Here is a 56,152-nt window from a genome sequence, read left to right on the forward strand (position 1 = left end):
TACGAATCAGCTGAAAGACCATTTGATCGAGTTCATTTTGTTTAAAATCCACTTGATATAATGAGAAATTGTCAAACTTGAGCGGTTCATTCACTTTGATATCGTGTTCTGTAACCTGCTTCAGCTTGGGCTTTTCACCTAATACAACCTCTCCTTCACGTTTGTATAAGATGGCATCCGTTTTATAGCTTTTCACCACTTGACCGTCTCCAGCTTTTTCAATGGCATTCTCAAACACTTCTTTTTCATTTCCAGTTTCATAGCGATCAATTGAAAACGCATTATTTTTCAAGAAATATTGACCATCCGTACCTGGGATCGGTGCGGTTTCACCTTCTCTGACCCACAGCGTTTCATCCACGTACATGCCTGGGACAAACCGGAGCATCGATCCAATGAGAAAGATGATTAATCCAATGTGATTGACGTAAGGTCCCCAGCGTGAAAAACGTCCTTTTTCGGCTAAAATATGCCCATTTTCTTCTCGCACGCGGTAACGCTTTTGTTTCATTGCTCTTATGATGCCTTCATATGTATGCTGATCTAATGTTTTGTCTGTCTCGCTGAACAGACGCTGTCTTCTCATAAAGCCTTCTTTTTTAATAACCCCTTGGTTTTTGAGTGCTCGATAAAGAGGAATAACGCGGTCGAGACTACAAATGACAAGGGAGATTCCGATTGATGCGACAAGAGCTAAAAACCACCAAGAATTATAAAGATCATGGAATCCAAGTGTGTAATACAGCTTGCCAAACGATCCATATTGCTCTTCATAATACGTGGAAGCAGATGCACCTGGCGGAATAAATCGCTCCTGCGGAAAAATCGTTCCAAGTGAAGAAGCGAGCAGTGTAATGACAATCAGCCACACCCCCACTTTAACGGAAGAAAAAAAGTTCCATACTTTATCAACAATCGTTTTGTTGTATGTTTGCGAGCGTCTTGCACTGCCGTCATATCTCATATCAAGCAGCTTTGAAGAGTTTTTCTCTTTAGCCGCAATGGGATTCCCGCATGATTCACATAGAACAGTACCGATTGGATTAATATGTCCACACTCGCACTTTACCTCTTTCATTCTATGACCCCTTTGGTTTAATCAAATTCATATATTCATAGACATTACGTTCTGTCATCGTTCCCTTTATGACTTTGATTACCTTGCCTTCAGGATTAATTAAAAATGTGGTTGGCAGCGGCGTAATATCATATGCCTCTGTCACTTGACGATCTTTGTCCATGGCAACAGGAAAATTCACGCCATAGGATTCCATAAAATTTTTTACGGCAATCTTGGATTCCGCAACATTGACTGCAACAATTTCCACACCGCGATCCTTGAACACTTCATATTGATTCGCCATATAAGGAAATTCTTGTTTACACGGACCACACCATGTACCCCAAAAATTAAGAAAGACACCTTTGCCTTTTAAGTCCTTTAATTCAATCCGATCCCCATCGACAGATTGAAGGACAAAGTTTGGCGCAATAGATCCTTCTTTGACTCGATCCTGTTTGGCAAATACTGAGTTATACATTGTATAACATAGTGCAGCAAGCATCACGAGGAGAATGCCCGTCCGTATGAAAAACCGTCTTTTTTTCATCTGAAGTACCCCTTCCCCATAGACATTCAGGTAAATTATAGCATTCTCCTTCTTTTGATGCTTCCTCATTTTTTGAAGTTTATGTGAAAATTAAAAAGCGCTTTTCCCATGATCCGCAATTGCTCGCAGGCGCTTTACTTCATGCGGAGACAATTCTCTGCGGTCTCCTGGTCTCATACCTTCAATATGAAGGAACGAATATTGCTCCCTTTTTAGCTTTAACACATCATGTCCAATCGCTTCAAACATGCGGCGCACCTGTCTGTTTCTGCCTTCATGAATGGTTAATTGAACAATACAAGTTTGCTTTCGTTTATCAATAGAAAGCATTTTCGCACGAGCAGGTGCTGTTTTTTTATGATCTAACATGATCCCTTTTTCTAGCTTTCTAAGCAGTTCCTTTGATGGAATGCCTTTTAGCTTCGCTGCATACGTTTTATCAATTTCGTATTTCGGGTGCATGAGCTTATGGGCAAATTCACCATCATTTGTAATCAAAATCAAACCGCTCGTATCATAATCTAACCGGCCGATTGGATAAAGGCGCTGCGGGACATCATCAAAGAAATCTGTGACGACCTTACGTCCTTTATCATCCTCGGCAGCTGAAATGACGCCGCGCGGTTTATAAAGCATAAAGTAAACGGGTTCTTCTCTTTCAAGCTTTAATCCATTGACTTCAATTTTATCTGAAGAGCCCACCTTCACTCCGAGCTCTGTCACTGTTTGACCATTAACGGTAACTCGTCCTTCTTTAATTAATTCTTCAGCCTTTCGTCTTGAAGCGACGCCGGCATGTGCAATTACTTTCTGTAAACGTTCCATTTGTCTTTCACCTCATGTACTATCTTACTTGCTTGACTTAAAACAAACAAGCATTCGTGGAAAAATAAGCGTTTCGTCTGTCTAATTTCAGCTAAAAAGCGATTTTCCATCCATGAAATACAAAAAAGCGCCTGATTAGGCGCCGCTAAATAACAAACTGACGATAATCACAGATGCAATGACACCAATGAGATCTGCTAGCAAACCTACTTTTAGCGCATCTCCCATTTTTTTAATACCGACTGCTCCAAAATAGACCGTTAAAATGTAAAGGGTGGTATCTGTTGACCCTTGCATGACAGCTGCAAGCTGGCCAATAAAAGAATCAGGGCCATATGTCGCTATCAAGTCAGATGTCATTCCGAGTGCAGCCGTTCCTGATATCGGGCGAATAAACGCAAGCGGCACGACTTCTGCCGGGAAACCAATCGCTGTAAAGACTGGTTTTAACAGTCCCATGACAAAATCAAGCGCACCTGACGCACGGAATATCGTAATAGCCACAAGCATACCGACTAAATAGGGAATGATTGAAAAGGCAATTTGAATGCCCTCTTTTCCTCCCTCTACAAATGTTTCATAGGTTGGTACCTTTTTAATGGTACCCGCAATCAAAATCCCTGCGATGATCAGTGGAATCAAAGCAAGTGACAGCCAGTTAATAAATGCCACAAGATCACCCCCGCCTGCTTCTGCGATAGTGGAAATATCGATCGATGAGAATTGCACCGATTCCTGAAATGAGTGTTGCTAAAATGGTTGGTCCTACAATGTCTGTTGGCTGATCTGCCCCATAGGTCATTCTTATGGCAATGACGGTGGTTGGCACAAGTGTGATAGAGGACGTGTTGACCGCTAAAAATGTAATCATAGACCGGCTTGCCTCATTTTTCCCGCCGTTTAATGCCTTCATCTGCTCCATCGCCTTAATCCCAAGCGGTGTAGCAGCATTCCCGAGACCAAAGAAATTCGCCATAAGATTGGACAAAATATACCCCATTGCAGGATGTTGAGGCGGAATATCCGGGAATAGCTTTGAAATAAAGGGCCGGCACAATTTACTAAAGAAATTTAACAGCCCTGCCTCTTCGGCAATCTTCATTAGCCCGAGCCAAAAAACGAGGACACTAATCAAACCAATCGAAATTGTAACCGCTTCTTTTGAGCCCTTAAATACAGCCTCGTTCACTTCCTGCATCGTTCCATTAAACATCGCATAGACAAGACCGATGACAGTGAGAAATACCCAAATTAGATTGACCATGAAGATCCGCCTATAGACGTCTGAAAGACAGACTTAAACATTTCTTGAAAACTTTTTTGAGGCATGCGGTTTCGTTTATTTTCATAAAAAATCGGTAATTGCTCGATCACCTGTCCATCTAATAAAATCGTCATCTTCCCTACAACATCTGGGATGGCTTCGGTGTTTTTTTTCCATTTCTTTTTAGGGGTGAGCAGTTCCGTTTCAATTTTGACAAGTTTTTTCTCATCTTCATTTAAAAAATAGTCCACATCACGCTTAATAAACGCTTTTTTTTCGTAAAAGGTCCCTTTTAATGAAGCGAGCCTTCCTTTTTCAGCAAGCACATACGTTTTGTAGTGATCAAATGCATATTCAAACATAGAGATATGATCCTTCCAGTCGTCCGGCGCATTAATGGTCACAGCGATCAGCTCGGCATCCCCTTTTGCAGCGGTGGAGACGAGTGTGCGTTTTGCAAGCTTTGTATATCCCGTTTTCCCTCCAGTTGAATATTCGTATAAGCCGGTGAGCAGCTTGTTTTTATTTTTCCAATAGCCTTCCATTGTCTTCGCTTTATAGAAAGTCGTACCGGCAATTTTTTGATATTGTTTATGCTTCATCGCGTATTTTGTTAGGATTGCCATGTCATAGGCTGATGAATAATGATTTTTATGATCATCGAGTCCGTGCGGATTTTGAAAATTCGTATTCTCCATTCCTAGTTCAGCTGCCTTTTGATTCATCATAAAAATAAATCCTTCTAAGCTGCCGCCAACATGCTCTGCAATGGCAACAGCTGCATCATTTCCAGAACGCAGCATGAGCCCGTACGTTAAATCTTCTAAGCTCACCTTCTGCCCTTCCTTTAAATAAATGGATGAGCCCTCCGCCCCAATCGCACGTTTTGATACTTTGACGGTATCTTTCATTTTTCCTGATTCAATGGCTAATACAGCCGTCATGATTTTTGTAATACTGGCGATTCTTCTTTTTTCGTGCTCGTCCTTTCCATATAGGACTCTGCCTGACTGTCCATCTATTAAAATGGCGCTTCTTGCACTCACTGATAATGAAATGTCTGCTTTGGCATGTGAGGAAAAAGGCAGTAAGAGTGTAAATAGAAGAAGGACTGCTGTTCCAATTTTTAAATAGGGCATGTTCATTCACGTCCTTGTCCGTTTTGTACAAGTGTATGCTCAGCTGAAAAAGTTATGATGCCTCGTCCATAAAAAAAAGCGCCTCTACATATAGAGACGCTTCTTCAAGTTGCTTATATCATTTTCACTTGCTGATGAGAAGTCGTATATTCAAGCTCTTCTCTCATCGCTAAAAAGTCTTTTTCTAATGAAGAAAATAATTGTTTCATATCAGCGGATACTTCATGGTGAAAAACAATACTGCTTTTTCCTGTATAAGCCGAACGGCTGTCTTCATACCATGTATCCTTTTTTGGCGTGAAAAATTCTTCAATACATTGATGATAAATACGGTGAAGCATCTGCTGTGCGGCTTGCTGCGGGAATGTCTGCTGCTGGCCCATTTTCCTGCAAATGGCTGCTGCATCCTCGCTGTACACTGCAAGCTTCCGTAATGTACTCAATATGTCACAATAATAGGCTTCCGCTTCGGGGTTTAATCGTTTCAAGCTTGATAAGGTGGTTTCGTTCAGAAAACCATTCATTTCAATTGCAACCTTTGATAAAAAGACGCCTGCTTGATCAACTTGAGCCTTTACATTCATATGTGCCATTTGTTTCGTGTTTACCTTCCCCTCATGGCTTTGTCACCATTTTATCTGTCATCAAAAGATTTTAGACCTAAAATCTTTTTTATATTTTATCATACATTTTTCCTTCTTTTGAACTATTTTATGTCTTCAAATGTTTGATTGAAGTTTTCAAAAAATAGATCGGCCTCTTCTTGTACTCCGTCTGCTTCCACATTTTCTGGAAGCGGCGGTAATTCATCTAAGGCTTTTAAGCCAAATTGCTCTAAAAAGGTAGGGGTTGTCCCATAAAGAATCGCTCGTCCTGGACCATCGGCACGTCCTACTTCACAGAGCAGCGCTTTGGCTACTAAGCTATGAAGTACCCGCTCTGATTTGACTCCTCTAATCTCCTCTACCTCACTGCGTGTAATCGGCTGTTTATAAGAAACAATGGCAAGCACCTCAAGCGCTGCCTGCGACAAACCCTTGGATGGTGTCTCGACTAATTTTTTTAAATACATGCTGTATTCTTTTTTCGTCAGCAGCATATATGAATCTGCATATTCAATGAGCTCAATCCCTCGTTCTTGTTTTTGATATTCTTCCTTTACGGAAGACATAATGTCGAGTAATACCGACTCATCTACTTCAAGAACAGACATGAGCTGTTTTCTTGTTAAGCCTTCGTCACCTGCTGCATACAGCAGCGCTTCTAAGATGGCTTTCCAATTCACGATATCAAGCGTCATGAATCGTTTCACTCCCTATGATATAAATGTCTTCAAAGTTCCCTTCCTGCTCTAGCATGATTTGATGACTTTTCATCAATTCGAGAACAGCAAGAAACGTCACGACAAGGTGTTCCTTTTGATCATGTTGAAATAGAGTCATGAAATTGGTCCGCTTTTTTGTTTTTCTTAAATGGTTCATAATCTCATTCATTTTGTCTTCAATCGGGATTTCTTGTCTTGTAATCTTTGATGGTGCTGGTTTCGTTATTTTCTTTCGATTTAATACCTTTTGGAACGCACCTAACATATCATACACCGTTACGTGTAAATTTGTGTCCTTCGCTTCTGATTCTTTTGCAAATTCGCTTAAATCACTCGGTGGTTTTGTAAAGGCATTTTGCCTTTCTTCTTCGCGTTCCTTTAGTTCTTGTGCTGCATTTTTATACTTGCGGTATTCAATTAATTTGCCAATCAGCTCTTCTCGAGGGTCTTCTTCCTCTTCGAGCAGGTCTTCATCAAACAGCTCTTCCTCTTGTTTCGGAAGAAGCATTCTGCTTTTAATACTCAGGAGAGTTGCTGCCATGACCAAATATTCGCTCGCAACATCGAGCTCAAGCTCCCTCATCGTGTGGACATATAATAAATACTGCTCCGTAATTTTAGCGACGGGAATATCATAAATATCAATTTCCAACCGGTTGATTAAATGTAAAAGCAAGTCCAAAGGACCCTCGAACGAATCTATTTTCACCTGATATTCCAGCATCTTTTTCTCACCATTTCTACTGTCTTCTAAGTACCGTTTCACCGGCTAACCTTTAGTATAAGACAGGATAAAGCTCTCGTCCAATATAATTTCGGTCATGATGCCTTAGGCAAATCAAGAAAAACAGTGGATCCGCCCATACCAATAAGGGCATTTATACATAGAATACCATTGTAATCAGAACTGATGAAAAAGGAGGCCGTATCATTATGGGAGATGGCTATAACTTCGGCGGAGGATTCGCGCTTATTGTCGTGCTTTTCATCTTGCTGATCATCGTTGGCGCGGCTTGGGTTTATTAAAGAAACAGAGCGTCCTTTTCACTAAGGGACGCTCTTTCTTCTTTTCTTTTCGATATGTTAGACTGAGAGTGGAAAAGGAGATGACCGCTGTGTATCCTGAAGCGTACGTGGCTTTTTTACACGAATTTCATACAACAAGAGATTATTTTGAGTGTCATGAAATTCTAGAGGAATATTGGAAGGAAGATCCCCCAGAGCAGCGCAAAGAATATTGGGTCGGGCTCATTCAGCTCGCGGTTGCCTTGTATCATCAAAGACGGGGAAATGGAAAAGGAGCAAAACGGCTCATTTCTAACAGTCTTCACTTGTTAGAAGCAAATCGTTCAATATTATCGAATCTCGGTCTGGATGATGAGGCATTTCTGTTGCTTCTGCGAACGCTGAAAAAGAAGATGGATGAAGACATGCCCTATGAGAGTGTGATGCTGCCGATCAAAGATGAAGCACTTCTTTCTTTATGCCAAGAAATGGCCCAAAAAGAAGGACTGCTCTTTGGACAGGAAAGCAACTTATCCCATACATTTTTAATCGAAAAACATAGACTCCGTGACCGGACAGATGTATTGCTGGAACGACAAAAGCAGATCGAACGTAAAAAAAGCAGAGGACTGTAGCCTCTGCTTTTACATGTGTGATATTTAATTTGTTTCACTGTGACACTTATGAAAGAAGCCTTGCGTTAATTCATTTGGAATGAGTGTTTTGGTTTTAAATATCTCTTCCACGGCTAAAACCATTTCCTTGCCGATTCCTTGATCACGATGGGATGGATTCACACTAATATGCTCGATTTGTACTTGGTCGTCTGTTTTGAGCACACCGATAGCACCTACAATATCCTCGCCATCTTTCCATAGGAACAGCTGCCGATCTTCATCCATTTCATATGACTTCATCGTCTGCTGAAGCTGTTTGACGTCTTTCTCACCCGGCATAAAGGACAGGAGTCCCATGGCAATTTTTTCAAAAGACCTCTTGTAACGAATTAACATATATACCCCTCAATATTCAAATTATCCTAATTTCCAGCAAATGGCTTATAAATCATTTGCTCATCACACATTATAAACATTTTTATATCGTTTTTAAACTCTTTTTCACTAAATTAAGAAAACGTTCGATTTAGATTCGCCATTTCAATAGCAGCTGCAGCCGATTCGCTGCCTTTATTTCCAGCTTTTGTACCAGCTCTTTCAATGGCTTGTTCAATCGATTCTGTTGTCAGTACACCAAAGATAATCGGTACCCCTGTTGACATAGCACTTTGAGCAATTCCTTTAGCAGCTTCATTACAAACATAATCATAGTGAGTCGTTGCACCTCGGATCACGGTTCCAAGTGTAATGACTGCATCATATTTTTTGGTTTCAGCTAATTTTTTTGCCATGTACGGAATTTCAAAAGCGCCTGGTACCCACACAACATCGATATCATCACCGTTTGCGCCGTGTCTGAGTAATGTATCTTCTGCTCCATCTAGCAGTTTACTTGTAATAAAATCATTGAATCTCGCTACGACAATTGCAAATTTTAGTCCTTCTGCTACTACATGACCTTGTATTGTATTCATATGTTGATCATCCTTTTTTGTGATTTTTATTTTGTTTCGATAATGGCTGTTCGGTGATTGTTTAAATATGTCTGTAATGCTTCTATTGTCAGCATCTTTAAATCATGCTGTTTTTGGATCTCCTTTAGTTCAGGGACGCGCGCCATTGATCCATCTGCATTCATAATTTCACATATGACACCTGCAGGCTCTGAACCTGCCAGTTTAGCAAGATCAACCGCCGCCTCTGTATGACCTGGTCTTTCTAGTACGCCGCCCTCTTTTGCAATGAGCGGAAAAACATGACCTGGTCGGGCAAACTCTTCTGGTTTTGCGTCTTTATTTAACATGGCCAGCATGGTCGTGGAGCGCTCAAAAGCACTAATACCAGTCGTCGTTGTCACATGGTCGATGCTTACTGTAAATGCTGTATGGTGTGCATCCGTATTATGTTCAACCATTGGATGCAGATTCAAGTGTTTGGCGATCGACGCATCGACTGGCGTACAAATGAGGCCTCTTCCATATAATGCCATGAAGTTAATCACCTCAGGCGTGGCATGCTCAGCAAGTGCCACAAAGTCTCCTTCATTTTCTCTGTCTTCATCATCCACTACGATAATGATTTCTCCTTGCTTAAGGGCATTTACTGCCTCATCAACTGAATGATACATACAATCGCCTCCTAGAATCCGTGCTCTTTTAGAAATGATGGGGTCAATCGAGATGGCTGTTTTTCGCCTTGCTCTTTAGTTAAAAAGCGATAAATGTATTTACCGATCATGTCACACTCTATATTCACGATATCCCCCATAGATTTAGTCGGGAAAATAGTTCCTTCAAGCGTATGAGGAATAATAGAGACTGTCACATATGAATCTCGCAAATCGAAAATGGTCAAGCTGACACCATCTATTGCGATCGAACCCTTTTGGGTGAGCATATCTGTGAGGGTCTTGTTCATCTTTAAATCATAGTAAATGGCATTACTCTTCTTTTCTATCCGGGTGATAACAGCCGTTCCATCAACATGGCCTGAGACAAAATGTCCGCCAAATCGTCCATTTGAGGACATGGCTCGCTCTAAATTCACTGGACTGCCTTGTGTCAGCTGATCCAGCGATGTCGCTTTGACCGTCTCTGGCATCACATCTGCTGCGAACTGTTCTTTTGTGAAGCTTGTGACTGTGAGACATACTCCATTAATGGCGATACTGTCTCCGAGATGAACATCCTCCAGCACACGGCTGCATGTAATGACAATTTCCATGGCATCTGCTGATTTTTTACTTAATGACTGGACGGTGCCAACTTCTTCAATTATCCCCGTAAACATGTGATCCTCCCTTTCGTTTCATTTGTATTTCTCACTTTTAAAAAAAGCGATGTTAGGGACATGTGATCGATTGAGCACCTTCGTCGCTTTTTATGGTCCATACAAGGTAGATGAGGGATCACCTAATAAACACTGCATGCAGTCTACTAACGACAAAAACATACAGAAAGCCCCGGAAAAAATTCCGGGGCTGTGGCTTTTTTGCATCAGAAATAAAACTATGATCAACAAATATTTTTCGTTCATAGCTTTCTTTATCCTTCTCCCATCCAGACTTTCACTGTCGGCTTCAGCTTTTCACTGAATCAACCGTTAATAAATTAACGGGTCACGGGCTGTAAAGCATTTGCTTTATTACCGTCGGTCGGGATTTTCACCCTGCCCCGAAGGATACAATCGATATTCAGCTGTCCTTAGGGGCTATTATAGCGATCCTTGTTGTCAAATGCAACAATCAAGATTTCTTCACAAAAAAAGCCTCCTTATAGGAAAGGAGACATGTTAATTAACGACTTTTACTACTTTTATCAGTCCATCTATTCTTTTTTCATTACTAAAGTAGGCTTTAATACGATCGCCTTTTTTCAGATCAGCCACATCATCTTCAAATTTCTTTCCATTAAAAATGATTTTTGTGCCATTCTTTGCTTGACCGTAATATTCATCTCCATCAATTTTCGTAATGGTATATTCATAGATGGTGTAATCTTTATCATTATTTGTTAAGCTTTCGCCAATAGCTGTTGGCACATCTTCAATTTTCATGCCATTCATGTATAAATAACCTGCGCCTAAACAAAGCAGTAAAACAAATAAGATTGCCATTTTTAATTTGATTTTCCCCATATTTAGAACCTCCATCATCTGCACTTCGCCTATTTGTATGTTTTATTCCTTCTTTTATTGAAATAAAACCAAAAAAGCTGATTTTCATTAATGGTTACTTATATAACGATTCAGATGGCCTTTTGGTTCCACCTCTTAATCATTACATATGATACGAATATGCGTTCTTTATTAAGGGGGTCTTTTTCCTATTTATCAGTTCGTAACACACCATACTGCAAGCTTTTCAATTATATTCTTTTTTCGAGTGCGAATAAGTCTTCCTCTAACAATTGGGCCCGCTGGACAGCAATGCTGCGGCTGTCACGAACTCCTTGATTATAATAGTAGCTTCCTAGGTTTTTTGTGATAAATTCTAGTATATTGATGGCTGCTAATTCACCAATCTCTTCTTCTCGTTCTTCGGCAAAATAACGCTGAATGGCCATCATCATTTGATTTTTTTCTTCTTTTGTGAGTGGTTTCAAAGTCTCCCCTTCTTTCTTTCCGCTTTCTTCAATTGCATCTGGATGTGCTGGCATCCCGAAAACACGAATGTTTGTTCTCTTATCATATCATAAAAACAGATTCTGTGCATGACTGCCCTATAAGAAAAAGCGTATTTTGATGTAATGGATCAAATACGCTTTCACTATGCTGTATGATTTTTTCACGGAAGCTGTCATAGCGTGTTGTCCATTTTATTTTAAAATGGATAGGATCGTCGCTACAGAATGATCTACAAATGAACGCTCTGGACGTGACTTCATGAGGACGGTAAGTCCGATGAAAGAAACGACCAGTGTCTGTGCTAAGGCTTTCGCATTCAAGCTGCTTTCGAGTTCACCCGAGCGAATACCTTGCACAATCTTTTCTTCAAATATGACAGAAAGATACATCTGATGCTCTCTTGTCAGAATTTCAAATTTCTCTTCGTGTGGAGCAAGTTCCACTATTGTATTAATGCAAAAACAGCCTTTACTCGGGCTATCTCTATATTCCTCTTCCACTACATCTGCAAATAATGTATGAAATGCTTCCTTTACAGATCGATTGTTTTGAAGTTTTGTTCGAATATGGGCTGCATGCTGCTTTGTATATTTACGTAATGCAGCCTCAAATAACTCCTCTTTATCTCCAAAGGCTGAGTATAAGCTTGGCCGCTGTATTCCCATTTTTGCAGTCAAATCGCTTAACGTTGTAGCTCTATATCCCTTTTCCCAAAAAAGCACCATTGCATCATCCAGCGCTTTTTCCTCATCAAACTCACGCTGTCGAACCATCATCAATTCCTCTTTTCAACAATAAAATCATTTCATGATAACATTACCAATCAGTACATTATAATTTTATTTTATTCACGTAAAATTGTCAAACTGCCTTTCTACTTTCAAGATTAACATAGAATAACTGGAATAAAATCTTGACTTTAAAACATTTTGTTGGTTATCCTTAACAGGAATCATTTTATACCGATTAGTATATTATACTTTTTAGTACAAAAAAGAAGGGATGCAATAAATGGTTAAAGATAAAATGACTTCAAGAGATCATCCTGAGATGAAAACGGCTCATATACGAATAAAACCTGGATCAAAGATGACTCGCTATATGGCACTAATTTTTGCAGCAGCCTGCGGGATGGCTGTTGCAAACATATACTTCGCACAACCGTTACTAGATTCACTGGCAGCCGAGTTCGGTATCACGTATTCATCCATCGGTATTGTCATTACGATTACTCAGCTTTGTTATGCGGCGGGGCTGCTACTGATAGTACCACTTGGTGATCTGTTGAATCGGCGACGGCTCATCATTGGGCAGATGCTTTTATCTGTGCTTGCCCTCATTCTAGTTGGCATCGCTCCTAGCATCACCATCCTATTTCTAGGGTTAGCAGTGGTCGGACTGCTCGCTGTAGTCACTCAGGTACTCGTTGCGTTTGCAGCAAGTTGGGCTCCTCCAGAAGAGCGCGGCCGTATAGTCGGCTTGGTGCAAAGTGGAATCGTAATCGGTATTCTTCTCGCCCGTACCTTTGCTGGTATATTAACCGATTTTGCCGGCTGGAGGTCTGTTTATCTTGTGTCTGCCGTCATCATGCTTATTCTAACTGGCGTATTGTTCCGAGTGCTCCCGCATGATGACAGCAAAACAGAGTCATTATCCTATGCTAATCTGCTTCGTTCAATGTTTATATTGTTCATACAAGAACGAATCCTGCGCATCCGTGGGGTTCTAGCTCTTCTGATTTTTATCGTGTTTGGTACATTATGGACTTCACTCGTGCTGCCTCTCAGTACTGCGCCATACTCTCTTTCACATACTGCTATTGGCGCATTTGGTCTTGCTGGAGCAGCCGGAGCGTTAGGGGCTGCTCGGGCTGGCAGCCTTTCTGATCGAGGTTTTGGACAGTTCACAACCGGTATAGCCCTTGTCCTCTTATTCATTTCATGGTTTTTCATTAGTTTGACTGAACATTCACTTATTGCATTAGTCATTGGCATTATCATTCTTGACCTATCTGTGCAGGCAGTACATGTGACCAATCAGAGTATGATTTTCACAGTTCGACCTGAGGCGAGAAGCCGGCTTACTGCCGCTTACATGATTTTTTACTCCATCGGCAGTGCGACCGGTTCAATTGTTTCAACCAGCATATACGCAGCCTATGGCTGGAGCGGAGTATGTCTTTTTGGTGCCTCTATCAGCGCTTTAGCCATTTTGTATTGGATCATCACTTACCGACTAACGAAACAAATCACAGTAGTCTCAGAAACAAAATAAAAAAAACACCGCGATTAAGCGGTGTTTTAGATTAAGCATCTACAACTTCAACTTTTTCCATGCCTTGGCCTTGCTCCATATCAAGTACAGCCTCGATACCAGATGTTACCTTGCCAAAAACAGTGTGAACACCGTTTAAGTGCGGCTGCGGGTCATGTACGATAAAGAATTGGCTGCCGCCTGTGTCTTTACCAGCATGTGCCATTGATAATGAACCTCTTTCGTGCTGATGTGGATTACCTTCTGTTTCACATTTAATTGTGTAACCAGGACCACCCGTTCCATTACCGTTTGGATCGCCGCCTTGGCTGACGAATCCTGGGATCACGCGGTGGAATTTCAATCCATCGTAGAAGCCTTCATTCGCTAATTTTTCAAAGTTTGCTACTGTACCTGGAGCAGCCTCTGGGTAAAGTTCAAACTCAATTTTCTTTCCATTCGTTAATTGTATGTATCCTTTTTTCGCCATTTTTCACATTCTCCTTTCAGGTTAAACAACGCTCATTATAGCACATTTTCGGTGATGTTAAACATCCCCTGCTCTTCGATTGTCATTTACCTCTTAACTGATGATTGATAAAATAGGGTTGCTTGATTCTTTTTTCCTAATAAAATGATATCTGACTAAATGACATGTCTTCATTTATTGGAAAAGGAAAACATCTTCAAAAGAAATTTGAAACGCCAGACGGATTTGTTACGTCTATATGATGGAGTGCATTTCATCACGTGTACTCAAAAGATGAGTTTCTCTTGAAAGAGGAACGCTTTCGACTTGAAGGAGGTCAACATGTTTAAAAAAATGATGCTTGGTATGCTGGCAGCGCTCCTTTTCCTAATTGGTGCGCCAAAAGTCAGCTTAGCGGATGCAGCTGTCGGCGATGTCATCGTCACACTCGGGCAAGACTTAACACCGGCTGATCGCCAGAAGGTGCTTGACGAGTTGAATCCACCTGAAAATGCGACAAAAATTGAAGTAACCAATAAAGAAGAGCACGAATATTTAGGAAAGTATATCCCTCGTTCTCAAATCGGGACGAGAGCATTATCATCTTCATCGATCACCATTGAAAAATCAGGTACTGGTCTGACTGTGGATACACACAACATCAAGACCATTACAGATGAGATGTATTTAAATGCTTTAATGACAGCAGGTGTCAAGGATGCCAAGGTTGTCGTGACTGCTCCATTTGAAGTATCTGGTACAGCCGCACTGACAGGCTTACTAAAAGCGTATGAGGTGTCAAGCGACAAAGCCATTCCAGAAGATGTGAAGCAGGTAGCAAACGAAGAACTTGTGACAACTTCTAAATTGGGTGACTCTATCGGGAAAGACAACGCTTCTGCCCTTATTGCAAAAATCAAAGATGACATTGCAAAAAACGGTGTCCCTAAAACCACGAAAGAAGTAGAAGAAAAAGTGGATCAGGCTGCTTCTGATCTGAACTTAAATCTGACGCAGGATCAAAAAGATCAGCTTGTCTCGCTCTTCGATAAAATGAAAAACATCAATATCGATTGGAACCAAGTAGGATCTCAAATTGATAAAGCAAAAGACAAGATTACTAAATTCATTGAATCGGATGAAGGGAAAAACCTCCTTCAAAAGATTTGGGATTTCTTTGTCTCCATTTGGAACGCGATCGTCTCTGTATTCACTGGAGGAAAATAAGTCATGAAAAAAAGCTGCCTGTACACCAGGCGGCTTTTTTAAGTAGATGATTTCACTTTTGATTGATACGGTAAATCAAGTTTGACAATGTCCTCATAGGTTTCACGCTCAACCACAAGCTGCGCTTCCCCGTCTTCTACAAACACAACAGCTGGGCGCGGGATGCGGTTATAGTTGTTTGACATACTATAGCCGTAAGCTCCGGTACAAAAGACAGCTAATAAATCCCCTTGTGATAACTCTGGCAGATCGATATCCCAAATAAGCATATCTCCGCTTTCACAGCATTTACCGGCAATTGAAACCGTTTGATCATGCGTTTGGTTCATTTTGTTGGCACTTGCCGCTTCATATTTCGCTTGATATAAAGCTGGACGAATGTTATCACTCATTCCGCCATCTATCGCAACATAATCGCGGATGCCAGGTACATGTTTTGATGATCCGATCGTATAAAGAGTCGTCCCTGCATCTCCAACAAGAGAACGGCCTGGTTCTATCCAAATCTCCGGCATATCAAACTCATAGCGGGCCACGTTCTTTTTCACAGCTTGGATAATTTTCTCGACATATTCTGTCGCAGGAAGTGGTTCATCCTCTTCTGTATAACGAATCCCAAAGCCGCCGCCTAAGTTTAACACTGTAGAAATAAAACCAAATGATTCTCTCCATTCATCCAGCTTCAAAAAGATTTTATCTGCTGCAAGGACAAAACCAGCCGTATCAAAAATTTGTGAACCGATATGACAATGGACTCCTAAAAGCTCGATGACTTCTGATCCAAGCACTTGTTTCACCGCTTCATCTGCTTGTCCATTGTGAAGATCAAAGCCAAATTTTGAATCCTCTTGTCCTGTCGTAATGTAATCATGCGTATGCGCTTCGACACCAGGCGTGATGCGGAGCAATACTTTCACTTTTTTTGACAGCTCTTGACCAAGCTGTTCAATAAGCTTCATTTCATAGAAATTATCCACAACAATACAGCCGATCCCATGCTCTAGAGCCATCTTTAATTCTTCTCTGCTTTTATTGTTGCCATGGAAATGAATTTTTTCTACTGGAAATCCAGCACAAATGGCTGTGTGAAGCTCCCCGCCTGATACAACATCAAGAGATAATCCTTCTTCTTTGGCAAGCTGAAACATAGCGATGGAGGAAAATGCTTTACTCGCATATGCTACCTGCGCCGTTAGTTCTTCTTCTATAAATGCTTTTTGAAAGCTTTTTGCGCGCTCCCGTATTAAAGCCACATCATATACATAAAGTGGTGTCCCATACGTTTCAGCTAAAGAAACAGCATCAACACCACCAATTTCTAAATGACCGAGTTCATTTTGTCTGCAAGTGCCGTGTAAATACAATGTCATTCCCTCTTTCTCCGCTTCGGCTGAAAAAAGGCAGCTGCGTGAGCTGCCTTTTGCCGTGTCTCAAAGTTAAAAATACAATATCACAATCTTCAGCCACTTTCAATGAGCGTTAAGAATTTGGCGGAATTTTTGATCTGTTTTGAGGGTGAACAATGCTCGGCCTTACTTTTGAGCCGGGAACAGACGTCCGAATCAGCACTTGCCACAAAGCCTTCCCATTGAAAGGAAGGAACGGCCACATATAAGGCGTCTGCAATGAACGAATGGATGTTAAATAAATCATTAACAACGTAAAACCAATGATGAGTCCATTCAGCTTAAAGATCGCTACTAGTGCTAGGATGATGAGCCTTACAATCTTATTGGCAACACTCAGCTCATAGCTTGGCGTTGTAAAGGTACCGATCGCTGCCAGCGAGACGTATAAGATGACCTCTGGTGTAAACAAACCGACATCAATGGCGATTTGTCCAATTAAAACAGCCGCGATCAGTCCCATGGCGGTCGACAATGCGGTTGGCGTATGAATGGCTGCCATCCTTAAAAATTCCACCCCGAAATCAGCAAGGAATACTTGAAGAATGACAGGGATATGAGAAGGTTTGTTAAATCCAATATAGCTTAAATTGTCAGGCAGGAGATTTGGTTCGAGGATAAAAAGAAACCAAATCGGCAAAAGAAAGGTAGAACATAAAATGCCTAAAAAGCGTACCCATCTTAAGAATGTACCAACGGCAGGAGCCTGGCGGTATTCTTCTGCATGCTGAACGTGGTGAAAAATAGTGGTTGGTGTAATGATGACACTAGGGGATGTATCCGTAATGATGATGACATGCCCTTCTAATATGTGGTTAGCGGCGACATCTGGACGCTCGGTATAACGCACTAGCGGAAAGGGATTATATCCTTGCTTAATAATAAATTCTTCAATCGTTTTATCAGACATCGTCAGCCCATCGACTTTGATTCCTGATACTTCTTTTTCTATAATATCTACAAGATCCGGGTCTGCAATATCTTCAATATAGCAAACACAGACATCCGCTTTTGAACGTTCGCCTACTTTGAGCATTTTGTATCGCAGCTTTTCATCCCTTACTCTTCTTCGAATCAGCGCTGTATTCACAATAATGTTTTCAACAAAGCCGTCCCTTGCTCCCCGGACAACCTTTTCTGTATCCGGCTCCTCAGGCATTCTGCCAGGATAGCTTCTAACATCAATGATAAATGCGTAGTTTTCACCTTCTACAACGACTGCTACAAGCCCAGACAGCACTTGATCTACTGCTTCATCCAGTGTTTCTACCTTGGAAACCTGCTGATTGACAAGGCGATTCTCAACTACATGTGCAAGATCATCTGATTCAGGTTCGTTATCATTGATTTCGATTAGTTCCTTTAATAAGTAGATGACATACTGTGTATCACACAATCCGTTTACATAGTAAAGCTGGATTTCCTGATCGTGTATATAAATTTTCCGCACACCAAGGTCAAAGCTGAGACCCATTCCGACATTTTCCTTGAAGTAATCTTCATTTTTCTTCGGATCTCGGTACACGTTTACCTTGTCTTTCTTCATAGAAACCACTCCTTTCTAATATTAATTCCACTGCTTTCATCGTGATTGGAGATCCCTTGCTCAGATCATCTTTCCGTCCCATCTTGCCAATATCTCCAATCCCGACAACTAACGGAAGGTTGAGGGAGTCAAGGCAATACACAGTATCCCCGCTCATTTTATGGGGCTCCATTTCGGGAAGACCGTGTTTATCAACACCATATTCTGTTAGTTCACCTTCTCGGTCAATGGAGACATGGACCTTTGTCCATTCTGCTTGATGCGTCTTGGATGCAACTGCGATCGCACCAATGACTTCGATTTCAGGATGGCGCGCCACATGTTTCATCGCCGTCTCCCCTGTTCCTTCACCTGTCAGACCAGAATCATCAAACATCACAAAGACTGGATCATACGGCGTTTTTAATATCATTTGAACAAGTTCAGGTCCTGTCCGTTTGCTTGGATTTCCTTTTGAGCTGGAAATACATCGTCCGCCGACGTTTTTAGCAGCAAGCTCAATGGTTTTGGCAGCATATATATCTCCGTCTGTCACTAAAATGACTTTCCGTCTTTGCCCCATATTCGGTTATCCTTTCGGTTTAAAGATAAGTGCGACAATAAATGAGAATAAAATCGCAGCTGATATTCCAGCAGAGGTTAATTCAAAAATACCGATACCGATGCCGATGAATCCATGTACATCTGCCTGATGCATTGCCCCATGAAGCAGGCTATGACCAAAGCTGACGATTGGTACAGTTGCGCCCGCACCTGCAAATTCAATAAATTTATCATAAATACCGAATCCATCTAAAATGGTACCCGCTACAACAAAAGTAGTCATGACATGTGCAGGCGTGAGTTTGAGTACGTCTAGCAAAAGCTGGCCAATGACGCAAATAAGTCCGCCTGCCACAAAAGCGATAAGATAATCCATTAGCTCTCTCCTCCTGCACGCTCAAATACGACACCGTGCGCAATGGTTGGAATGGTCTCTTTTTGCTGAACCATCATCGGGCTGAGTAACGCCCCGGTTGCCACAACGAGTACTCTTTGTAAATTCCCTGCTTTCATTTCTTGAAAAATATGACTAAATGTCACAATAGCTGAACAAGCACAGCCGCTGCCTCCAGCGAATACGTTTTGGTCGGGTGTATAGATGATTAAACCGCAATCATCGTGCTTTCGCCCAAGCTGAATGCCGTCTTCTTTCAGAAGATCCTTTAAGATCGGTGAACCAATGCCTGATAAATCACCAGTTAAAATCAGATCGTAATCATCTACTGTTCTTCCTAAGTCTTCTAAATGCTGCTTGATGGTGTCTGCCGCTGCCGGTGCCATGGCCGATCCCATATCAAATGGATCTGTAATGCCAAGATCCATGACCCTGCCTACCGTTGCACTCGTAATTTGAATGTCAGAGGCTTCTTGGCTGATAATAACGGCTCCGCTTCCTGTCACTGTACTTGTTGCTGTATCGGGCTTTTGTCCGCCGTATTCTGTCGGATTACGAAATTGGCGTTCTGCTGTCGCATTATGGCTGCTTGTCGCTGCAATGGCTCTATTTGCAAAACCGCCATCAATGAGCGCTGACGCAATGGCAACCGATTCCATTGAAGTAGAGCATGCCCCAAACAAGCAAAGAAACGGGATCTTCAGCTCTCTTGCCACATAGTTTGCTGTGACGTTTTGGTTGAGTAGATCTCCAGCCAGCAAAAGATCAATATCGCTTTTTTGCAAATTTGCTTTTGATAAAGCACTTGATATCGCATCATCCATGAGCTTCCTTTCAGCCATTTCCCAGTTCTTTTGATCACAGTGCATTTCATCGTACGTTTTATCAATTAAATGGCCAATCGGGCCTTCTTTTTCTTTCGGTCCTGCAGCAGTTCCTTCTGCATTGACATAAAGCTTGTGCTCAAATACCCAAGATTGTTTACCTGTTAGTTTCACCTTTCATTCCTCCTACGAAAACATCTTTTCCAAGACGTATCGAATGATCCCTACGACATATGCCGAAACGACACCAAACACAATGACGTTCCCAGCGAGCTTAAACATATTTGTGGCAACACCTAAAACAAGCCCTTCACTTCTATGCTCAAGGGCAGCACTTGTCATGCTGTTTGCAAAACCTGTCACTGGTACAGCCGATCCTGCTCCAGCAAACTGTCCAATTTTATCGTAAATACCGATTCCAGTTAATATAGAAGAAATTAAAATGAGGGTTGCCACCGTCGGGTTCCCTGCTGTCTTTTCATTAAAATCAAAAAAGTGGATATAGAAATTTTGCAGCCCCTCACCTATCAGACAGATTAAGCCGCCAACTAAAAACGCCTTGATGCAGTTGAGGACATAAGGAGGTTTGGGCTGATATGTTTTCACCTTAGATGGATAGTTCTCTTTTAAACTCGACACGTGTTGTTCCCTCCAATTTCTTAAATATAAATAAGCCAATGAAATAGTGAACCAAATACCTTTCCTAAGACGATGGCCATGAGCAGCAAAACAATTTTCCCGTCCATTCCAATTCTTTTCGTTAATATAGGAAGTACATTTAATACTTCAGTGAGTGCAGCTGCAAGCATACCGACGAAGATGCCTGATAAAAGACCAACCGGCAGTGCCAGCCATTTGGTTAAATGCAGATGCATTTGACTTAAGGTGGCCCAGCCGCCAACGACCGCCCCGCTAATGACAGCCGCCTCGTACCCTTGTATGAAGCGCTGCGTTTTGGTTAATTGCATTAAGCGGGGAATGATGCCAAGCACTGTAAGAAAAGCCACAAATCCTGCTCCGACCGTTAAACCGCCGCCAAGTCCAACGAGGACGACAAAAAGCCATTTACCGATCATGGATATCTTTCAATGTTTCTTTATTTTCGTTGAGTGCGACGTAATGATCGAGATCAAGCTGATATTTAAACATTTCCACCTCGAGCGGACTTGGTTCTTCATTTAAACGTTTTTTAAATACATGATTGAAAAACAAAATCATGCCAAAACCGAGTCCAAAGCTATATGGAATTTGTAGTAAATACGGATGCTCAACCGTTTTTCCAGTGATCATTTCATATAGACGGATATGAACGAGCCTCATACTAACATCCTCGTGGAAATTCATAATGGCAAGCGCCGCTCCGACAAATAAAAGGAGCCATACAAACACAAATAAAACGGGAGAAAGCTGGCGTTTGCCTGTATCAATTTCAACAATGGCCTCAGAGCCGCCAACGGTTTGAATGTCGATATCCGGCCACGTTTTTTTGATCGTTTTGACGACATGCATAATATCAAGAACGACGATGTGACGATCCTTTTTGCTGACATGATACACCGGCATTTTGCTAAGCTTTTGCACAGCAAACTCATCACCAGTGATTTGGGCGATATCTTCTAAATAAATGAGCTGATCAATACCAGTTTTGATTCGATGGCGCAGCCGAATAAAAATTTGTCCGTCCATCCAAGTCACTTCCTATACGATGGGTTAAAAATAGTATGTGGTGAAAAATGGTTCTCATACAGGCAGAACTGCATTTACCGGTAATTACCACACAAAAAAAGCCAGCCGAATTGGCTAGCTGTCTTTTTGATCCATTTGCATTTGGATTTGTTTTAAAATTTTCTTTTCAAGCCGTGAGACTTGAACTTGTGAAATGCCTAGTCTTTCTGCAACCTCAGATTGTGTCTGGTCTTTATAATACCTTAAATACACAATGAGTTTTTCCCGTTCTTCTAATTCCTTGATCGCTTCTTTCAGTGCGATTTTGTCAAACCATCTTTCTTCAGAATGATCGGCAATTTGATCAAGCAGAGTAATCGGATCCCCATCATTTTCATACACCGTTTCATGAATGGATGATGGGGAGCGCACCGCTTCTTGGGCGAGGACGACATCCTCTGGTGTGATATCAAGGTATTCGGCAATTTCCTGAACGGTCGGCATTCTTCCATGTGTCTTAGACAATTCATCCCTTGCCCGCCGAATTTTATTTCCGAGTTCCTTTAATGACCGGCTGACTTTGACCGTTCCATCATCCCGAATGAATCGCTGAATCTCACCAATGATCATGGGAACAGCGTACGTTGAAAACTTTACATCATATGACAAATCAAATTTATCAACAGATTTCAGCAGTCCAATACAGCCAATCTGAAATAGATCATCTGGTTCATATCCCCTATTTAAAAAGCGCTGAACAACGGACCAAACAAGACGCATGTTTTTTTCTACGAGGAGGTCTCTTGCTTGCTGATCACCGTCTTGGCTTTTTTTGATGAGCTCTTTGACTTCATCATTTGACAGCTGGGCTTTTTTAGCTTGCTTTTTTACCTCCACATCCATATGAGCAGCTCCTTTAATTACAAAGCGCTTTGCTTTTTGATAGATGCTTTGTTAAACGGATGGTCGTGCCCATTTCTGGAGATGAGTCCACCATGACATCATCCATAAAATTCTCCATGATGGTAAAGCCCATTCCAGAGCGCTCTAAGTCTGGTTTTGTTGTAAAAAGCGGCTGTCTTGCTTCCTCAAGATCTGTAATCCCCATACCTTCATCACGAATGGTAAGATAAACGACATGGTCATCTAGCGTGACATGGATATGCACCTTGCCATCTGGATTCCCATCATAGCCATGGATGATGGAGTTTGTCACTGCCTCTGATACAACGGTCTTGATTTCTGTTAATTCATCTAAAGTCGGGTCAAGCTGAGCGATAAACGCCGCAACTGTCACCCTCGCAAACGATTCATTTTGGCTTAATGCTGAAAAAGTCAGGTTCATTTCATTTCTCATGATGCCACCCCCAATGTTTGCAAAGCCGTTTGCTCAGAAGGCTCCATACGAATGATTTTAAACAAGCCAGACATATCAAATAACCGGTTCACCGCTGGCGAAATAGCACAGACGACCATTTCTCCGCCAAGCTGCTTAATTTCTTTATATCTCCCTAAAATCACTCCGAGTCCAGAGCTATCCATAAACGATAAATCAGCCAGATTCAGCACAATGTGGCGAATGTCCTCTGTTTCCAAATAATTCGTCACCTTTTGTCTCAATGTTTCTGCGGAGTGATGATCGAGCTCTCCTGTTAACCGAATGCAAAGTACGCTCTCTTTTACTTGAAAATCAATACCAAGGCTCATTTTTTATTCCTCCTTGCTCTAATTTCGGATAAAGAGTGTTTCTCTTTTATATGAAGTAAATCCTTCACCATGACAAAACTAGTGACCATTCGTCACATTTAGATGTTCTTTTCTTTTCACATAGCAAAAAGACTGCCAATTACAGCAGCCTTTCACCTTTTATTTCCATTTCACAAAATCAGCCATTGCTCGTTTGAAGAAAGTCCAAACGCCCGCCTTTTCCATTCCTTCTTTTGCTTCTACAGGGCTTTCATGCAGCACTTTTCCGTCTTTTTTCAAGACGATCGTACCAAGTTCCGTTCCTTTTGAAAATGGAGCTTTGACATCATGAGACAATTTGATTTCTTTTTTGATCTGATCCACATTTTCGCCTTTTTTCGTTAAAAGGGAGATCGGTTCAGAAGTAACGAGCTGGATGTTTTTCTTTTTCCCTTTGCTCACTTTGACCTCCGCCACATCTTGCCCTCGTTTGTAAAGCGGATGCGTCGTATATTGACTAAATGCGTAATCTAACATTTTGACTACCTGAGCATTTCTGTCTTTCGGAGTACTTGCGCCGAAGACAACCGCAATGACGCGCATGTTGCCTTTTTTAGCAGATGCAGTTAAACAGTACTTTGCTTCGCCTGTAAAACCGGTTTTCACCCCATCGACACCCGGATAAAATTTAATTAGACGGTTTGTGTTTACAAGCCAGAATTTTTTATCCGTGTTTTGCCGGAGATAGTCTTCGTAGACACCTGTGAATTTGGTGATTTGTTCGTATTTCAACAGCTCTTTTGCCATTTTTGCCATATCGTGAGCTGTGCTGTAATGGTCTTTTTCAGGAAGTCCTGTTGGGTTTTGAAAGACTGTTGAGGTGAGGCCAAGCTCTTTCGCCCTTTTGTTCATCTGCTCAACGAACTGTTCTTCAGATCCTGCAATATGCTCTGCCATGGCAACTGAAGCATCATTTCCTGACGCAATCGCAATGCCTTTCAGCATTTCTTTCACGGTCATTTCTTCTCCAGGTTCAAGGAAGATTTGTGATCCTCCCATGGACGCTGCGTAGTCGCTCGTTCTGACCTTGTCTGTCATTTTCAGTTTACCCTGATCAATGGCTTCCATGATGAGAAGCATCGTCATGATTTTGGTCATACTTGCAGGTGCAAGCTTTTCATCGCTGTTTTTGTTGTAAAGCACCTTTCCCGTGTCACGTTCTATTAAGATCGCTGATTTGGCTTCGTGTGCCAATTCTGATGTTTGTTTTTCTTCTGGTTTTTCAATCTTTTCTTTTGCTGTCGCTGATGGTGAAACCATTGAGATAAGGATCATTAAAATAAACAATGCACATATATGACGTTTCAAGTGGCAGACCTCCATTATCGTAATCCTTTCTATTTTTTCCTCATACAGGCTGTTTTATTCAGAGATCGTATGATTGCAAATAAAAAAAGCCTTCTGCTTGGGTAGCAGAAGGCTTCTGGACACATGTTATGAAAGTTGTTTAACAATGTCTTTTACTAAATCAAGAAAACTTGCTTTCACTTTTTCCGTTACTTCGATCACTTCATCATGAGACAGCGGCTGATCCAAAATACCAGATGCCGCATTGGAAATGCATGAAATGCCAAGCACTTTAATTCCTGCATGACGCGCAACAATCACTTCTGGAACAGTCGACATTCCAACAGCATCAGCTCCAAGAGTTCTTAGGAAACGAACTTCAGCAGGTGTTTCATATGAAGGGCCTGTCATCCCTGCATAAACACCTTGCTGCACAGATATGCCTAAACGCTGGGCTGTTTCTTCTGCAAGTGCCAGCAATTCTTTATCATACGGTGCAGACATATCAGGGAAACGAACGCCTTGACTGTCATTTGGGCCAATTAATGGATTGGTTCCAATCATATTGATATGATCTGTGATCAGCATGAGATCTCCTGGACGGAATGAAGTATTCACACCGCCGGCTGCATTTGTGACAATGCATGTTTCAATGCCAATTTCTTTCATCACACGGACAGGAAATGTCACTTGCTTCATATCATATCCTTCATAGAAATGAAAACGTCCTTGCATAGCGCAAACGACAGTGCCTTTCAGCGTTCCGATCACGAGCTGCCCTGCATGTCCCTCTACTGTTGAAACAGGAAATCCAGGAATATCTTCATATTTTATTTTGATTGGATTTTCAATCTCATCTGCTAAAATGCCAAGCCCTGATCCTAAAATCAATCCAACTGTTGGTACGTATGTCGATGCTTGTTTAATGTATGCCGCCGCTTCTGAAAACTGTGCTCCCACGAGATTTCCCCCTATTTGAGTTTAGATAAAAAGCTTGTTCCGTATTTTGGCATCGTTGACTTGAAATTATCTGCAACGGTTGCCCCAAGATCAGCAAACGTTTTTGCTGTTGGCAGTTCATTTGCTTCCTGATGCTTTTTACTGTAAGCAATGAGCGGAACGTATTCTCTTGTATGATCTGTTCCGTGATGAACCGGGTCATTTCCATGATCTGCTGTGATCACAAGAAGATCATCCTCTTTCATCAGGTCAAACACTTCAGGAAGACGTGCGTCAAATTCCTCTAGTGCTTTTCCATAACCCTCTGGATCTCTTCTATGTCCGTAAAGAGCGTCAAAATCAACAAGGTTTAAAAAGCTGAGTCCTGTAAAGTCTGTTTTAAGTGTATCGACCAGCTTGTCCATTCCATCCATGTTCGATTTTGTTCTAAGAGATGATGTGATTCCTTCGCCGTCATAAATATCAGAGATTTTCCCGATCGCAATGACATCGAGCCCATCATCTTTCAATTCATTCATGACTGTACGGTCAAATGGTTTTAACGCATAGTCATGACGATTTGGCGTTCTAACAAATGCGCCAGGCTCTCCGACAAACGGACGAGCGATAATCCGTCCAACCATATATTTTTCATCTAATGTAAGTTCACGGGCAATTTCACAAATACGGTAAAGCTCATCTAATGGCACAACTTCTTCGTGCGCAGCAATTTGCAGCACAGAATCCGCAGATGTATAAACGATTAAATCGCCTGTTTTCATGTGCTCTTCGCCAAGCTCATCTAAAATTTCCGTACCAGACGCAGGTTTATTTCCAATAATACCTCGGCCAGTTTTTTCTTTTAGTTCATTTAATAGTTCATCTGGGAATCCGTCTGGAAAGACTTTGAACGGTGTGTCTATATAAAGACCCATGATTTCCCAGTGTCCTGTCATTGTGTCTTTACCATTTGATGCTTCTTGCATTTTTCCATAATACGCAAGCGGTTTTTCATCCGCTGGAATTCCTTTGATTTCTTTAATATGACTCAGCCCAAGCTTCGCCATATTTGGCATATGAAGCCCGTTCATTTTTTCAGCAATATGTCCAAGTGTATCTGCACCTACATCATTAAAATCAGCAGCATCTGGTGCTTCCCCAATCCCTACTGAATCCATTACGACGAGGAAAATGCGTTTATACTGATAATCAGGCATTAAAAAGCGCCTCCTTCAATATTCTTGTCTTTTGACCTTTCAAACAGAGAGAGGTCAGACATCTCAAGTATAAACCGTTTACAAGCCAGTTGACAACCATAAACGGTGTAAACATGAAAAAGCATGACACCCGTTCACTGTGTCATGCTTTACTTATGCCCTTGGATGGAATTTGTGATACACATCTTTCAGTCTTGTTTTCGTCACATGTGTATAAATTTGTGTTGTTGAGATATCGGCATGTCCAAGCATCTCCTGTACGGCTCTTAAGTCCGCACCGTTTTCAAGCAGGTGTGTAGCAAATGAATGTCTGAGCGTATGAGGCGTCAGTTCCTTTTGAATCCCTGCTTCGATGGCTCGTTTTTTTAAGTTCTTCCAGAAACCCTGGCGCGACATTTTTTTTCCGTGATGATTGAGAAATAGGGCATCTGACGGCTGTTTTTTTAACAGCTTGCTTCTTCCCTTTTCGATATATTCTTCAATCGCACTTGCAGCAGCTTCACCAATTGGCACAATTCGCTCTTTTCTTCCTTTTCCGAAACAGCGGATAAAGCCCATTGTGAGGTGAACATCCGCAAGGGTCAGATCCAGCATTTCACTGACGCGAATGCCTGTTGCATATAAGAGCTCAAGCATTGCTTTGTCTCGGTAGTCAAAGGGAGTGTTTTGATTTGGTGTATCAAGCAGCTTTTCGACCTCTCCTAATGATAGAACTTTCGGTAAAGTCCGCTCTGTTTTTTGCGTTTCAATGTTCCATGACGGGTCATCCGTTGTCACTTTTTCCCGAAGCAGAAATTGATGAAAGGAACGGATCGATGATAGATGCCGTACAGACGTTTTACTCGATTTTCCCTCCTCTTTTAGCTGCTTTAAATAATGAATAATATGCAGGCGTGTGACATCGCCAATATCCGTCAGCTGTTCATGTGTCATTAAAAAAGACAAGTAGTTCTGTAAATCTCTTTTATAAGAAACAATGGTATTTTCAGAGAGTCCTCTCTCTACAGTCATAAAATGAATAAAGTCGGATAATTGATCGTTCAATGATTTCTACTCCCCGTTTTGATAAAAATAAATCAATCGGTCTTGCCAGTTGTCTTGATTCGGCTGATCCATTTCCATCACTTTAATTGCTGCACCCTCTGGTTTATCATAACGATGGTAGCTTTCATATTCTGAATTTATCCATATCATAGCATAATAGAACAGGACGGTAAAACCAGTGAACAAGATAAATACTTTCATCACTTCACCTGTTGTTTTGAGCCATTTTCGCATGATCTTCATGTCCTTTCTCACCTTCTCATTACTTCAGCATATGCCAGGTAGGACAAGGAATATACAGCGAAAATGCAAAAAACCTCTTCATCTTAAATGAAAAGGTTCCAATTCGGATTATTTGCCGGATTCATCATCATGACACCGGTGGCAAATACCATGGAATGTCAATCTATGATCCTTAATTTTAAATTTCCAGTCACGTTCAATAATCTCTTCGACATCTTCTAATAAATCTTCTTCTATCTCATCGACTGTTCCGCATTCCATGCAGACAAGATGATGATGGAAGTGAGCGGCTCCTTCTTTGCGAAGATCATATCGCGAAACGCCGTCTCCAAAGTTAATTTTATCAACAACTTTCAGTTCAGTGAGCAATTCTAACGTCCGATAAACAGTAGCAAGACCAATTTCAGGAGACTTCTCTTTTACGAGGAGGTATACATCTTCTGCACTTAAATGGTCTTCTTCATTCTCAAGCAGTACTCTTACTGTTGCTTCACGCTGTGGCGTGAGCTTGTAGCTGGAAGAATGAAGCTGTTTCTTAATTCGATCAATCCTATTTTCCATTGACTTTCCCTCCTACGCCACATTACTTGATCATTATATCAAATGATGTGCTGAGAGCCAACTATAATCATTTTAAATTGATAAATAAATTGATTATTAATTAATAACAATTATAAAATAACACCTGCCAGCTTTTTCATCAGCATGAATGATACGTACGATTCAAAAAAGGACGAAAGTGCAGCAAGCGCTAAAATCATCAGCAGAACAGATGCATACCGGCCAAACCACTGGACGGGTGCTTGACTAATGGTTTTTTTCATGAAAAGCTGTCCAATGAGACGGATGGAAAACGCAATCGCACAGGTACCAATCACTAAATAGGCTGGAATAAGCAAAATGTTTTGCGGAAGCACCGATACGAACGAGAGAAAAAATCCACTCAGCCCCATTTGATTCACGAGAAAACCAACAGTAAATCCAACAACAATTCCTTTTAAAAAGATCATGAGAAAGATGAGCGGCAGACCAATGATGGATATTCCCAGTATCCACATAAGGCCTAAATATTTCATATGATGCAGAAAGCTTTGTATAAACATTTCTTTTGATTCTGCTGCTTTCTCATTCGTCAGCTGACCAAAAAATTGATTTAAATAATAGAATAAATCCTCTTTCTGACTGAATGTCATGCTATTGACAATAATCGCCCCGAAGATCACACCCATTAAAAAGAGTACAGAGACAAATAAATAAATCGAGAGATGATCTTTTACGTGCTGAAGAAGATGTTCCTTCCAAGACTTTTTCCGCATGTGTCTTCCTCCCAAATAGTAAGGTTACTAGATTCTATGAGAGAGATTACGAAACATGACAGTTTTATCGAAAGAAAAAAGAGAAAGCAGTCTGCTTACTGCTTTCTCTTTTTCAGTTATCGCGCGGCTTTTTGTACGTTCACAAGCCCTGCACCATAATAAAAAGGTTCTCCAAGTTTTGTTGCCGTTTTTGACAGTCTCTCACGCACTTCATCGTTTGTCAGATTCGGATGTTTTGATAGAATGACAGCCGCAGCCCCCGCTACATGCGGTGACGCCATTGACGTTCCGCTCATGTAGCCATATTCGTTATGAGGAATGGTGCTCAGCGTTGAAACGCCTGGTGCTGAGACTTCGATTTCCTCGCCAACAGATGAATCAAAGGCTCTTTGCTTTTTTTGGTCAACAGAGGCAACCGCCATCACGGAGCTGTATTTAGCCGGATAGTCAATCGTATTGAGAGATCCATAACTTCCTTCATTCCCTGCAGAAGCCACAATGAGAATCCCTTTATCATACGCTCGATCTACCGCTTCTTTCAGCGCCTCAGATTCACTTGCTCCCCCCATACTAATATTGATGACATCCATGTCATTCTCAATGGCCCATTCAATCCCTTTTATAATCCAGCTATAGTAGCCGTCACCATTTTCATCTGCCACCTTGACAGCATAGATAGAAGCTTTTGGCGCAACACCAATGACACCTACCTTATTATCTAATGCTGCAATTGTGCCTGCCACATGTGTTCCATGTTTATGCGGATCTACAAGCGGATCGGACTCTGCCGGAACAAAGCTCACCCCGCCGGTGACATGTAAATCCTCATGTTTGCCGTCGATGCCGCTGTCAAGAACGGCTACTTTGACATTCTGTCCAGCGTATCCTTGTTTATGTACCTTTTGTGCTTTGATGCTTTTGATGCCGTACGGAACAGTTTGACCGCTTGTTTTTGCTTTTTGGTCTTCCTCAATGAAGGTCACTTCTTTTGATTCATTCAGTTTCTTTTTCGATGTTTCATTCAACGACACTTTCATCATATCTATTTGCTCTATTGATTCTTTCACATGCCCGCCAGCTTCTTCTACAAGCTGTTTTTGTGTTTTGTCTTGAACGGAAGAAGAAAAGCCGATCATGTACTCTTTTTTTGCCTGCTCCTTTGCAGAAATATCTGACGCGCCAAACATGACTGATGCCACAAGCACACTTGCCATACAAAGCCCTGCTCCAAATGACTTGACGTTCACGATACTCACTCTCCCTTTCGTTTCTTTTTGTCATTTAACTACATTTTTAGACAAAAAGAAACGACCGTTTGTCCTATTTTTAAAAATTTTTCCATTTATTTGATCTAGTTGTCATAAAAAAGCAAAATAAAAATGCTTATGATCCTCTTGATAGTGATCATAAGCATTTCGTCCTTTATGTTTCTTCATCATGTGCTGCAAAGTTTCTTGTTTTGTTTTTGTCTTCCTTTCGTGTGTGCTAAAATGCGGCATGTCTCCTCTCGACAGTTCTGGATTTCGGCTCTGCTGCCTTTGGATATGCTCTCGTTTTTTCTTTGCTTTGCTTTTTCCCATTTGGCAAAACTCCTTTCTTTGACGTTATGATACACGATGTTACATAAAAAAGATAGACGTAAAAACGTCTATCTCGGATTGTTGACAAAGGCTAAAATGATTTTTATTTTAGCCTTTTGTCTTCTTTTCAGCGTGTTAGAAAACCTTTGCAGTCTAGGAAGGACGAGCACCGGAGCGGAGCGAATTGAAACATTCGTGAGCACTGGAGCGCAGACCTGACACTGAATGCGAGGGTTTGTCTACACGCTGAGATAGACGTATACACGTCTATCTTTCTGTTTTCACCATATCAAGATGCGGAATCCCATCTTCGCCATAAACATCTGTGACGGCCTTGAAACCAAATGATTCGTAAAATGACTTCAAGTAGGCTTGCGCCTGTATTTTAACACTTGTTTCACCTAGTTCACTAAGTTTTTCCAAAGCCTTGATGAGCAGCATCTTTCCATAGCCTTTTTTCCGGCCGGCCTGCGTCACAAGAACGCGGCCGATGGACGCCTCCTTGTACATGATCCCGTTTTGGAAAATTCGGCAATAAGCTGCAATGGTGCCGTTCTCTTTTGCGATGAGATGAAGCGCTTCTTGGTCCCGGTGATCAATTTCAGGGTAAGGGCATGTTTGTTCTACAACAAACACGTTGACTCTTTCCATGAGAATCAAGTAAAGATCCTCTTTTGACAATTGTTCAAACGTTTGACATGTCCATTTAATGTGACTCATGATTGATATCCACCTTACCATACACTCCGCCTCCACCAGCGATCAGTCCGACTTCACCCTTCCTTGCTTTGATGATGTAGTCCGCTGTCTTTTCTGGCAGAACGGCTTTTAGTTCTTGTTCTGTTGCTTGATGTAGAATATTCATCTCTGTGTGAAACACGGCTTTTAGCTTCTCCAGCGTTTTGGGTCCAACACCCGGAATAAACTGAAGCGGGAGCTGATGAACATAAGGAGGTCTCGTTCCTGTTTCACTTTCTTGGTCAGCAAGCTCCTTTAAACGCTCACTCACACCTTTTGTCATCCGGGTATGTCCGCATACGCGGCACTCTTCTTGATCTGGTGCGTGAGGTCTTACCCCGCATTTCTCGCAGGTCGTATGATAGTACTTCCCAAGCCGCGGAGCAAGTCCATAATTTCCTGTGACGGCTCTGCCATCTTTTTCTTCTAGGGCTAGCTTGAATTCTTCAAAAGAGGCATGATCCATTTGGATTTTTGTATATTCTCGCGCGATTTTCCCTAAAGAATGAGCATCTGAATTTGTTAAAAAGGGATAACGGTTCAGCTCACTCAGCTGGGACGCCATTGACGTATCGCAGCTAAGACCAAGCTCAACAGCATCAATAAGATCAGGATCAAATACTTCCGTTAAAGATGTGTTGACGCCTTTGCCGTATAGACTTTTATGGGGCGTGAATATATGAGCAGGAATAAACAATCCTCCTAGCTCTTTCACCTTGCGCTGAAGTGTTTTCCCATCAACATAGAGGCGCTGTGAACTCAAATGCACATTTTTCATATGAAGCGAAAGCCATGCGGAGAACTCAGACATTTTGTGTAGTGTGGGCATAAATGCAAGCACATGAATCGGACCCTTTGAATGGTCATCATTGATTTCTAATTCACTGCCTAAAAGCAGCACTGTCTGCCCAAATGATAAACCGCCGTCATTTAGTTCAGTGTACCTTCCTTCCTCTACACCCTCTATTAATTCTTCTAGGACTTCTGGAGATTGTGCATCAATCACACCAATCATCCCCATCCCTTTACTTTCTGCTGCTTCAATGAGAATTTGGTCAATTGTCAGTGACCTTGCACCTGTAATTTTGACAGCTCTGCCTGTTCTTGTTCTGCCAATATGAATATGGATGTCTGCAAAAAACTCCTTCATTTTGTTGACTCAAGTACCTCTTGCAGTTGTAAGTACTGAATGGCATAGGCCGTTTTTGCATCATAAATATGCTGCTCTTCAATAAGGTGCAAAGCTTCTTCTAATGAAACTTCCATCACTTCGACAAATTCATCTTCATCCAGCTCTCTTTTTTCTTCAAGCGGAACTAGCTGATCCGCTAGATAGATGTGGACAATTTCATCTGCAAAACCAGGTGATGTATAAAAGGCCGTCAGCTTTTGAAGCTGCTGCGTTGTATATCCTGTTTCTTCTTCCAATTCTCTTAATGCTGTATGTGCCGGCTCTTCCCCTTTTTCTAGTTTTCCAGCCGGAATTTCAACGATGGCTCTCTCTAGTGCTTTTCGGTATTGTTTGACCAAGATGATTTTATTTTCGTCTGTACGTGCAATGACGGCTACTGCACCAGGATGTTTAATGATTTCGCGTTTGCCTTGTTTTCCATTAGGCAATTCTACATCTTCAAGAACCAAATCAATGATTTTTCCGTTGTATAATTCTTTAGACGATAATGTTTTTTCTTCAAAGTCCTTCAATTTTGTCAGCTCCTCGTTCTACTTTCACTTTTTACTTCATTTATTTTAACATAGATGATTTAAGAGAAGCGAAAAGCAAAACGCTTGCTTCAATGCGCCATTTGAAATCACCTAGCTTGAATTCCTGATTTTTTTCACTTAATGTGAAAGGATAGGAGTGTGATGGAATTGAAAAAAAGACGAATTGGCACCTCAGATCTCTTGGTGAGCGAAGCTGCACTAGGATGCATGTCTCTTGGGACTGAAAAAGAAAAAGCGCTCTCTTTATTAGATGAGGCCATTGATCTCGGAATTAACTATTTGGATACAGCCGATTTATATGATTTTGGGACAAATGAGGAAATTGTCGGGGAAGCCATTAAAAACAGACGGCAGGATTTGATTTTGGCGACAAAAGGCGGCAACCGCTTTGAAAAAGGCAAACCAGGCTGGGACTGGGATCCTTCAAAGGCGTACATAAAGGAAGCAGTAAAACAAAGCCTCAAACGGCTTCAAACAGATTATATTGATTTATATCAATTGCACGGAGGCACGATTGATGACCCCATTGATGAAACGATTGAGGCTTTTGAAGAATTAGTAGAGGAAGGCGTTATTCGCTATTATGGCATTTCATCTATCCGTCCAAATGTCATAAAAGAATATGCCAAAAAGTCGAATATCGTAAGCGTGATGATGCAATATAGTTTACTCGACCGCCGCCCAGAAGAATGGTTCTCTCTTCTTGAAGAACAAAGCATTAGTGTCGTCGCAAGAGGTCCTTTAGCGAAAGGATTATTAACTGAAAAACCACTTTCTCAAGCAAGTGCAGCGATTCAAAAAAACGGCTATCTTCAATATTCATTTGAAGAGCTTCAGCAGATCATTCCTTCTTTAAAGAAAGTCGCTTATGACCTATCACTCACTGAACTGTCCATTCAGTATATACTGAAACATTCTGCGGTCAGTTCCGTTGTATTTGGCGCTAGCTCGGTGGATCAGTTAAAAGAAAATATAGCAGCCGCAAATGCACGTTCTTTAAGTGATCAAGAAGTAAAAGCATTGACTTACTATACAAAACCATCTGTGTACGAGGCGCACCGGTACAAATAAGAAGAAAGATCACATCTGTAATCTCTGAGATTGTAGAAAAACTTATGTTTTTCTACAATTTTTTATTTTAGCGTATGTATGATGATGAACTCTTTTTCATGCTCAACAGACTGTGGAGAAGTCTCTCTTGCATAGTTCCGTTTATGCACCTTTTTTCTGGAGCTGATTGTAGCTTATTCGATCAGTTCATCTGATAAAGTGGTTTTTTCTCTCTTAAAAAGAGAAGAGGGCAGAAACGTTTTTCTTTAAACACTTATGTTTCTGCTGTGGATCTATCTCAAGATGATGACATGAAAAAAGAGAGCTTCATTGCTCCCTTTTTTAGCTTTTATATTTTCTCCAGTCCAAATGACTTTCATCTAGCAGCTCGGAGAAGCTTTTGTTTTTTTCTTTTTCTTTCTGCTGCCGAAGGAGGTCTTGTCGTTTTTGTTCTTCTCTTTTTTCTGTTTCGACGGCAAGATTCTGCTTCATTTGAAGAAGCTGCTGTTTGACATCATCGTTTATGCCGTCCTTTAATTTCGCTTGATCTTGATTGGTCTTTTTCATTGTGCCTCTCTCCTTTTGACTTAGTGTATCATCCGTTTTATTTTCTGAGCAAGAGGCACGCCATTCTCCCAACATGTGGTATGATCGTCATAGAAAAAACCTCGGAAAGGAAGAATCGGTTAGATGAAGAAATGGATCGCTATATTTGCCTTCATATTATGTCCACTCGCTGCAATCGGTATTTTTTTCACCAATAAAATGATGTATATTCGAAAATTAACGGATGAAGAGCTCATCAAACGAGAATCAGATGGAGGCCATTATCATCACGAGGAATTTCAACAGCTTAAAAAAGAGAAAGTGTGTATTCCTTCAGCATTTGGTTATGATCTCCATGGTTATTTTGTGCCGTCTCCTCAAACAACACGCACAATCGTCCTTTGTCACGGTGTTACCGTCAATTTGATTAATTCCGTTAAGTATATGAAATTATTCCAAAGGCTCGGATGGAATGTGATGCTTTATGATCATAGAAGACATGGGATGAGCGGCGGGAAAACCACGAGTTATGGATATTATGAAAAAGAAGATTTAGCGCAGATCGTGCAGTGGCTCAGACAGAGACTCGGAGAAAGTGCCATCATTGGGATACACGGAGAATCAATGGGTGCAGTCACGACCTTGTTATATGCCGCAAAGCCGGAAGCAAACGCCAATTTCTACATAGCAGACTGCCCTTTTGCTTCTTTTGAGGACCAGCTTCTGTATCGATTAAAAACAGATTTTCGCCTTTCAGGAGAGTGGATTCTTCCACTAAGTGATCAAGTCTTAAAATGGCGGGACGGATACCGCATCCGGCAAGTTTCCCCTTTTGATGTGATCGATCAGGTGAAAGAACCTGTACTTTTTATCCATAGCCGCCATGACGACTATATCCCATGTGAGCAAAGTCAGCAGTTATATGCACGAAAAAAGGGTGACAAACAGTTATTTATTGCGCCACACGGTGCGCATGCTATGTCTTTTAGCGAAAATAAGGAAGCTTATGAGGACGAAATTCAAGCATTTCTTCAAAGGGTTGAATTGAATGAAAGATAAAAGAGGAGAATGAACAGCAGTTCGTCCCCTCTTTTTGAGCTAACTTATGCGATAGTCACCACTGTTGTATGGTGTCTGCCCGCAAGCTCCATATGGCTCTCTTCCGATTGCTGCTGACTCATGACCGATAATCCTGCAGTTGCTGCCAATAAAAGAACTATCAAACTCGTTTTCATATAAATGACCCCCATTTTGAATTTTTGATATGGCTTGAATTTTCCTTTCGTAAAACCGGGTAGATACTTCAAACAGTCCAAGCTCATTGTAATAATGAGCCGCATCAAGTGCCAATTCCTCAATATCTGGGTATAAGCGCTTGTCCTCGAGCAGGTCTAATGTATCGTCTATGATTGTTATGTCTGCATCAACGTACAATGCTTTTAAGAATTGAAATTTGCAGATGTAAATTTCATCTTCTAATTCACAGGCCTTTATAATACCTTGTTGATAGAGGGTTAATGACTCTTCTATTTGTTTTTGTTTAAACAGGATTTGTGTCAGCATAAATAGTGGGTCTAGAGAGCGATTAAGATGGGTTAAATTCTCCTTTTCAAACACTTCAATAGAGTCTTTCAGATAACGGCTTGCTTCCGCAAGATCGTTCATTTGATAATAACAGTTACCTAAGTTGAAAAGGGCCGAACCTATGACTCGAGGGTTTCCAATTGAGCGTGCTCGCTTTAGAGCATTTTTAAAGTAGGGCAATGCATGTTCATAGCATTTCAAATCATCATAGTTTGCACCAATGACAAATTCACAGTGGATGATTCTCAGCGTGTACGTTCTGTAGGCAGAATACGTATCTAACGCTTGCAAGGCATAGTGCATCGAAAAGTGGGTTTGTTTCATGTGGTAGTAAATTTCTGCTAATTTAAAGTAAAATTCTGCTCTTTCTATATCATCTGATATGAGATTGAGCTTTTTTTCTGCTGAGCGGTAATAAGCAATGGCACTTAAATAGTTTCTCTGTTCAAATTCAAACATTCCTGTGAAAAAATGAACATAATATTCAAGCATATCCGTTAATTTCGTTTGTGAATGTTCAATCGTTTCTAGCAAATTCTTAATCTCTTCATCATTCGAGGCTTTCTTTGCCGGTTCAAAATATTCAAGCATCACCTTGTGGCGAAAATCCATCAGCTGGTAAAACAATAACAAGTTTTGATCCTGCTCCATCTCGAGGATTTCCTGCTCGATCTCCGCCTTCAGCTTCTCTGCTTTCATCACATGAAATCCGCAAATCTGCCTATACCATTCGTTTATTTTGATTCCAACCTGAGGCGATGACAGCTTGAGCTTCAATTCACTTTAGCACCTCCCTTCTCATATACGATACATGTTGTATTCTATCACATTTCCTCGAATGGAAGAAATATGAAAAGTCATTTTTCGCAAAGTTTTCGGTATCCCGCAATAAACGCTGCAAATGCCTATTTTTCGGCATTTACAGCTACTATTTTTTCATTTCCAGCTTGCTCATTTTGTCGAATTGTTTGTTGAAAAACGGCTTTTTTCGCTTCAAAAGATCATTTTTCAGATTAGACAGCCGTGCGGTTTGATGAGATGATGAACGCACGAAAAAAACCCTTTCGAAAAAGGGCTTTTATAATACATCTGTTACTTGTTCCATATTCTCTTTGATCCAATTGACAGCTAATTCGAGCGTTGGAAATTCTTCCGTTTCAAATGTGACTTCATCTTGAAGAAGCCAAACGTCCTTTTTCACCGAATCCATTCCACCTATTGACCAATGCAAAAGACTATAGGGATGATTGTTATTTAAAAACGACACCCATGTTTTATTTTGTGCCGTATTTTGTATCACTTTTAGCTTTTGATCCACTACATTTCCACCTTACTTTACAAGTATACCCATTCTCGGGCTGAGTATTTGTTGAGGACTTTTCAACATGAGTGTGTTGGCTTTTTCATTAAAATCAATCGTCATTTCCTCGTCAAAAAAGACCTTTTGTGCTGTGTGTATGTACAGCTTAAAGAGCTGATTATGCTTGAGCTCTTCCCATTCACCTGTTCTTTCACCTGTGAGCCAAATCATTGGGACACCGCTTACCGCACAGCCGCACCCATCTGAATCATAGCGAAGAAGCAGTTCTTTTGTTTCATGCCCCGCTTGTTGTTTTGTAAGGAACGCTGCTGCTGGTTCTGTTATATGAATATACATGCCGAACATCCTTTTTTCGTTGATTGTTACATTGTAACATATCAGTCATCAATTAAACATGTTCACGCCTTGTCAGCTCTTATGTCTGATTATTTGTCTTAAACTGCTCTAACCAATTGTACGCTTCTTGTTCAATTTCTTTAATGAGCCCATCTTTTCCTTTCATATAACTTGCCATATCTTCAGGATAGGCCTTTGCCAATTGAAGCTTTTTATCTGCATAGGCTTTGGCACGGTCAGGTGCAGCTTTTAAATAATCTCGGAACACCAAATGCCTTTTTACATCATCATGTCCAGCTTCATAGGCGTGAACGTGATGTGTTCGGTTCAAGCCGCCTTTTCTAAAAAAACGTCTTCCCTTGAGTCCGTTTTCTCCGAGCGGTTCATATCCAAGCTGGCGAAACAGGTGATTACTCTCATCTAAGCTGCTGATATGTTTCACCTCTAGCAAGATATCAATAATTGGCTTAGCGGCCATTCCTATGACTGACGTACTGCCAATATGGTGGCCATATATCCAGTTGTCTCCAACTATCTTTTTCAGCTTGTCATGCTCATCTTGAAATTGTTCTGGCCAGCTCGATTGGTATTCAATCACTTCCACCTTTCGAAGCATCAACCGTTCCATTTTTGTTAACATCAGATTGTTTTCCACTTGCAAACGAGCCATCTGTTTAAACCCTAATTTTTCATATAGCTGGATTGCTGGTATATTTGCTTCCGCTGTTGTGAGCTCGATTGTTTTTTGATGCTGGATAATGGATTGCATGAGCGCTGTCCCGATTCCTTGTTTGACATGATGAGGGTGCACAGCTAACCGGCTGAGGATGATCCGATCGTCATGCAGTTCATATGAAGCGATTCCTAACAAATGCCCCTCTTTTTCAAATCCTATGAAAATCTCATCTGTTTCCATTATGTCTTTAACCGTTTCTTTTAAGGGCGGTAAATCTTGATAGCCAATTTGTTCTGCCTCCCGCTGATATGCGGCCAATTGGATATGTAACAGCTCTTTTGCTTGTTCTTTATTTTTTTGATCCAGTCTGATGATCATGCGTTCGCCTCCAGCCTTTTCACAAATAGCACCCGGTCTTCATGAATGCCGTCGTAATCTGAAAAAACTGAAATGCCATCCACTGTTTTATCTCCCTTTTCTATCTGAAAACCGAGCTTTGTATGGTAAGCAATCGAGACTTTATTCACAGGAGCTGTAATGGCCTTAATCGTTGTTCTTCCTTCCTTTTCAGCCGCTTCATAAAACGCTTGATAGAGAATTTTGCCAATCTTTAATTTCCGGTGGTCTGGATGTACCCCAACAAAGTGAATATACGCTTCATCTGAATGCGATTGCGATAAAAAACCGACTAAAAAGCCGATCAGTTCACCTTTTTCAACAACGACAAAACTTGTTTGCTGAAAATGTTCGAAAAATAGCTTTGGCAATTTTGCGCGCAAATCTCTGCCTCCCCACCAGCTTTGAATGACGGATGTGACCGCATAAAAATCTGACGGCTTCACTTGACGTATCATGATGGCCTCGCCCCTTTTCATTTTTAGCTGTACCGAGCTTTTTTTCACAAAAAATCAACTGTTTCAATAGTCTACCTGTCGGATCAATTGTTTGTAAAGATGATGTATGAGCCTTTTTTCCTTTCAGCTTTGTTGGTTCTTCGTTCTTTCGCTGTCATCTCCTTTTAAATCTTCACACTTATTTCAAAAAGTTCACTTTTTTTGCGAAAGTTTTATTCTTTTGTTATGTTAAGATGGTTCATATAGGAAATGGAACAAAAGTTTATTGGAGATGATGATATTGGTTTGGATTGTTACTTCACTTGTTGTGTTTAGTCTTTTAAAGCTGCTTGTCACTTCGCTGCCTTCTGGTGTTATTGAACGCCTTTTTAGTCGTTATGCGGTGCATGCAAAAGTAACAAGTGATCAAACAACGATGACGTTTCAAGGACGTCCACTCGATGATCAGCAAACATCTGAAATTATTCAACATTTTAATGATGCGATCTTTATTGAACGCTATTATATTTATCCTGGTGACGAAGAGCGTTTTCTTCATCCTCAGGAAGGGCCGGCGCCGCTTACTATGCAAACAAAGCTTGGCAAGCATGATGTGACCCTTTATCTGTATCATTACGATGACCACGTGGATGTGGTGCGGCAGTTTACCCATAAGCCTAACAAAAAACTAACGGCCTATCGTTTGCGTTCTGAGCCGCTCCAATCATCCAATAACTTGGCACATGCTTAAAATAGCCCATTTTACACAGATAAGACGAAGTGTCTCCACTTCGTCTTTTTTGTATGGATTTACACTCTTCTCTTTGAATGATTTACCAGTATCAATTTCACCTTCTGGCGGTTACAATGTAATACAGAACATACGTTCTAAGAGGTGAAAATCATGAATGAACGAGTCATTCTGCTTGTGGATATGCAGTCGTTTTATGCGTCAGTCGAAAAAGTGGAGGCTCCCCATTTGAAGGATGTGCCGCTCATCGTCTCAGGAGATCCCGAGCGGCGGAGCGGGGTCGTACTTGCGGCCTGCCCCCTCGCTAAAAAACGGGGCGTACAAAATGCATCAAGATTATGGGAAGCACAGGAGAAATGCCCTGAAGCCGTCGTCGTACGTCCACGTATGCAGCGCTACCTTGATGTCTCTGTCATGATGACAGAACTGCTTGAACAATATACAGATCTTGTCGAACCTTATTCAATTGATGAACAGTTTCTCGATATTACGGGAAGCGTGACACTACTCGGTTCCCCCCGCGAGATCGCTCAAAATATACAAACGACCATTATGAACCAGACGGGCATTTACGCACGTGTTGGCATTGGTCCTAATAAAGTGCTCGCTAAAATGGCCTGTGACCATTTTGCTAAAAAAAACACATCTGGCATCTATGAACTTCGTGCAGACCGGGTTGCGGATGATTTATGGCCGCTTCCGGTTGGAAAACTATTTGGCGTCGGCAAACGGATGGAGCACCATTTAAAACGAATGGGCATCAGTACCATCGGGACGCTTGCTACTTATCCGTTAGACCGGCTAAAAAAGCGCTGGGGAATCAACGGGGAGCTACTGCAGCGAACAGCTTTAGGGCATGATCCCTCCCCGGTCACTCTTCACACACATGATCAGCAAAAAGCGGTTGGGCATCATATGACCCTTCCCCATGATTATGCGTCTTTTGAGGACATCAAAGTCGCCATTCTTGAATTGAGTGAAGAAGTGGCAAGACGTGCGCGCTTTAAGCATTATGTTGGGCAAACGGTATCTGTTGGCGTAAGAGGCGCTGATTTTTCTCATCCGACTGGATTTCATCGACAAATCAAGCTCCATTCACCCACACAGTATGGGACAGATATTGCAGATGCAGCCATTCAGCTATGCCAGCAGCACTGGGACGGCCAGCCCATTCGCAGTGTAGGTATTACGCTCTCACAGCTGCAGCCTGACAGCCAATATCAGCTGAGTTTATTTGATCACCATTTTAAAAAAGACAGACTCAGCAAAGTATTTGATGCGATTCATATGAAGTATGGACCTGCTGCACTCTTGCACGCTTCGTCCCTAACAAGTGCAGGGCAGGCGTATCACCGCGCCGAAAAAATTGGTGGACATTACAAATAACGGAGGCGAACAGCCATGAATCCCAATAAATTAACACCCGGATACAACATCATGTGGGAATCAAGCCGAATGATGCTCCCAGAGCACCGTGAACAGCTGCTTGCTCAAAAACGGAAGAAAAAAGAATACACGCCTCCTCCGCTGAGCACTGATCAGCTAGAGGAAATGAATTTTTTGATCACACAGTCAATTACAGAGGATCAAGCCATTTGCGTGACATATGCCGCAGCAGGTATGAAACAGCAGTTTTGGGGCTGGGTGAAAGCCATTCATTATGAAACGCAGCGCATAAAAATCGTCAATGATGAAGATGTTCTCCACCTGTCCTTGCAGCAAATTGCCGCGATTGATCTTGATTAAATTGTCTTTAAGTGATCGTACGAATCAGCATATCTAAAAGACATAGAAGCACCGGGAGAAAAAAACAAGACTTCGAATTTACGGGGCCATTAAAAGCTCCTCTGCCATATGGCGGATGTCTCCTCCATCAAATTGTGTATTTAATTTGCACAATTTTTCATGTATGATTGGAACATCTTAACACTCAGGGGAGAAACAGCATGAAAAATAACTTACGAACTTTACATCCACTTAGTTGGACAATCATCATCGGTACCATATTCGGCCGGATGGCGACGTCCATGAGCATTCCTTTTTTAGCCGTTTATTTGACACAAGTCAAAGGGGCCTCAGCTTCTTCAGCTGGGTTAATCATTGCCGTCAGCTCTCTTATTGGGATCGTTGCGAGTTTTTACGGCGGCTATGTTTCTGACCGAATCGGCAGAAAAAAAGTCATGCTTCTATCCATCTTCGGTTGGACATTTGTCTTTGTTGGCTTTGCGTTTGCAGATGCCATTTGGGTCTTCTTTCTCATGAACGCTTTAAACGGACTTTGCCGGGCACTGTTTGAACCAACGTCTAAGGCGCTCTTATCTGATGTCACCCCATCAAGTATTCGGTTGTTTGTTTTTAATTTACGGTATACGGCCATTAACATTGGTGTGATCTTCGGCCCGCTGCTTGGCTTATATCTCGGGTCATCGAAAACAACGTTTCCTTTTCTCGTCGCTGCCTTCATTTATTTGTTATACGGATTAACGCTGGCCTGGCAATTTCAGAAGCATCCAGTTGCTGCTCCAGAAAGCACGAAACAAATCAGCGTCAAAAAAGCCCTTTCCATTATCCAAAAAGATACGGTTTTTAGCATCATCCTCATCGGCGTTACCTTATGTTCGTTCGGGTATTCACATTTAAGCTCAACACTGCCGCAATACTTATCAGCATCACCTATGATTGAGGATGGTCCTAAACTGTTTGGATATCTTTTATCTTTAAATGCAGTTGTTGTCATTGTCATACAATACCCGCTCATCATGATTGCGAAGCGCTACTCCACCATTTTGTCGCTGACTACCGGGAATATTCTTCTTGCCGGCAGTTTGTTTGCCATTGCTTTTTCACAGAGTCTCGGCATGCTTGCTTTCATCATTGTCGTGTTTACAATTGGGGAAGTTCTGCTGTTTGCGATGATGGATCTTTTTGTAGACAATATTGCAAAGCCTGAAGTGAAGGGATCGTACTTTGGCGCGATGGGATTTTCTCAGCTCGGCAGCGTGGTCGGACCATTTGTCGGCGGACTGTGCATTGACTATTTTGGCGCAGCCCATCCCCTCTCCATTTTTACGGTCTTGTCGATCATCACCATCGCAGGCGTCCCGTTCTTGCTCATTGGGTACTATCGTCTGAAAAAACGATCGGCAGCTGCCGTAGCTGTGAAAGTAAGTGGAGATCATTAAAAAAACCGCTCTCTCGTTTGAGCGGTTTTTTCTTTATACCCGGCGGATGGCGATCTCTTCCACCTTGTGCTGATCGCCTTTTTTCAAAATGAGATCAGCTCGATATTTTGTCGGTAAAATATTTTGATATAAATTAGGGCGATTCACGGTATTCCAAATCGTGCTTGCCATCTGATCTGCCTCTTCATCCGTCAAATCTTTATATTGATGAAAAAAGGATTCAGGATCTTGGAAGGCTGTTTCTCTGAGCAAACGAAACCGTTCTTTATACCATGATTGAATTTGCGTTTCAGCGGCGTCTACATAAATCGAAAAATCAAAGAAATCTGATACAAACACACGCGGTTCATCCTTCAGATCATCCAGCGCTGGTGATTGGAGCACATTGATTCCTTCAATAATGACAATATCAGCATCCTCTACTGTTTCATACACCCCTTCAAGCCGGTCATAGGTCAAATGCGAATATACCGGGGCATGCACAGTTTGTTTACCTGATTTTAATTCATTTAAAAAAGATAGAAGGGCTTTGACATCATAGCTTTCCGGGAAGCCTTTCTTTTCCATCAGTCCTCGATCCTTTAATTCTTTTTGAGGATATAAAAAGCCATCTGTTGTCACAAGACTCACCTTCAGCCCATCTCCAAGCCTCGATAAAAGCGTTTCAATGATACGAGCGGTTGTGCTTTTCCCGACAGCTACACTTCCAGCAATTCCAATTAAAAAGGGAATTTTGGCATGATGCGGGTAGTTTAAAAAGGCATTCACATGCTGGTTTTTTTGTTTTTCTGCAAAGACATGTAATGTCAGAAAACGAATAAGCGGTATGTAAATATCTCGAACTTCTTCAAGCGATAAATAGTCATTTAACCCTTGCAGCGCTCTTGCTTCTTCTTCTGAAACAGATACCGGCATATACTCTCCAAGAGCTGCCCAGGCCTCTCTCGTATGGCGCGTGTATAGCGTATTAAAATCTAGTCGCGTGTCACTCAAAGTCTTTCCCACCAATCTTCACTAAACTCGTAACCTAAAAAGACGATAATCCGATTGTAGCCTAAAATGAAGGCGCTGTCTTTATTTTTCAACTAAAGTTTGCTTCTTTTGCGAAAAAAAAAGCATTAAAAAGAGGAATATGAGGGTAAATAAGAGTATTCAGTACGATAGATAGAAGGGAGCACACCAAATGAAATATGTGATGATTGGCGGAGATGCAGCTGGAATGAGCTGTGCTATGCAAATATATAGAGAGGATCCAGATGCACACATTGTTGCATTTGAAAAAGGAGAGATTTTCTCATATGGACAGTGCGGACTCCCCTACTTGATCGGCGGTCTCATTGATCATCACAGAAAGCTGATTGCACGCAGTGCTGAAACTTTTCGTGACAAATATGGAATTGACGCCAGATGCTTACACGAAGTGACCTCCATTGACCCAGAGCAAAAAACAGTGTCGGGTCATCATACGAAAACAAAAGAACCCTTTATAGAAAGCTATGACCGCCTCTTAATTGCGACAGGAGCAAGCCCTGTCACACTGGATTTAGACAGCCAGCCATTAGAAGGCGTACACGTATTAAAAACCATCCCGCATGCGCTCTCCATTTTAGACCATTTAAAAAAGGACATCACACATGTCACGATCATTGGCGGTGGATATATCGGCCTTGAAATGGCTGAAAATTTAAAAGCGCTGGGAAAAAACGTACATATCATTCAGCGGGGAGCGACACTCGGCCCGGGCTTTGACTCCGATATGGCAAAATACCTGAAAGAAGAGGCTGACGCCAAGGGTATTCACGTATCGCTTGGAGAAACGGTACAGCAATTAGAAGGCAAGTCACATGTCACTGCTGTTATCACAGACAAACAAACCATTCAAACAGATATGGTCATCATGGCCATCGGCGTCACTCCTCAAACCTCCTTTTTACATCATACCGGAATCAAGCGGCTTCAAAATGGCGCTATTGCAGTGAATCAATACATGCAAACCAATATAAAAGACATTTATGCTGCTGGTGATTGCGCGGCGACCTATCACCGCATCAAAAAATCACTGGACTATATTCCGCTCGGCACAACTGCGAATAAACAAGGGAGAATCGCAGGCTTTCATATGACAGGGACAAACCGGGCGTTTCAAGGCGTGACTGGAACAGCCGTCATGAAATTTATGGACATGACAGCGGGACGAACAGGCTTATCAGAAAAAGAAGCAAAAGAAGCGGACATTCCTTTCTCCGTCATCACTATTGATAGTACAGATCGCGCAGGGTATTACCCAGAAGCGCAGAAAATGAAAGTGAAACTGATCTACAGAAGCGATGACCATATTTTGCTTGGTGCCCAAATCATCGGGAAAAACGGTGTTGATAAACGGATCGATGTAGTGGCGACTGCCCTTTACCAAGGACTGACCATAACAGACCTTGAAGATTTAGATATTAGCTATGCACCGCCTTTTAACAGTGTATGGGACCCTCTTCAGCAAGCGGCAAGACGGATATAGAACGTGTCACAATGAAGTCTTACCTCAAAAAAAGAAACCAGTTCAAAACCGGTTTCTTTTTCGTTACTTTTTCATCATTGCTTTGCGTGCTGCTTTTTCAAATAAAAATGGAAATAGCTGATACAGTTTGCTGCCAGCATTCATCCAGCCGGGCAGATTAATCTCTCTCTTTTTCGTCATCATGGCTGATACGACCTTCCCTGCCACCTTGTCCGCACTCAGCATCATAAAATCAACGTTCTTCACATATTCACCGCTGCGGTCAGCGATGGTAAAGAAGTCTGTGGCAATCGGTCCTGGATTGACCGTCGTCACGTGAATGCCTGAGTCTGCCAGCTCCATTCTGAGGCTGTTTGAAAATCCAAGAACGGCATGCTTTGATGCGGAATAAATAGCTGATTTGGGAGTTGCAATCTTTCCTGCCTGGGATGCGATATTGATAATATGTCCCTGCCCTCTTTGCTTCATCTCAGGGATGACCTTTTTCGTGCAGGCGATTAAGCCAAACACATTCACCTCAAACATCGACACCATTTCCTCTATGGTGGCATCTTCTACGAGATCGAATACGCCAAAGCCGGCATTGTTGACCAAAATATCGACCGGCCCCACTTCTTCATACGCCCGATCAATGCCCTCAAGCTGGCTGACATCAAGCTGAGCAATGTGGCACACCCCGCCAGCACTCATAATTTTTTCTTTCACACCAGTAAGCTTTTCCACTCGTCTTGCTGAAATGATGATTTCTGCGCCTTCTTCTGCTGCCAAGTACGCCATTTTTTCACCAATGCCCCCAGATGCGCCTGTAATCCAAATTCTTTTTCCTGTCAATCGCCCCATGCGTTTCACTCCTTAGTTTGCCCTGTAATAGACGATCCCGTCTTTTTGCACTTCTTTAATTTGCCCAGCCGCTAAGAGCACATCCAGCTGACCGACTGTCTCTGACATCGTTAAAAACAAGGCCTCTTCATACATCACAGGAAATAGCTTACGGCAAAGATGAAAAGCCGTCATTTCTTTTTGTTTAAGCAGCTGATACATCGTATTTGCTCGTTTCTCTTGTTTCTTAAATCTTTCTTCAATCAATTCATGGTGGGACGTGATGAGCTGACCGTGTCCTGGATAAATCGTCTTGATTGGCAGACGCAATAACCGATTGAGTGATGCTTTATATTGAAGCAGTGATTTTTGACGTTCCTCGCCTTCATACGGTGCTTCCATTAACGGATTAGAAGAAATGGTCGTCAAAAGCAGGTCGCCTCCAATAAAATTCCCCGTTGTTTCATCTAAAAAGGAAAGATGAGACTGTGCGTGTCCGGGTGTTTCCATCACAAGGAAGTGTTCATGCCCGTTCAAACGATCACCTTCTTTTATGATCTCATCTACATGTGAAGTACAAGAATATGTATAAGATTGCTTCACCATTTTTTCACACTCATTTTGTCGAAGCGGGACACCTAACTGCTGAAAAAAAGGAATCATAAAGTCCACTTGGCGCTGCTTAAACACTGGATCCTGACTAATATACGGCTCATTTAGCTGGTGTCCAATCACACGGACATGAGGTTTCATCAAATTTAATAGACCGACATGATCTGCATGATGATGGGTCAGCACCACTTGATCAATATCGTCTATCGATAAACGATGTTCCTTTAATTGCGTGACAAAGGCATGCTCTGCCTCTTCTGTCATCGGCCCGCAATCTACTAAGGTTACGGCTTCTCCTTTTAATACATATGCATGCACATCCCCAACGGCAAACGGCGTCGGGATGGATAATTGAATGATGTCTTCTTTCACTTTTATACGTCATCTCCTGCTTTTTGACTCATGATTGTGGGACTCAGTCTTCTTACTTCATTGTATCTTGCAAAAGGCAGACTGTCATGCGGTTTAGATGGGCAATTTTTTTAACTGCCCCTATTGACATAAACTTGTCCATCGTTGCATAATGAACAACAAATATAGATGTGCGATGATAAGGATTAGTAAGCAAAATAATGATGCAAGAGAGTGAGGTCCGCCGGCTGAAAGACTTCACCATCCTCTTATTTGCTGAACCTGCCCTTTGAGCTGTTAGGCAAACCTAAACGTATCCCGCGTTAAGGGACTAGAGCTGAGTATGCGTGTTTGCATGCTAATTGAGGGTGGTACCGCGAAAAACCTTTCGTCCTTTTCAGGCGAGAGGTTTTTTTATTTTCTACAAGGAGGAGCAGCTTATGAGTAAAATTGGATTTATCGGTGCAGGCTCAATGGCAGAGTCTATGATCAAAGGTTTATTAAAAAGCGGCATTATGTCGAATGAAGATATCATTGTCACAAACAAAACGAATGAAAAACGATTAGAAGAATTACAGGTACGTTATGGGGTCAAAACGGATTTCGCTCGGTCCTTTATTTATGAAGAAGCGGATATTCTCGTTTTTGCCTTAAAACCGAAGGATGCAGAAAGCGGAATTTCTGAAGTCCAGCCTCATTTACATGGACAGCTGATCATTTCTATTTTAGCTGGTATTTCCATTGAAACGATTCAACACTATGCTGGCGGAAAGACAGCAGTCGTTCGTGCGATGCCAAATACATCAGCGGCGATCCAGCAGTCAGCAACAGGTATTGCCGTAAGTCATGAAGTGACAGAGGAGCAAAAGAAAAAAGCCGTCGAGCTGTTTGAAACAATCGGGCATGTCACAGTATTGGATGAATCGCAGCTAAATGCTGTGACAGCCATCGCAGGCAGCGGCCCTGCCTTCATTTATCATTTGATTGAAGGAATGGAGCGAGGTGCTTCGGAACTTGGAATGGACCAAGCAACTGCGAAATTACTCATTTGCCAAATGATTGCGGGCGCCGCCAACATGCTTCAAGACAGCGGTAAAGAACCTGCCGAACTGCGCAAAGAAATCACAAGTGAAGGCGGAACAACAGAAGCCGGCCTGAACACACTGGCTGCCTATCAATTTGAAGAAGCCGTTGTCGATTGTGTCAAAACAGCCACTAAACGCGCAGCAGAATTAAATGAAATGTTTTCAGCAAGCACGTATAAATGAATTTGAAAAGCACCTGTTTTGATGACAGGTGCTTTTTCATTACCTCTTTGACATGATGGCTTTGATTTGGTCCAGATGATGTTGTTCATGTAAAGCGATGGTTTCAGCTAATATTTGAACGGTCATCACTCCTTCTTCCGGATGCAGGCCTGATTGTTCCCAAATATCTTTTTCTAATAGCCGAAGCGTGTTGTTTCTTCTCTCTTTCATCCGTTTGATCAATGCTTTGATCTCGTCAGCGTTATACCATTCATACGCTCTTTCTTTCACGTATATTTCAGGATCATACGATTGAAAGGGCGTATGATCCTCTGATATCGCCTGCTCTATCCGCTCTGACCAGACTTCTTCTGTGTCATACAAATGCCCGGTGAGCTGCTTGATTGACCACTTCCCCTCCCCCAAAGATTGATCCAATGTGTGCTCATCACATGCCTCCATTAACTTCTCTAGTTCACGCATACTTTCCTGAAGCGATGTGATGATGTCTGTTTTTGTTAATTTCCCAGTTTCCATTTAATTTCTCAATCCCCCTTCAAATAAATGTAAGTCTTCTTCAATATCATACTCTATTTATCTAAGTGGAAGGATCGTTTATTTAAAAATAGAAGCCCTATCATTAAGATAGGGCTCTTCATCACATCTACTTACTTTTTCTCTAATAAAGCATGAATCGCTGATTCTAGTAGTCCTGGCAAAATGCCAAAAGAGAACGGGACGTGCAGCCGTTCTGTCCATTTGTGCGGGTCCTTTCCTAGTGGACCTATGTTGATGACTGGAACGTAAAGGGCTTCCTTTTCTCCTTGTGGTAAAGAATAGCCTTTTTGGTAAAGCGGCATATTGGTCGTGTAATGACCTACCTCCTGCTTTTCGAGCTGCAAGTAACTTAAATCAGACAATCCCGGGAAATATTTCACTTCCTCTACTTCAAGTCCATACACCTCTTTTGCCTCTTTTTGAATCTTCTTTAATGTCGTCTGAATATGCGGATCTTCTGTTGAGGACACTGAAGGGTAAAATGGCGGACTATAAAATAAAACAATCAGCGGTCCATCTTCCTTACAAAGCGTCGTCAGCTCCGAGACAATTTTCGTTGAAAAATCACGATCCCCAAGCTCACCTCGGTTGGCGAATGCATAGTTGACAATGCGCTCGACTTCCTGCTCGCCAGAGCGTTCTGCGGCTTTTTGATACAGCTCGTGATACGTGAGAACCGTAACCTGAGTGTCTATTGGTGTAAAGTGTTTAAAGCGCTGAAAGTCAGCTGTTTTCTGCTGAAGATTGGCCTCGATTTGGTCTGCTGCTTGTTTCGCAGTATCATAGAGAAGGCCGTGCAGTTCTTCACTTGAACGTTTCATCATGAGCACATTAAATAAAGATACAGCTGTGTGAGGTGTTTGAACGGAATAGGCTTCTTTTAAGTCCTTTTGCATCAAGTTCGTTGGGGGCGGTGTTACTTCACCATCTACTTCCTCACAATAATCACTATTGAGCTCCAACAGCCTGTTTAATTCAGATACCATAAAATTCGCATTTAAGCCTGAGAATGGCTCTCCTACATGCGTTTCGATCCCTTTACAGAAAAATCCGGCTAATACCTTTCCTATACTGCCTGTATACATATAATGATGTTCATCCCCTGGATACTTTTCAAACATGGGCTCACTGTTTAAACACGCAGTATAGTCAAGGTCATGCTTTTCTTTAAGCTCTTTTAGCTTCGGCACAGCCTCAAGCATTCCTTGTGAATTCACTTCTTCATCAGGAACTGTGACGAGCAGGACATTTCCATCAAATGTTTCTGTCATCGCTCTTTCTAGCATAGAAAGCTGCACGGTGAGACCTGCTTTCATATCCATGGCCCCTCTTCCAAACAACCAGTCTCCTGAAGCAAGGTCTTTTCTTGCCCGCTTTGGAAGAAGCGCACTTTTTTGCGAAAAGGATGCCATTAACTCTTCAGGCTTGCATGCCATGTTTTGAAATTCGCCGTAATCTTCTGTATCGACTACATCAAAGTGACTAAGAAGCAGCACGGTACGCCGCAGCGTACTGCGCTTCACAAGTGCCGTTAAATAATACCGGCCATCTTTCATCGGATGCAAAGCCAAATGGTCAGGATTCTGCTCAAAATAAGGCCGCTCCCTCAGCAAGTAATATAAATATTCCGCTAACGCGACTTCTCCTGTTGTACCTGATATGCTTTCATACTGCATAAGAGCTGTCAGGAGCTCCTTTAGTTCACTCTCTGTTTGCCATTTCATCCGTTCTCCCCCTTTGATGTCTCTATCTCTCCATTATACAAAAACGTGTATAAAAGCTATATTCTTTGAGCACCTTTTATGACGAAAGTTTGAATGGCTGTTATAATCGGCTATACAATTTCATGAGGAGGCGAAGGTATTTGGAAACAAAACTCTTTTCACCTTGGTCATTAAAAGGTGTTACACTGAAAAACCGCATCGTGATGTCCCCGATGTGTATGTATTCATCCTATGACCGTGATGGGAAATTACAGCCTTTCCACTTCACACATTATATTTCCCGTGCACAAGGTCAGGCTGGCCTCATCATGGTGGAAGCAAGTGCTATATCTCCCGAGGGAAGAATTAGTGATCATGACCTCGGTATTTGGAGTGATGAGCACATTGAAGGTTTCGCTTCATTAAACGAACAAATTAAAGCATATGGAACGAAGACAGCTATCCAGCTAGCCCATGCAGGACGTAAGGCTGAACTTGACGGAGACATTCTTGCACCATCAAGCATCCCATTTGATGAAACATCTAAAATCCCTGTCGAGATGTCTATTGATCAAATCAAAGATACTGTTCAGGCGTTTCAGGATGCAGCTGTACGGGCAAAAAAAGCGGGCTTTGACATCATTGAAATTCATGGTGCACATGGCTATTTGATCAATGAATTTCTTTCACCGCTGGCGAACCACCGAACAGACGACTATGGCGGTTCACCAGAGAACCGTTATCGTTTCTTAAGAGAAGTCATAGATGCAGTCAATGCCGTATGGGACGGACCTTTATTTGTCCGTGTGTCGGCTTCTGATTACACGACAAAAGGACTTGATATTGCAGATTATATTGGGATTGCCACTTGGCTCAAAGAGCAAGGTGTCGACTTAATTGATGTCAGCTCAGGTGCTGTCGTACAGGCGAAAATCAACACATTCCCCGGCTACCAAGTAACATTCGCAGAGAAAATAAAAGAAGGTGCCGGCATTCAAACAGCTGCTGTCGGTCTCATCACATCTGGTGTGCAGGCAGAGGAGATTTTACGAAATCAGCGTGCGGATTTGATCTTTATTGGCAGAGAATTTTTACGGGATCCATACTTTCCAAAAACAGCTGCTCAAGAGCTCCGTACATCCATCGAAAGCCCGCGTCAATATGATCGCGCTTGGTAAAAGCGCTTAGGAAAAAAGGTGTCTATTTTTCGAAATAGGCATCTTTTTTGTTTTTAAGAGAAACATATCTGCCTTTTGTGCCGTCTTTTAGCTAAAGAACCACTTAGAGGAGATGGAAGAATGAATTCGGCAATGATTGAAAAAATGTATCATATAGATGGACACCATTTTTATACAAAACATCGTCAAGGCAAAAGGCAAGCCACGATTATCTTTGAAGCAGGCTACGGCATTTCTAGTGATACGTGGTCGAATGTGGCACGTGATATTGACCCAGAGCTTGGGGTTTTCTTATACGACCGTTTAGGAAATGGAAAGAGCAGTGAGAGCGGTGAAGGAAGAACCTTGCATGATCTCGCTGATGATTTAGATGCGCTGCTGAAAGAAGCCAATATTCAGCCGCCATTTCTCATTGTTGCTCACTCATTTGGCTCTCTTGTCAGCCGGTTATGGGCAAGCCGCAGAGGAGATGATGTCATTGGTATGGTGCTGCTAGACCCAGCAAGTGAGGAGCAAGAGCAGGTGATTCTGCCGCTTTTATCAAAAGAAGAACGCACTTCATATATGGCGCAGTTTACAGAAGAATGTACGCATGAGGACTTTCAGCAAATGTTAAGCACAATCAAAGAGGAGCAAACCCATTATGGGATGATGCCGCTTCTTGTCATTTCATCAGGTAAGAGCCGATTGTTTCACCCAGCGCATGAAGCTTGGCTCAGGCTTCATAAACGCATGCTGTCTTTGTCATCCCAAAGCGGATGGATTCAGGCGCAGAACAGCTCGCACTATATTCATCATGATGAACCACATATTGTACAGCTTGCCATCTATGATGTATGGTGCGCAGCCAAACAGCCTGTCTCCTATTATCAAACTGCCAATTAAAACGAAAAACTCCTTGACCTGTTATGAGTCAAGGAGTTTCTTTTCTTTATGCCGTTGGAGCCGATTGACTTTTTTTAGAAAGCAGCTTTTCAATGCTGACAAGCTGAACACATAATGTAAAAATGTCAATCGCTTGCTCTAGTTCTTCAAGTGCCGGGAATGTTGGTGCGATGCGAATGTTACGATCAAGCGGATCTTTCCCATATGGATATGTTGCACCTGCACCTGTCATTGTGACACCTGCTTCTTTTGCTTTTTGCACAACAGCTTTTGCACAATGATCAAGTGTATTTAAACTAATGAAATATCCGCCATTTGGCTTGTGCCATTCAGCGATGTCTTTCCCGCCAAGTTTTTCGTCAAGAATGGAGAGAACGAGGTCAAATTTCGGCTTAATGATCGCTGCATGCTTTTTCATATGTTCCTTCAAACCTTCAGGATTTTGGAAGAAACGAAGATGTCTTAGTTGATTGATTTTGTCTGGTCCGATCGTTTGAATCGACAGTTGCTTTTGAGTGAAGCTCACATTGTCCGGGCTAGACGCCATCAGTGCAACACCTGAGCCTGGGAATGTAATTTTAGACGTAGACGCAAACATAAACACACGGTTTGGGTATCCTGCCTCTTCTACTGCTTGAAAAATATCTTTTAACGTATCAGGTGTATCTGTTAGATGATGGACTGCATATGCATCATCCCAAAAAATACGGAAGTCGTCTGCTTTTGTTTTCATTGAAGCTAGGCGGTCAACGACCTCATCTGAATACGTAATGCCGTCTGGATTGCTATATTTCGGTACACACCAAATGCCTTTAATCGCTTCATCTTCTGCGACCAATTTTTCTACCTGATCCATATCAGGCCCATCAGCCTTCATATCGACCGTGATCATCTCTATGTTAAATAGCTCACAAATGGCAAAGTGACGGTCATACCCTGGGCTTGGTGCAAGGAACTTTACCTTTGGCAGCTCTCCCCAAGGTGTTTTGCTGTCACATACGCCGTGAGTCATCGCACGTGCAATGGTATCATGCATCATATTCAGGCTTGAGTTACCGCCGATGATGATTTGTTCTGGCTTTAAATTGAGTACTTCTGCAAAAAATTTCTTCGTTTCAGGAAGGCCTGTCAAGCCGCCATAGTTTCGCACATCTGTGCCATCTTCAGCTGTCATTGCATCCTTTGATGTCACAACATCGAGCATGCCCATAGACAAATCGAGCTGTTTTGGTGAAGGCTTCCCTCTAGACATGTCTAAGTGCAAGTTTTTACTTTTGTAAGTTTCATACTCATTTTGTAGTGCCACATATAGGTCATTCAATTCTGCTTCACTTAATGCTGTAAAACCGCTCATCTTTGATTGTGCCTCCCGTATTCTTCATAGTTTGATTCATCATTTGTTTTTTCTTCACCATTTTACCACTACCTGAAAAAGAGCGTCATCATAAATATCAAAAAAATCACACAACTTTTTTTGACGATTCATCCAATTTTTACAGGCTGCGTTCAATGGGGAAGGAAGAGAAATCATGTGCAGCTTCTGTCAGCGGGAATATATCGCGGGCTTCTTTCAACAGTTGTTTCAGTGCTTCTTCTCCTTGGTAACGTGCACTTATATGGGTCAAAATGAGCCTCTTTGCGCCTGCTTCCTGTGCTGTTTTCGCTGCTTGTTCTGTTGTGCTGTGATAATAATTGTAGGCTAAATCTGCATCTTCTTTACCGAATGTTGCTTCATGGACTAACACATCCGCATTTTTGGCAAGCCTTGTTATATTCTCGCACAAACGGGTATCTCCTGAAAATGCAACGATTCTCCCTTTTTTAGGGGGTTCCAAATAATCGGTTCCATCGATGATTCTTCCATCTTCGAGTGTCACGGTTTCCCCATTTTTCAACTTCTGATACAAAGGTCCAGGTTTTACACCGATTTCTTTTAGGTCTTCGGCTTTTAATGAACCAGGCATATCTTTTTCCACAACCCGATAGCCGTAAGCTGGAATCCCGTGAGAGACTCTTCTTGCTTCTACTTGAAAGGTATCATCTTCAAACACGATCCCTTCATCTATTTCTATGATATGCAGCGGATATGTCAAATGCGTTTGCGAGGCTGAAAGTGCTGCGTTCACAAAGGCCTTGATGCCCTTTGGTCCATAGATCGTCAATTCATCCTCCCCGCCTTGAAAGGATCTGCTGCCAAGGAGTCCCGGTAGGCCATATACATGATCACCGTGCATATGTGTGATAAATATTTTCTCGATCTTTCTCGGTTTAATCGTTGTATGTAAGATTTGATGCTGCGTCGCTTCTCCGCAATCAAAAAGCCACACTGCATTTCTTTCTTCTAAAAGCTTTAGCGCTGTGCAAGTGACGTTTCTTGTTTTTGCAGGTATGCCTGCACCTGTTCCTAAAAAGAGCAGTTCCATTACTTTTCCTCCTAA

The 56,152-nt window shown here is 41.9% G+C and carries 66 protein-coding genes, 1 pseudogene, 1 riboswitch and 1 other annotated feature (1 of these 69 running past the window's edge); of the genes and pseudogenes, 14 read left to right on the forward strand and 53 right to left on the reverse strand.

All coding sequences use genetic code 11. The features are described 5' to 3' along the window. From resB to ACLGGR_RS11135, 9 genes are all read right to left on the reverse strand, one after another. Positions 1-1,078: the 5' portion of a cytochrome c biogenesis protein ResB gene (gene resB, locus ACLGGR_RS11095; protein ID WP_142945906.1), read on the reverse strand. Its footprint begins 602 nt before the window's first position; only the first 1,078 of its 1,680 coding nucleotides appear in the window; the start codon lies at positions 1,076-1,078; its stop codon lies beyond the left edge, outside the window. A gap of 1 nt (position 1,079) precedes the next feature. Continuing rightward, complete coding sequence (gene resA / locus ACLGGR_RS11100) at positions 1,080-1,610, reverse strand: thiol-disulfide oxidoreductase ResA (protein ID WP_041085967.1); 531 nt, start codon at positions 1,608-1,610, stop codon at positions 1,080-1,082. A gap of 90 nt (positions 1,611-1,700) precedes the next feature. Further along, complete coding sequence (gene rluB, locus ACLGGR_RS11105; protein WP_024422842.1) at positions 1,701-2,435, reverse strand: 23S rRNA pseudouridine(2605) synthase RluB; 735 nt, start codon at positions 2,433-2,435, stop codon at positions 1,701-1,703. A gap of 135 nt (positions 2,436-2,570) precedes the next feature. Next, complete coding sequence (locus tag ACLGGR_RS11110) at positions 2,571-3,107, reverse strand: spore maturation protein (RefSeq protein ID WP_041085969.1); 537 nt, start codon at positions 3,105-3,107, stop codon at positions 2,571-2,573. A 4-nt stretch (positions 3,108-3,111) separates the two neighbouring features. Continuing rightward, positions 3,112-3,699, reverse strand: coding sequence for a nucleoside recognition domain-containing protein (locus ACLGGR_RS11115; RefSeq protein ID WP_142945907.1), 588 nt, complete (start codon positions 3,697-3,699; stop codon positions 3,112-3,114). After that, complete coding sequence (locus tag ACLGGR_RS11120; RefSeq protein WP_410973087.1) at positions 3,687-4,838, reverse strand: D-alanyl-D-alanine carboxypeptidase family protein; 1,152 nt, start codon at positions 4,836-4,838, stop codon at positions 3,687-3,689. Before ACLGGR_RS11120 ends, ACLGGR_RS11115 begins: the two co-directional genes overlap by 13 nt. Before the next feature lie 113 nt (positions 4,839-4,951). Continuing rightward, a complete protein-coding gene (locus ACLGGR_RS11125) occupies positions 4,952-5,431 on the reverse strand; it encodes a YpuI family protein (protein ID WP_142945909.1) in 480 nt (159 codons plus the stop codon). Positions 5,432-5,544: 113 nt separating this feature from the next. Continuing rightward, positions 5,545-6,138 (reverse strand): SMC-Scp complex subunit ScpB, encoded by a 594-nt coding sequence (gene scpB, locus ACLGGR_RS11130; RefSeq protein WP_024422847.1) that lies wholly within the window; start codon positions 6,136-6,138, stop codon positions 5,545-5,547. Continuing rightward, the gene (locus ACLGGR_RS11135) at positions 6,128-6,886 is read right to left on the reverse strand and encodes a segregation/condensation protein A (RefSeq protein ID WP_024422848.1); all 759 of its coding nucleotides are present in this window, start codon (positions 6,884-6,886) and stop codon (positions 6,128-6,130) included. The genes scpB and ACLGGR_RS11135 overlap by 11 nt, the downstream gene beginning before the upstream one ends. A 209-nt stretch (positions 6,887-7,095) precedes the next feature. Here ACLGGR_RS11135 and ACLGGR_RS11140 point away from each other — a divergent pair, with 209 nt between their 5' ends. Next, positions 7,096-7,188, forward strand: a complete 93-nt coding sequence (locus tag ACLGGR_RS11140) for a YjcZ family sporulation protein (protein ID WP_012010430.1) — start codon at positions 7,096-7,098, stop codon at positions 7,186-7,188. Positions 7,189-7,277: 89 nt separating this feature from the next. After that, on the forward strand, positions 7,278-7,802 hold the full coding sequence (locus ACLGGR_RS11145) for a DUF309 domain-containing protein (protein WP_251216592.1): 525 nt from the start codon (positions 7,278-7,280) through the stop codon (positions 7,800-7,802). Between the two features lie 24 nt (positions 7,803-7,826). Here the strand turns inward: ACLGGR_RS11145 and ACLGGR_RS11150 are convergent, their stop codons facing one another. From ACLGGR_RS11150 to ACLGGR_RS11180, 7 genes and pseudogenes are all read right to left on the reverse strand, one after another. Next, positions 7,827-8,180 (reverse strand): GNAT family N-acetyltransferase, encoded by a 354-nt coding sequence (locus ACLGGR_RS11150; RefSeq protein WP_048239303.1) that lies wholly within the window; start codon positions 8,178-8,180, stop codon positions 7,827-7,829. A gap of 113 nt (positions 8,181-8,293) precedes the next feature. After that, positions 8,294-8,758, reverse strand: coding sequence for a 6,7-dimethyl-8-ribityllumazine synthase (gene ribH, locus ACLGGR_RS11155; protein WP_029706184.1), 465 nt, complete (start codon positions 8,756-8,758; stop codon positions 8,294-8,296). 41 nt (positions 8,759-8,799) lie between these two features. Then, positions 8,800-9,411: pseudogene (ribB, locus tag ACLGGR_RS11160) on the reverse strand (3,4-dihydroxy-2-butanone-4-phosphate synthase); the annotation flags it as partial. A gap of 11 nt (positions 9,412-9,422) precedes the next feature. Continuing rightward, a complete protein-coding gene (ribE, locus tag ACLGGR_RS11165; protein ID WP_323647748.1) occupies positions 9,423-10,073 on the reverse strand; it encodes a riboflavin synthase in 651 nt (216 codons plus the stop codon). Between the two features lie 253 nt (positions 10,074-10,326). Continuing rightward, a riboswitch (FMN riboswitch) is annotated at positions 10,327-10,468 on the reverse strand. 106 nt (positions 10,469-10,574) lie between these two features. Then, entirely contained in the window at positions 10,575-10,919 is a 345-nt protein-coding gene (locus ACLGGR_RS11170) for a hypothetical protein (RefSeq protein WP_034623431.1), read from the reverse strand. Positions 10,920-11,149: 230 nt separating this feature from the next. After that, positions 11,150-11,386, reverse strand: coding sequence for a DUF2164 domain-containing protein (locus ACLGGR_RS11175; protein ID WP_142945913.1), 237 nt, complete (start codon positions 11,384-11,386; stop codon positions 11,150-11,152). A 213-nt stretch (positions 11,387-11,599) separates the two neighbouring features. Continuing rightward, complete coding sequence (locus ACLGGR_RS11180; RefSeq protein WP_142945914.1) at positions 11,600-12,181, reverse strand: TetR/AcrR family transcriptional regulator; 582 nt, start codon at positions 12,179-12,181, stop codon at positions 11,600-11,602. Positions 12,182-12,458: 277 nt separating this feature from the next. On the opposite strand from ACLGGR_RS11180, the gene ACLGGR_RS11185 reads away from it, so the two are divergent. Further along, the gene (locus ACLGGR_RS11185) at positions 12,459-13,682 is read left to right on the forward strand and encodes an MFS transporter (RefSeq protein WP_410973164.1); all 1,224 of its coding nucleotides are present in this window, start codon (positions 12,459-12,461) and stop codon (positions 13,680-13,682) included. Between the two features lie 31 nt (positions 13,683-13,713). Here ACLGGR_RS11185 and ACLGGR_RS11190 read toward each other — a convergent pair whose 3' ends face one another. Further along, the gene (locus ACLGGR_RS11190) at positions 13,714-14,151 is read right to left on the reverse strand and encodes a peptidylprolyl isomerase (protein ID WP_008359679.1); all 438 of its coding nucleotides are present in this window, start codon (positions 14,149-14,151) and stop codon (positions 13,714-13,716) included. A gap of 321 nt (positions 14,152-14,472) precedes the next feature. Between ACLGGR_RS11190 and ACLGGR_RS11195 the strand changes: the two genes are divergently transcribed. Then, complete coding sequence (locus tag ACLGGR_RS11195) at positions 14,473-15,357, forward strand: DUF1002 domain-containing protein (RefSeq protein WP_323647753.1); 885 nt, start codon at positions 14,473-14,475, stop codon at positions 15,355-15,357. Between the two features lie 38 nt (positions 15,358-15,395). Here ACLGGR_RS11195 and lysA read toward each other — a convergent pair whose 3' ends face one another. The 23 genes from lysA to ACLGGR_RS11310 all read right to left on the reverse strand — a co-directional run bounded on the left by lysA (position 15,396) and on the right by ACLGGR_RS11310 (position 33,549). After that, positions 15,396-16,721 carry a diaminopimelate decarboxylase gene (gene lysA / locus ACLGGR_RS11200; RefSeq protein ID WP_410973165.1) on the reverse strand — a complete coding sequence of 442 codons (1,326 nt, stop codon included), beginning with the start codon at positions 16,719-16,721 and terminating at the stop codon, positions 15,396-15,398. A 115-nt stretch (positions 16,722-16,836) separates the two neighbouring features. Next, on the reverse strand, positions 16,837-18,309 hold the full coding sequence (locus tag ACLGGR_RS11205) for a spore germination protein (RefSeq protein WP_285846181.1): 1,473 nt from the start codon (positions 18,307-18,309) through the stop codon (positions 16,837-16,839). Then, positions 18,263-18,871, reverse strand: coding sequence for a stage V sporulation protein SpoVABEA (gene spoVAEA, locus ACLGGR_RS11210; protein WP_142945917.1), 609 nt, complete (start codon positions 18,869-18,871; stop codon positions 18,263-18,265). The genes ACLGGR_RS11205 and spoVAEA overlap by 47 nt, the downstream gene beginning before the upstream one ends. Before the next feature lie 6 nt (positions 18,872-18,877). After that, positions 18,878-19,228 (reverse strand): stage V sporulation protein AE, encoded by a 351-nt coding sequence (spoVAE, locus tag ACLGGR_RS11215; protein ID WP_024422860.1) that lies wholly within the window; start codon positions 19,226-19,228, stop codon positions 18,878-18,880. Next, on the reverse strand, positions 19,228-20,244 hold the full coding sequence (gene spoVAD, locus ACLGGR_RS11220; RefSeq protein WP_048239297.1) for a stage V sporulation protein AD: 1,017 nt from the start codon (positions 20,242-20,244) through the stop codon (positions 19,228-19,230). The genes spoVAE and spoVAD overlap by 1 nt, the downstream gene beginning before the upstream one ends. Positions 20,245-20,256: 12 nt before the next feature. Next, on the reverse strand, positions 20,257-20,709 hold the full coding sequence (gene spoVAC, locus ACLGGR_RS11225) for a stage V sporulation protein AC (RefSeq protein WP_048239296.1): 453 nt from the start codon (positions 20,707-20,709) through the stop codon (positions 20,257-20,259). A gap of 20 nt (positions 20,710-20,729) precedes the next feature. Next, positions 20,730-21,146, reverse strand: coding sequence for a stage V sporulation protein AB (locus ACLGGR_RS11230; protein WP_048239295.1), 417 nt, complete (start codon positions 21,144-21,146; stop codon positions 20,730-20,732). Continuing rightward, positions 21,136-21,756 carry a stage V sporulation protein AA gene (locus tag ACLGGR_RS11235; RefSeq protein ID WP_034280357.1) on the reverse strand — a complete coding sequence of 207 codons (621 nt, stop codon included), beginning with the start codon at positions 21,754-21,756 and terminating at the stop codon, positions 21,136-21,138. The genes ACLGGR_RS11230 and ACLGGR_RS11235 overlap by 11 nt, the downstream gene beginning before the upstream one ends. Positions 21,757-21,870: 114 nt before the next feature. Continuing rightward, positions 21,871-22,638, reverse strand: a complete 768-nt coding sequence (sigF, locus tag ACLGGR_RS11240) for an RNA polymerase sporulation sigma factor SigF (RefSeq protein WP_251216586.1) — start codon at positions 22,636-22,638, stop codon at positions 21,871-21,873. Between the two features lie 13 nt (positions 22,639-22,651). After that, on the reverse strand, positions 22,652-23,092 hold the full coding sequence (gene spoIIAB, locus ACLGGR_RS11245; protein ID WP_024422865.1) for an anti-sigma F factor: 441 nt from the start codon (positions 23,090-23,092) through the stop codon (positions 22,652-22,654). Continuing rightward, positions 23,089-23,442, reverse strand: coding sequence for an anti-sigma F factor antagonist (spoIIAA, locus tag ACLGGR_RS11250; protein WP_024422866.1), 354 nt, complete (start codon positions 23,440-23,442; stop codon positions 23,089-23,091). Before spoIIAA ends, spoIIAB begins: the two co-directional genes overlap by 4 nt. 159 nt (positions 23,443-23,601) lie before the next feature. After that, a complete protein-coding gene (locus ACLGGR_RS11255) occupies positions 23,602-24,756 on the reverse strand; it encodes a D-alanyl-D-alanine carboxypeptidase family protein (protein WP_410973166.1) in 1,155 nt (384 codons plus the stop codon). Positions 24,757-24,915: 159 nt separating this feature from the next. Further along, on the reverse strand, positions 24,916-25,728 hold the full coding sequence (locus tag ACLGGR_RS11260) for a purine-nucleoside phosphorylase (protein ID WP_410973088.1): 813 nt from the start codon (positions 25,726-25,728) through the stop codon (positions 24,916-24,918). Between the two features lie 11 nt (positions 25,729-25,739). Then, on the reverse strand, positions 25,740-26,924 hold the full coding sequence (deoB, locus tag ACLGGR_RS11265) for a phosphopentomutase (RefSeq protein ID WP_111290531.1): 1,185 nt from the start codon (positions 26,922-26,924) through the stop codon (positions 25,740-25,742). Positions 26,925-27,077: 153 nt separating this feature from the next. Then, positions 27,078-27,968, reverse strand: a complete 891-nt coding sequence (xerD, locus tag ACLGGR_RS11270; RefSeq protein ID WP_251216585.1) for a site-specific tyrosine recombinase XerD — start codon at positions 27,966-27,968, stop codon at positions 27,078-27,080. Positions 27,969-27,974: 6 nt separating this feature from the next. Next, a complete protein-coding gene (locus tag ACLGGR_RS11275) occupies positions 27,975-28,202 on the reverse strand; it encodes a YqzK family protein (RefSeq protein WP_003215798.1) in 228 nt (75 codons plus the stop codon). A gap of 117 nt (positions 28,203-28,319) precedes the next feature. After that, positions 28,320-28,772, reverse strand: a complete 453-nt coding sequence (gene fur, locus ACLGGR_RS11280) for a ferric iron uptake transcriptional regulator (RefSeq protein WP_024422872.1) — start codon at positions 28,770-28,772, stop codon at positions 28,320-28,322. A 110-nt stretch (positions 28,773-28,882) separates the two neighbouring features. Continuing rightward, complete coding sequence (gene spoIIM, locus ACLGGR_RS11285) at positions 28,883-29,527, reverse strand: stage II sporulation protein M (protein WP_251216584.1); 645 nt, start codon at positions 29,525-29,527, stop codon at positions 28,883-28,885. Positions 29,528-29,643: 116 nt separating this feature from the next. Further along, positions 29,644-30,774: a S8 family peptidase gene (locus ACLGGR_RS11290; RefSeq protein WP_349773738.1), complete on the reverse strand. Its 1,131-nt coding sequence runs from the start codon at positions 30,772-30,774 to the stop codon at positions 29,644-29,646. 111 nt (positions 30,775-30,885) lie between these two features. Then, on the reverse strand, positions 30,886-31,107 hold the full coding sequence (locus ACLGGR_RS11295; RefSeq protein WP_142945926.1) for a hypothetical protein: 222 nt from the start codon (positions 31,105-31,107) through the stop codon (positions 30,886-30,888). A gap of 267 nt (positions 31,108-31,374) precedes the next feature. After that, the gene (locus tag ACLGGR_RS11300) at positions 31,375-31,827 is read right to left on the reverse strand and encodes a GNAT family N-acetyltransferase (RefSeq protein ID WP_410973089.1); all 453 of its coding nucleotides are present in this window, start codon (positions 31,825-31,827) and stop codon (positions 31,375-31,377) included. Beyond that, positions 31,814-32,995 (reverse strand): TIGR00375 family protein, encoded by a 1,182-nt coding sequence (locus ACLGGR_RS11305; RefSeq protein ID WP_251216583.1) that lies wholly within the window; start codon positions 32,993-32,995, stop codon positions 31,814-31,816. The genes ACLGGR_RS11300 and ACLGGR_RS11305 overlap by 14 nt, the downstream gene beginning before the upstream one ends. Beyond that, positions 32,992-33,549 (reverse strand): NUDIX hydrolase, encoded by a 558-nt coding sequence (locus tag ACLGGR_RS11310; RefSeq protein WP_024422878.1) that lies wholly within the window; start codon positions 33,547-33,549, stop codon positions 32,992-32,994. Before ACLGGR_RS11310 ends, ACLGGR_RS11305 begins: the two co-directional genes overlap by 4 nt. Before the next feature lie 168 nt (positions 33,550-33,717). Between ACLGGR_RS11310 and ACLGGR_RS11315 the strand changes: the two genes are divergently transcribed. Further along, positions 33,718-34,641: an aldo/keto reductase gene (locus tag ACLGGR_RS11315; protein WP_251216731.1), complete on the forward strand. Its 924-nt coding sequence runs from the start codon at positions 33,718-33,720 to the stop codon at positions 34,639-34,641. A 321-nt stretch (positions 34,642-34,962) separates the two neighbouring features. Here the strand turns inward: ACLGGR_RS11315 and ACLGGR_RS11320 are convergent, their stop codons facing one another. Next, a complete protein-coding gene (locus ACLGGR_RS11320; RefSeq protein WP_060697244.1) occupies positions 34,963-35,187 on the reverse strand; it encodes a YqkE family protein in 225 nt (74 codons plus the stop codon). Positions 35,188-35,310: 123 nt separating this feature from the next. Here ACLGGR_RS11320 and ACLGGR_RS11325 point away from each other — a divergent pair, with 123 nt between their 5' ends. Further along, complete coding sequence (locus ACLGGR_RS11325) at positions 35,311-36,225, forward strand: alpha/beta hydrolase (RefSeq protein WP_410973090.1); 915 nt, start codon at positions 35,311-35,313, stop codon at positions 36,223-36,225. Positions 36,226-36,264: 39 nt separating this feature from the next. Here ACLGGR_RS11325 and ACLGGR_RS11330 read toward each other — a convergent pair whose 3' ends face one another. The 5 genes from ACLGGR_RS11330 to ACLGGR_RS11350 all read right to left on the reverse strand — a co-directional run bounded on the left by ACLGGR_RS11330 (position 36,265) and on the right by ACLGGR_RS11350 (position 39,937). Beyond that, positions 36,265-37,527 (reverse strand): response regulator aspartate phosphatase, encoded by a 1,263-nt coding sequence (locus ACLGGR_RS11330; protein WP_142945931.1) that lies wholly within the window; start codon positions 37,525-37,527, stop codon positions 36,265-36,267. A 301-nt stretch (positions 37,528-37,828) separates the two neighbouring features. After that, positions 37,829-38,068, reverse strand: a complete 240-nt coding sequence (locus ACLGGR_RS11335) for a YqkC family protein (RefSeq protein ID WP_095408938.1) — start codon at positions 38,066-38,068, stop codon at positions 37,829-37,831. A gap of 12 nt (positions 38,069-38,080) precedes the next feature. Next, positions 38,081-38,407, reverse strand: coding sequence for an iron-sulfur cluster biosynthesis family protein (locus tag ACLGGR_RS11340; RefSeq protein WP_024428050.1), 327 nt, complete (start codon positions 38,405-38,407; stop codon positions 38,081-38,083). 79 nt (positions 38,408-38,486) lie between these two features. After that, positions 38,487-39,461, reverse strand: coding sequence for a GNAT family N-acetyltransferase (locus ACLGGR_RS11345; RefSeq protein ID WP_251216581.1), 975 nt, complete (start codon positions 39,459-39,461; stop codon positions 38,487-38,489). Next, entirely contained in the window at positions 39,458-39,937 is a 480-nt protein-coding gene (locus tag ACLGGR_RS11350) for a GNAT family N-acetyltransferase (protein WP_075623443.1), read from the reverse strand. The genes ACLGGR_RS11345 and ACLGGR_RS11350 overlap by 4 nt, the downstream gene beginning before the upstream one ends. Before the next feature lie 280 nt (positions 39,938-40,217). Between ACLGGR_RS11350 and ACLGGR_RS11355 the strand changes: the two genes are divergently transcribed. The 4 genes from ACLGGR_RS11355 (at position 40,218) to ACLGGR_RS11370 (ending at position 43,849) form a co-directional block, all read left to right on the forward strand. Continuing rightward, positions 40,218-40,667 (forward strand): YfmQ family protein, encoded by a 450-nt coding sequence (locus tag ACLGGR_RS11355; RefSeq protein ID WP_410973091.1) that lies wholly within the window; start codon positions 40,218-40,220, stop codon positions 40,665-40,667. 153 nt (positions 40,668-40,820) lie between these two features. After that, complete coding sequence (locus tag ACLGGR_RS11360) at positions 40,821-42,053, forward strand: DNA polymerase IV (RefSeq protein WP_410973092.1); 1,233 nt, start codon at positions 40,821-40,823, stop codon at positions 42,051-42,053. A 15-nt stretch (positions 42,054-42,068) separates the two neighbouring features. Continuing rightward, positions 42,069-42,413, forward strand: a complete 345-nt coding sequence (locus ACLGGR_RS11365; RefSeq protein ID WP_047202242.1) for a YolD-like family protein — start codon at positions 42,069-42,071, stop codon at positions 42,411-42,413. 200 nt (positions 42,414-42,613) lie between these two features. Further along, complete coding sequence (locus tag ACLGGR_RS11370) at positions 42,614-43,849, forward strand: MDR family MFS transporter (RefSeq protein WP_048239277.1); 1,236 nt, start codon at positions 42,614-42,616, stop codon at positions 43,847-43,849. A gap of 33 nt (positions 43,850-43,882) precedes the next feature. On the opposite strand, the gene coaA is transcribed toward ACLGGR_RS11370, so the two are convergent. Next, complete coding sequence (gene coaA, locus ACLGGR_RS11375; protein WP_024428044.1) at positions 43,883-44,842, reverse strand: type I pantothenate kinase; 960 nt, start codon at positions 44,840-44,842, stop codon at positions 43,883-43,885. Positions 44,843-45,032: 190 nt separating this feature from the next. Here coaA and ACLGGR_RS11380 point away from each other — a divergent pair, with 190 nt between their 5' ends. After that, entirely contained in the window at positions 45,033-46,361 is a 1,329-nt protein-coding gene (locus ACLGGR_RS11380; RefSeq protein WP_410973093.1) for a CoA-disulfide reductase, read from the forward strand. A gap of 63 nt (positions 46,362-46,424) precedes the next feature. On the opposite strand, the gene ACLGGR_RS11385 is transcribed toward ACLGGR_RS11380, so the two are convergent. Then, the gene (locus ACLGGR_RS11385; protein WP_410973094.1) at positions 46,425-47,201 is read right to left on the reverse strand and encodes an SDR family NAD(P)-dependent oxidoreductase; all 777 of its coding nucleotides are present in this window, start codon (positions 47,199-47,201) and stop codon (positions 46,425-46,427) included. 12 nt (positions 47,202-47,213) lie between these two features. After that, positions 47,214-48,164: an MBL fold metallo-hydrolase gene (locus tag ACLGGR_RS11390; protein ID WP_410973095.1), complete on the reverse strand. Its 951-nt coding sequence runs from the start codon at positions 48,162-48,164 to the stop codon at positions 47,214-47,216. A 166-nt stretch (positions 48,165-48,330) separates the two neighbouring features. Further along, positions 48,331-48,542 (forward strand) — a binding site (T-box leader). Positions 48,543-48,583: 41 nt separating this feature from the next. Between ACLGGR_RS11390 and proC the strand changes: the two genes are divergently transcribed. Further along, positions 48,584-49,411, forward strand: a complete 828-nt coding sequence (gene proC / locus ACLGGR_RS11395) for a pyrroline-5-carboxylate reductase (RefSeq protein ID WP_252056241.1) — start codon at positions 48,584-48,586, stop codon at positions 49,409-49,411. Positions 49,412-49,450: 39 nt separating this feature from the next. Here the strand turns inward: proC and ACLGGR_RS11400 are convergent, their stop codons facing one another. Then, positions 49,451-49,927, reverse strand: a complete 477-nt coding sequence (locus ACLGGR_RS11400; RefSeq protein WP_410973096.1) for a DinB family protein — start codon at positions 49,925-49,927, stop codon at positions 49,451-49,453. 131 nt (positions 49,928-50,058) lie between these two features. Further along, positions 50,059-51,672 (reverse strand): M20/M25/M40 family metallo-hydrolase, encoded by a 1,614-nt coding sequence (locus tag ACLGGR_RS11405; protein ID WP_251216572.1) that lies wholly within the window; start codon positions 51,670-51,672, stop codon positions 50,059-50,061. A gap of 140 nt (positions 51,673-51,812) precedes the next feature. On the opposite strand from ACLGGR_RS11405, the gene namA reads away from it, so the two are divergent. Both namA and ACLGGR_RS11415 read left to right on the forward strand, forming a co-directional pair. Further along, a complete protein-coding gene (gene namA, locus ACLGGR_RS11410; RefSeq protein WP_410973097.1) occupies positions 51,813-52,829 on the forward strand; it encodes an NADPH dehydrogenase NamA in 1,017 nt (338 codons plus the stop codon). 120 nt (positions 52,830-52,949) lie between these two features. Next, complete coding sequence (locus tag ACLGGR_RS11415) at positions 52,950-53,714, forward strand: alpha/beta fold hydrolase (RefSeq protein ID WP_410973098.1); 765 nt, start codon at positions 52,950-52,952, stop codon at positions 53,712-53,714. Positions 53,715-53,760: 46 nt separating this feature from the next. Here the strand turns inward: ACLGGR_RS11415 and ACLGGR_RS11420 are convergent, their stop codons facing one another. Together ACLGGR_RS11420 and rnz are read right to left on the reverse strand one after the other, a co-directional pair. Next, a complete protein-coding gene (locus ACLGGR_RS11420) occupies positions 53,761-55,068 on the reverse strand; it encodes an aspartate aminotransferase type Ic (protein ID WP_410973099.1) in 1,308 nt (435 codons plus the stop codon). A gap of 139 nt (positions 55,069-55,207) precedes the next feature. After that, entirely contained in the window at positions 55,208-56,137 is a 930-nt protein-coding gene (gene rnz, locus ACLGGR_RS11425; protein ID WP_251216568.1) for a ribonuclease Z, read from the reverse strand. Positions 56,138-56,152: the final 15 nt, after the last annotated feature.

This window comes from Bacillus sp. BD48 (assembly GCF_046566805.1).
GTDB classification, from domain to species: Bacteria; Bacillota; Bacilli; order Bacillales; family Bacillaceae; genus Bacillus; species Bacillus safensis.

What these genes read in the sequence shown, in the direction of transcription:
- resA (WP_041085967.1), bottom strand. Translation starts at nt 1,610, where the DNA reads ATGAAAAAAAGACGGTTTTTCATACGGACGGGCATTCTCCTCGTGATG.
- rluB (WP_024422842.1), bottom strand. Translation starts at nt 2,435, where the DNA reads ATGGAACGTTTACAGAAAGTAATTGCACATGCCGGCGTCGCTTCAAGA.
- ACLGGR_RS11115 (WP_142945907.1), bottom strand. Translation starts at nt 3,699, where the DNA reads ATGGTCAATCTAATTTGGGTATTTCTCACTGTCATCGGTCTTGTCTAT.
- ACLGGR_RS11120 (WP_410973087.1), bottom strand. Translation starts at nt 4,838, where the DNA reads ATGCCCTATTTAAAAATTGGAACAGCAGTCCTTCTTCTATTTACACTC.
- ACLGGR_RS11125 (WP_142945909.1), bottom strand. Translation starts at nt 5,431, where the DNA reads ATGGCACATATGAATGTAAAGGCTCAAGTTGATCAAGCAGGCGTCTTT.
- scpB (WP_024422847.1), bottom strand. Translation starts at nt 6,138, where the DNA reads ATGACGCTTGATATCGTGAATTGGAAAGCCATCTTAGAAGCGCTGCTG.
- ACLGGR_RS11135 (WP_024422848.1), bottom strand. Translation starts at nt 6,886, where the DNA reads ATGCTGGAATATCAGGTGAAAATAGATTCGTTCGAGGGTCCTTTGGAC.
- ACLGGR_RS11140 (WP_012010430.1), top strand. Translation starts at nt 7,096, where the DNA reads ATGGGAGATGGCTATAACTTCGGCGGAGGATTCGCGCTTATTGTCGTG.
- ACLGGR_RS11150 (WP_048239303.1), bottom strand. Translation starts at nt 8,180, where the DNA reads ATGTTAATTCGTTACAAGAGGTCTTTTGAAAAAATTGCCATGGGACTC.
- ribH (WP_029706184.1), bottom strand. Translation starts at nt 8,758, where the DNA reads ATGAATACAATACAAGGTCATGTAGTAGCAGAAGGACTAAAATTTGCA.
- ribE (WP_323647748.1), bottom strand. Translation starts at nt 10,073, where the DNA reads ATGTTTACGGGGATAATTGAAGAAGTTGGCACCGTCCAGTCATTAAGT.
- ACLGGR_RS11170 (WP_034623431.1), bottom strand. Translation starts at nt 10,919, where the DNA reads ATGGGGAAAATCAAATTAAAAATGGCAATCTTATTTGTTTTACTGCTT.
- ACLGGR_RS11180 (WP_142945914.1), bottom strand. Translation starts at nt 12,181, where the DNA reads ATGGTTCGACAGCGTGAGTTTGATGAGGAAAAAGCGCTGGATGATGCA.
- ACLGGR_RS11185 (WP_410973164.1), top strand. Translation starts at nt 12,459, where the DNA reads ATGAAAACGGCTCATATACGAATAAAACCTGGATCAAAGATGACTCGC.
- ACLGGR_RS11190 (WP_008359679.1), bottom strand. Translation starts at nt 14,151, where the DNA reads ATGGCGAAAAAAGGATACATACAATTAACGAATGGAAAGAAAATTGAG.
- ACLGGR_RS11195 (WP_323647753.1), top strand. Translation starts at nt 14,473, where the DNA reads ATGTTTAAAAAAATGATGCTTGGTATGCTGGCAGCGCTCCTTTTCCTA.
- ACLGGR_RS11205 (WP_285846181.1), bottom strand. Translation starts at nt 18,309, where the DNA reads ATGAAGAAAGACAAGGTAAACGTGTACCGAGATCCGAAGAAAAATGAA.
- spoVAEA (WP_142945917.1), bottom strand. Translation starts at nt 18,871, where the DNA reads ATGGGGCAAAGACGGAAAGTCATTTTAGTGACAGACGGAGATATATAT.
- spoVAE (WP_024422860.1), bottom strand. Translation starts at nt 19,228, where the DNA reads ATGGATTATCTTATCGCTTTTGTGGCAGGCGGACTTATTTGCGTCATT.
- ACLGGR_RS11230 (WP_048239295.1), bottom strand. Translation starts at nt 21,146, where the DNA reads ATGATCGGTAAATGGCTTTTTGTCGTCCTCGTTGGACTTGGCGGCGGT.
- ACLGGR_RS11235 (WP_034280357.1), bottom strand. Translation starts at nt 21,756, where the DNA reads ATGGACGGACAAATTTTTATTCGGCTGCGCCATCGAATCAAAACTGGT.
- sigF (WP_251216586.1), bottom strand. Translation starts at nt 22,638, where the DNA reads ATGGATGTGGAGGTAAAAAAGCAAGCTAAAAAAGCCCAGCTGTCAAAT.
- spoIIAB (WP_024422865.1), bottom strand. Translation starts at nt 23,092, where the DNA reads ATGAGAAATGAAATGAACCTGACTTTTTCAGCATTAAGCCAAAATGAA.
- spoIIAA (WP_024422866.1), bottom strand. Translation starts at nt 23,442, where the DNA reads ATGAGCCTTGGTATTGATTTTCAAGTAAAAGAGAGCGTACTTTGCATT.
- ACLGGR_RS11255 (WP_410973166.1), bottom strand. Translation starts at nt 24,756, where the DNA reads ATGATCCTTATCTCAATGGTTTCACCATCAGCGACAGCAAAAGAAAAG.
- deoB (WP_111290531.1), bottom strand. Translation starts at nt 26,924, where the DNA reads ATGCCTGATTATCAGTATAAACGCATTTTCCTCGTCGTAATGGATTCA.
- ACLGGR_RS11275 (WP_003215798.1), bottom strand. Translation starts at nt 28,202, where the DNA reads ATGCGAAAATGGCTCAAAACAACAGGTGAAGTGATGAAAGTATTTATC.
- fur (WP_024422872.1), bottom strand. Translation starts at nt 28,772, where the DNA reads ATGGAAAATAGGATTGATCGAATTAAGAAACAGCTTCATTCTTCCAGC.
- spoIIM (WP_251216584.1), bottom strand. Translation starts at nt 29,527, where the DNA reads ATGCGGAAAAAGTCTTGGAAGGAACATCTTCTTCAGCACGTAAAAGAT.
- ACLGGR_RS11295 (WP_142945926.1), bottom strand. Translation starts at nt 31,107, where the DNA reads ATGGGAAAAAGCAAAGCAAAGAAAAAACGAGAGCATATCCAAAGGCAG.
- ACLGGR_RS11300 (WP_410973089.1), bottom strand. Translation starts at nt 31,827, where the DNA reads ATGAGTCACATTAAATGGACATGTCAAACGTTTGAACAATTGTCAAAA.
- ACLGGR_RS11305 (WP_251216583.1), bottom strand. Translation starts at nt 32,995, where the DNA reads ATGAAGGAGTTTTTTGCAGACATCCATATTCATATTGGCAGAACAAGA.
- ACLGGR_RS11320 (WP_060697244.1), bottom strand. Translation starts at nt 35,187, where the DNA reads ATGAAAAAGACCAATCAAGATCAAGCGAAATTAAAGGACGGCATAAAC.
- ACLGGR_RS11325 (WP_410973090.1), top strand. Translation starts at nt 35,311, where the DNA reads ATGAAGAAATGGATCGCTATATTTGCCTTCATATTATGTCCACTCGCT.
- ACLGGR_RS11340 (WP_024428050.1), bottom strand. Translation starts at nt 38,407, where the DNA reads ATGTATATTCATATAACAGAACCAGCAGCAGCGTTCCTTACAAAACAA.
- ACLGGR_RS11345 (WP_251216581.1), bottom strand. Translation starts at nt 39,461, where the DNA reads ATGATCATCAGACTGGATCAAAAAAATAAAGAACAAGCAAAAGAGCTG.
- ACLGGR_RS11350 (WP_075623443.1), bottom strand. Translation starts at nt 39,937, where the DNA reads ATGATACGTCAAGTGAAGCCGTCAGATTTTTATGCGGTCACATCCGTC.
- ACLGGR_RS11360 (WP_410973092.1), top strand. Translation starts at nt 40,821, where the DNA reads ATGAATGAACGAGTCATTCTGCTTGTGGATATGCAGTCGTTTTATGCG.
- ACLGGR_RS11365 (WP_047202242.1), top strand. Translation starts at nt 42,069, where the DNA reads ATGAATCCCAATAAATTAACACCCGGATACAACATCATGTGGGAATCA.
- ACLGGR_RS11370 (WP_048239277.1), top strand. Translation starts at nt 42,614, where the DNA reads ATGAAAAATAACTTACGAACTTTACATCCACTTAGTTGGACAATCATC.
- ACLGGR_RS11380 (WP_410973093.1), top strand. Translation starts at nt 45,033, where the DNA reads ATGAAATATGTGATGATTGGCGGAGATGCAGCTGGAATGAGCTGTGCT.
- ACLGGR_RS11385 (WP_410973094.1), bottom strand. Translation starts at nt 47,201, where the DNA reads ATGGGGCGATTGACAGGAAAAAGAATTTGGATTACAGGCGCATCTGGG.
- proC (WP_252056241.1), top strand. Translation starts at nt 48,584, where the DNA reads ATGAGTAAAATTGGATTTATCGGTGCAGGCTCAATGGCAGAGTCTATG.
- ACLGGR_RS11400 (WP_410973096.1), bottom strand. Translation starts at nt 49,927, where the DNA reads ATGGAAACTGGGAAATTAACAAAAACAGACATCATCACATCGCTTCAG.
- ACLGGR_RS11405 (WP_251216572.1), bottom strand. Translation starts at nt 51,672, where the DNA reads ATGAAATGGCAAACAGAGAGTGAACTAAAGGAGCTCCTGACAGCTCTT.
- ACLGGR_RS11415 (WP_410973098.1), top strand. Translation starts at nt 52,950, where the DNA reads ATGAATTCGGCAATGATTGAAAAAATGTATCATATAGATGGACACCAT.
- ACLGGR_RS11420 (WP_410973099.1), bottom strand. Translation starts at nt 55,068, where the DNA reads ATGAGCGGTTTTACAGCATTAAGTGAAGCAGAATTGAATGACCTATAT.
- rnz (WP_251216568.1), bottom strand. Translation starts at nt 56,137, where the DNA reads ATGGAACTGCTCTTTTTAGGAACAGGTGCAGGCATACCTGCAAAAACA.